The organism is Estrella lausannensis (assembly GCF_900000175.1).
Lineage (GTDB): Bacteria > Chlamydiota > Chlamydiia > Chlamydiales > Criblamydiaceae > Estrella > Estrella lausannensis.
Map to the genome: position 1 here is coordinate 173,015 of NZ_CWGJ01000001.1, position 57,671 is coordinate 230,685.

General features: G+C 49.1%; 48 protein-coding genes, 1 tRNA gene and 1 pseudogene (2 of these 50 running past the window's edge). 21 read left to right on the plus strand and 29 right to left on the minus strand.

Annotation, left to right across the window (positions count from 1 at the left end; translation table 11 throughout):
* Both ELAC_RS00690 and ELAC_RS00695 read right to left on the minus strand, forming a co-directional pair.
* A protein-coding gene (locus ELAC_RS00690) for a hypothetical protein (protein WP_098037351.1) crosses the window boundary here: on the minus strand, nt 1–2,663 show its 5' portion. Its footprint begins 307 nt before the window's first position; 2,663 of the gene's 2,970 nt are visible here — the first part of the coding sequence; the start codon lies at nt 2,661–2,663; its stop codon lies off the left edge, out of view.
* 320 nt (nt 2,664–2,983) lie between these two features.
* The gene (locus ELAC_RS00695) at nt 2,984–3,505 is read right to left on the minus strand and encodes a hypothetical protein (protein WP_239414280.1); all 522 of its coding nucleotides are present in this window, start codon (nt 3,503–3,505) and stop codon (nt 2,984–2,986) included.
* Nucleotides 3,506–3,692: 187 nt separating this feature from the next.
* Here ELAC_RS00695 and thrS point away from each other — a divergent pair, with 187 nt between their 5' ends.
* The 6 genes from thrS to ELAC_RS00725 all read left to right on the plus strand — a co-directional run bounded on the left by thrS (nt 3,693) and on the right by ELAC_RS00725 (nt 9,152).
* The gene (thrS, locus tag ELAC_RS00700; protein ID WP_098037352.1) at nt 3,693–5,630 is read left to right on the plus strand and encodes a threonine--tRNA ligase; all 1,938 of its coding nucleotides are present in this window, start codon (nt 3,693–3,695) and stop codon (nt 5,628–5,630) included.
* A 7-nt stretch (nt 5,631–5,637) separates the two neighbouring features.
* A complete protein-coding gene (locus ELAC_RS00705) occupies nt 5,638–6,405 on the plus strand; it encodes a ParA family protein (protein WP_098037353.1) in 768 nt (255 codons plus the stop codon).
* A 10-nt stretch (nt 6,406–6,415) separates the two neighbouring features.
* Nucleotides 6,416–7,150: a CT583 family protein gene (locus tag ELAC_RS00710; protein WP_098037354.1), complete on the plus strand. Its 735-nt coding sequence runs from the start codon at nt 6,416–6,418 to the stop codon at nt 7,148–7,150.
* A gap of 346 nt (nt 7,151–7,496) precedes the next feature.
* Nucleotides 7,497–7,700: a Sec-independent protein translocase subunit TatA/TatB gene (locus tag ELAC_RS00715; RefSeq protein ID WP_098037355.1), complete on the plus strand. Its 204-nt coding sequence runs from the start codon at nt 7,497–7,499 to the stop codon at nt 7,698–7,700.
* Nucleotides 7,701–7,717: 17 nt separating this feature from the next.
* On the plus strand, nt 7,718–8,629 hold the full coding sequence (tatC, locus tag ELAC_RS00720; protein WP_098037356.1) for a twin-arginine translocase subunit TatC: 912 nt from the start codon (nt 7,718–7,720) through the stop codon (nt 8,627–8,629).
* Nucleotides 8,630–8,747: 118 nt separating this feature from the next.
* Entirely contained in the window at nt 8,748–9,152 is a 405-nt protein-coding gene (locus ELAC_RS00725) for a hypothetical protein (protein WP_098037357.1), read from the plus strand.
* A gap of 85 nt (nt 9,153–9,237) precedes the next feature.
* On the opposite strand, the gene ELAC_RS00730 is transcribed toward ELAC_RS00725, so the two are convergent.
* Together ELAC_RS00730 and ELAC_RS00735 are read right to left on the minus strand one after the other, a co-directional pair.
* Nucleotides 9,238–9,462, minus strand: coding sequence for a hypothetical protein (locus ELAC_RS00730; protein ID WP_098037358.1), 225 nt, complete (start codon nt 9,460–9,462; stop codon nt 9,238–9,240).
* A gap of 28 nt (nt 9,463–9,490) precedes the next feature.
* The gene (locus ELAC_RS00735; RefSeq protein ID WP_098037359.1) at nt 9,491–11,044 is read right to left on the minus strand and encodes a hypothetical protein; all 1,554 of its coding nucleotides are present in this window, start codon (nt 11,042–11,044) and stop codon (nt 9,491–9,493) included.
* A gap of 200 nt (nt 11,045–11,244) precedes the next feature.
* Here ELAC_RS00735 and ELAC_RS00740 point away from each other — a divergent pair, with 200 nt between their 5' ends.
* On the plus strand, nt 11,245–11,886 hold the full coding sequence (locus tag ELAC_RS00740; protein WP_098037360.1) for an outer membrane protein: 642 nt from the start codon (nt 11,245–11,247) through the stop codon (nt 11,884–11,886).
* A gap of 3 nt (nt 11,887–11,889) precedes the next feature.
* On the opposite strand, the gene ELAC_RS00745 is transcribed toward ELAC_RS00740, so the two are convergent.
* Nucleotides 11,890–12,366 carry a GNAT family N-acetyltransferase gene (locus ELAC_RS00745; RefSeq protein WP_098037361.1) on the minus strand — a complete coding sequence of 159 codons (477 nt, stop codon included), beginning with the start codon at nt 12,364–12,366 and terminating at the stop codon, nt 11,890–11,892.
* A gap of 84 nt (nt 12,367–12,450) precedes the next feature.
* Here ELAC_RS00745 and ELAC_RS00750 point away from each other — a divergent pair, with 84 nt between their 5' ends.
* Nucleotides 12,451–13,233, plus strand: a complete 783-nt coding sequence (locus ELAC_RS00750) for a sulfite exporter TauE/SafE family protein (RefSeq protein WP_098037362.1) — start codon at nt 12,451–12,453, stop codon at nt 13,231–13,233.
* Between the two features lie 141 nt (nt 13,234–13,374).
* Here the strand turns inward: ELAC_RS00750 and ELAC_RS00755 are convergent, their stop codons facing one another.
* Both ELAC_RS00755 and ELAC_RS11585 read right to left on the minus strand, forming a co-directional pair.
* A complete protein-coding gene (locus ELAC_RS00755; protein ID WP_098037363.1) occupies nt 13,375–13,980 on the minus strand; it encodes a class I SAM-dependent methyltransferase in 606 nt (201 codons plus the stop codon).
* Between the two features lie 224 nt (nt 13,981–14,204).
* Nucleotides 14,205–14,447, minus strand: a complete 243-nt coding sequence (locus tag ELAC_RS11585) for a hypothetical protein (protein WP_143406394.1) — start codon at nt 14,445–14,447, stop codon at nt 14,205–14,207.
* Between the two features lie 186 nt (nt 14,448–14,633).
* Here ELAC_RS11585 and ELAC_RS00760 point away from each other — a divergent pair, with 186 nt between their 5' ends.
* Complete coding sequence (locus ELAC_RS00760; protein WP_098037364.1) at nt 14,634–14,816, plus strand: hypothetical protein; 183 nt, start codon at nt 14,634–14,636, stop codon at nt 14,814–14,816.
* A gap of 112 nt (nt 14,817–14,928) precedes the next feature.
* Here the strand turns inward: ELAC_RS00760 and ELAC_RS00765 are convergent, their stop codons facing one another.
* The 3 genes from ELAC_RS00765 to ELAC_RS00775 all read right to left on the minus strand — a co-directional run bounded on the left by ELAC_RS00765 (nt 14,929) and on the right by ELAC_RS00775 (nt 17,323).
* Nucleotides 14,929–16,377 carry a hypothetical protein gene (locus ELAC_RS00765; RefSeq protein ID WP_098037365.1) on the minus strand — a complete coding sequence of 483 codons (1,449 nt, stop codon included), beginning with the start codon at nt 16,375–16,377 and terminating at the stop codon, nt 14,929–14,931.
* A 606-nt stretch (nt 16,378–16,983) separates the two neighbouring features.
* Nucleotides 16,984–17,058 (minus strand) — tRNA-Pro (locus ELAC_RS00770).
* 10 nt (nt 17,059–17,068) lie between these two features.
* Nucleotides 17,069–17,323, minus strand: coding sequence for a hypothetical protein (locus tag ELAC_RS00775; RefSeq protein ID WP_098037366.1), 255 nt, complete (start codon nt 17,321–17,323; stop codon nt 17,069–17,071).
* Between the two features lie 148 nt (nt 17,324–17,471).
* On the opposite strand from ELAC_RS00775, the gene ung reads away from it, so the two are divergent.
* The 3 genes from ung to proC all read left to right on the plus strand — a co-directional run bounded on the left by ung (nt 17,472) and on the right by proC (nt 20,237).
* Complete coding sequence (gene ung / locus ELAC_RS00780) at nt 17,472–18,182, plus strand: uracil-DNA glycosylase (protein ID WP_098037367.1); 711 nt, start codon at nt 17,472–17,474, stop codon at nt 18,180–18,182.
* 546 nt (nt 18,183–18,728) lie between these two features.
* Nucleotides 18,729–19,421, plus strand: coding sequence for an LbetaH domain-containing protein (locus tag ELAC_RS00785; RefSeq protein WP_098037368.1), 693 nt, complete (start codon nt 18,729–18,731; stop codon nt 19,419–19,421).
* 15 nt (nt 19,422–19,436) lie between these two features.
* On the plus strand, nt 19,437–20,237 hold the full coding sequence (proC, locus tag ELAC_RS00790) for a pyrroline-5-carboxylate reductase (protein ID WP_098037369.1): 801 nt from the start codon (nt 19,437–19,439) through the stop codon (nt 20,235–20,237).
* Nucleotides 20,238–20,418: 181 nt separating this feature from the next.
* Here the strand turns inward: proC and ELAC_RS00795 are convergent, their stop codons facing one another.
* Genes ELAC_RS00795 through ELAC_RS00835 form a run of 9 tightly spaced genes read right to left on the minus strand, consistent with a single transcriptional unit; the run spans nt 20,419 to nt 31,496 of the window.
* Nucleotides 20,419–20,670: a hypothetical protein gene (locus ELAC_RS00795; RefSeq protein WP_098037370.1), complete on the minus strand. Its 252-nt coding sequence runs from the start codon at nt 20,668–20,670 to the stop codon at nt 20,419–20,421.
* The gene (locus ELAC_RS00800) at nt 20,648–20,854 is read right to left on the minus strand and encodes a hypothetical protein (protein ID WP_098037371.1); all 207 of its coding nucleotides are present in this window, start codon (nt 20,852–20,854) and stop codon (nt 20,648–20,650) included. The genes ELAC_RS00795 and ELAC_RS00800 overlap by 23 nt, the downstream gene beginning before the upstream one ends.
* Complete coding sequence (locus ELAC_RS00805; RefSeq protein WP_098037372.1) at nt 20,851–22,110, minus strand: cbb3-type cytochrome c oxidase subunit II; 1,260 nt, start codon at nt 22,108–22,110, stop codon at nt 20,851–20,853. The genes ELAC_RS00800 and ELAC_RS00805 overlap by 4 nt, the downstream gene beginning before the upstream one ends.
* Nucleotides 22,111–22,121: 11 nt before the next feature.
* On the minus strand, nt 22,122–23,537 hold the full coding sequence (locus tag ELAC_RS00810) for a cbb3-type cytochrome c oxidase subunit I (protein WP_098037373.1): 1,416 nt from the start codon (nt 23,535–23,537) through the stop codon (nt 22,122–22,124).
* A gap of 5 nt (nt 23,538–23,542) precedes the next feature.
* A complete protein-coding gene (locus tag ELAC_RS00815) occupies nt 23,543–27,511 on the minus strand; it encodes a cytochrome c (protein WP_098037374.1) in 3,969 nt (1,322 codons plus the stop codon).
* 9 nt (nt 27,512–27,520) lie between these two features.
* Complete coding sequence (locus ELAC_RS00820) at nt 27,521–28,846, minus strand: cytochrome b N-terminal domain-containing protein (RefSeq protein WP_098037375.1); 1,326 nt, start codon at nt 28,844–28,846, stop codon at nt 27,521–27,523.
* Nucleotides 28,847–28,895: 49 nt separating this feature from the next.
* A complete protein-coding gene (locus tag ELAC_RS00825) occupies nt 28,896–29,408 on the minus strand; it encodes a QcrA and Rieske domain-containing protein (RefSeq protein WP_098037376.1) in 513 nt (170 codons plus the stop codon).
* Nucleotides 29,409–29,422: 14 nt separating this feature from the next.
* A complete protein-coding gene (gene ccoS, locus ELAC_RS00830; protein ID WP_098037377.1) occupies nt 29,423–29,650 on the minus strand; it encodes a cbb3-type cytochrome oxidase assembly protein CcoS in 228 nt (75 codons plus the stop codon).
* 4 nt (nt 29,651–29,654) lie between these two features.
* Nucleotides 29,655–31,496 (minus strand): FAD-dependent oxidoreductase, encoded by a 1,842-nt coding sequence (locus ELAC_RS00835; RefSeq protein WP_098037417.1) that lies wholly within the window; start codon nt 31,494–31,496, stop codon nt 29,655–29,657.
* 142 nt (nt 31,497–31,638) lie between these two features.
* Between ELAC_RS00835 and ELAC_RS00840 the strand changes: the two genes are divergently transcribed.
* On the plus strand, nt 31,639–32,190 hold the full coding sequence (locus ELAC_RS00840; protein ID WP_143406395.1) for an HD domain-containing protein: 552 nt from the start codon (nt 31,639–31,641) through the stop codon (nt 32,188–32,190).
* A 278-nt stretch (nt 32,191–32,468) separates the two neighbouring features.
* Here the strand turns inward: ELAC_RS00840 and ELAC_RS00845 are convergent, their stop codons facing one another.
* From ELAC_RS00845 to ELAC_RS00860, 4 genes are all read right to left on the minus strand, one after another.
* Nucleotides 32,469–32,753 (minus strand): acylphosphatase, encoded by a 285-nt coding sequence (locus tag ELAC_RS00845; protein WP_098037379.1) that lies wholly within the window; start codon nt 32,751–32,753, stop codon nt 32,469–32,471.
* A gap of 73 nt (nt 32,754–32,826) precedes the next feature.
* The gene (dusB, locus tag ELAC_RS00850) at nt 32,827–33,834 is read right to left on the minus strand and encodes a tRNA dihydrouridine synthase DusB (protein ID WP_098037380.1); all 1,008 of its coding nucleotides are present in this window, start codon (nt 33,832–33,834) and stop codon (nt 32,827–32,829) included.
* Nucleotides 33,831–34,100 (minus strand): YggT family protein, encoded by a 270-nt coding sequence (locus ELAC_RS00855; RefSeq protein WP_275425080.1) that lies wholly within the window; start codon nt 34,098–34,100, stop codon nt 33,831–33,833. Before ELAC_RS00855 ends, dusB begins: the two co-directional genes overlap by 4 nt.
* Nucleotides 34,101–34,232: 132 nt before the next feature.
* Nucleotides 34,233–35,585 (minus strand): F-box protein, encoded by a 1,353-nt coding sequence (locus tag ELAC_RS00860; RefSeq protein WP_098037381.1) that lies wholly within the window; start codon nt 35,583–35,585, stop codon nt 34,233–34,235.
* A gap of 121 nt (nt 35,586–35,706) precedes the next feature.
* On the opposite strand from ELAC_RS00860, the gene dnaB reads away from it, so the two are divergent.
* From dnaB to ELAC_RS00885, 4 genes are all read left to right on the plus strand, one after another.
* The gene (dnaB, locus tag ELAC_RS00865) at nt 35,707–37,152 is read left to right on the plus strand and encodes a replicative DNA helicase (protein ID WP_098037382.1); all 1,446 of its coding nucleotides are present in this window, start codon (nt 35,707–35,709) and stop codon (nt 37,150–37,152) included.
* A 334-nt stretch (nt 37,153–37,486) separates the two neighbouring features.
* On the plus strand, nt 37,487–39,370 hold the full coding sequence (gene mnmG, locus ELAC_RS00875; protein ID WP_098037384.1) for a tRNA uridine-5-carboxymethylaminomethyl(34) synthesis enzyme MnmG: 1,884 nt from the start codon (nt 37,487–37,489) through the stop codon (nt 39,368–39,370).
* A gap of 21 nt (nt 39,371–39,391) precedes the next feature.
* Entirely contained in the window at nt 39,392–40,129 is a 738-nt protein-coding gene (locus ELAC_RS00880; protein ID WP_098037385.1) for a lipoate--protein ligase family protein, read from the plus strand.
* A gap of 401 nt (nt 40,130–40,530) precedes the next feature.
* A complete protein-coding gene (locus ELAC_RS00885) occupies nt 40,531–40,830 on the plus strand; it encodes a hypothetical protein (protein ID WP_098037386.1) in 300 nt (99 codons plus the stop codon).
* A 324-nt stretch (nt 40,831–41,154) separates the two neighbouring features.
* On the opposite strand, the gene ELAC_RS00890 is transcribed toward ELAC_RS00885, so the two are convergent.
* The 4 genes and pseudogenes from ELAC_RS00890 to ELAC_RS00905 form a co-directional block, all read right to left on the minus strand.
* Nucleotides 41,155–42,684, minus strand: coding sequence for an ArnT family glycosyltransferase (locus tag ELAC_RS00890; protein WP_158227767.1), 1,530 nt, complete (start codon nt 42,682–42,684; stop codon nt 41,155–41,157).
* Between the two features lie 113 nt (nt 42,685–42,797).
* Nucleotides 42,798–43,571, minus strand: coding sequence for a succinate dehydrogenase iron-sulfur subunit (gene sdhB, locus ELAC_RS00895; protein WP_098037388.1), 774 nt, complete (start codon nt 43,569–43,571; stop codon nt 42,798–42,800).
* A gap of 15 nt (nt 43,572–43,586) precedes the next feature.
* A pseudogene (gene sdhA / locus ELAC_RS00900) lies at nt 43,587–45,489 on the minus strand (succinate dehydrogenase flavoprotein subunit).
* Between the two features lie 12 nt (nt 45,490–45,501).
* On the minus strand, nt 45,502–46,506 hold the full coding sequence (locus ELAC_RS00905; RefSeq protein ID WP_098037389.1) for a succinate dehydrogenase/fumarate reductase transmembrane subunit: 1,005 nt from the start codon (nt 46,504–46,506) through the stop codon (nt 45,502–45,504).
* Nucleotides 46,507–46,949: 443 nt separating this feature from the next.
* Between ELAC_RS00905 and ELAC_RS00915 the strand changes: the two genes are divergently transcribed.
* The 4 genes from ELAC_RS00915 to ELAC_RS00930 are packed head-to-tail and all read left to right on the plus strand — an operon-like array spanning nt 46,950 to nt 51,122.
* Entirely contained in the window at nt 46,950–48,653 is a 1,704-nt protein-coding gene (locus tag ELAC_RS00915) for a type IV pilus biogenesis protein PilM (RefSeq protein ID WP_098037391.1), read from the plus strand.
* Nucleotides 48,654–48,655: 2 nt separating this feature from the next.
* Nucleotides 48,656–49,276 carry a hypothetical protein gene (locus ELAC_RS00920; RefSeq protein ID WP_098037392.1) on the plus strand — a complete coding sequence of 207 codons (621 nt, stop codon included), beginning with the start codon at nt 48,656–48,658 and terminating at the stop codon, nt 49,274–49,276.
* Entirely contained in the window at nt 49,276–50,571 is a 1,296-nt protein-coding gene (locus ELAC_RS00925) for a toxin-antitoxin system YwqK family antitoxin (RefSeq protein WP_098037393.1), read from the plus strand. Before ELAC_RS00920 ends, ELAC_RS00925 begins: the two co-directional genes overlap by 1 nt.
* Nucleotides 50,568–51,122 (plus strand): 5-formyltetrahydrofolate cyclo-ligase, encoded by a 555-nt coding sequence (locus tag ELAC_RS00930; RefSeq protein WP_098037394.1) that lies wholly within the window; start codon nt 50,568–50,570, stop codon nt 51,120–51,122. The genes ELAC_RS00925 and ELAC_RS00930 overlap by 4 nt, the downstream gene beginning before the upstream one ends.
* Nucleotides 51,123–51,203: 81 nt before the next feature.
* Here the strand turns inward: ELAC_RS00930 and ELAC_RS00935 are convergent, their stop codons facing one another.
* Both ELAC_RS00935 and ELAC_RS00940 read right to left on the minus strand, forming a co-directional pair.
* Nucleotides 51,204–51,608, minus strand: coding sequence for a hypothetical protein (locus ELAC_RS00935; RefSeq protein WP_098037395.1), 405 nt, complete (start codon nt 51,606–51,608; stop codon nt 51,204–51,206).
* 139 nt (nt 51,609–51,747) lie between these two features.
* On the minus strand, nt 51,748–57,671 hold the 3' portion of the coding sequence (locus ELAC_RS00940; RefSeq protein ID WP_098037396.1) for a protein-tyrosine phosphatase family protein. The gene runs 3,469 nt beyond the window's last position; the window shows 5,924 of its 9,393 coding nt (coding positions 3,470–9,393); its start codon lies off the right edge, out of view; it ends in the stop codon at nt 51,748–51,750.

The window sequence follows — 57,671 nt, forward strand, 5'->3', positions numbered from 1 at the left end:
GTTTTGCCCGTCGCCAAAATGATTAATCCACAAACGACTTCAAAAAGCCTCTTGGCCCCAACCGCAGCCTCTCTTGCGACACTGGAGGAGTGGGTATCAAAAAGGCTCAGAATTTTTTGTTTTTCAATTTCCTGAAGGAAGGGCAAAGCGGCCAGGACATGGCCCACTCTCTCTTTCAATTTATAGACGGGGAAGAGAGGAAGCTCTTCATAGAGGACGGAATCCATTTTCCCTGCGCTGACAACTTCCCTGTCTCCGATCATCAGGCCACGGTCTTTTTCCATGGTGAACAGGATATGACGACGGAAGTCACGGACGCTCATCGAACCTTTGATGTCGCCAAACCGCATTAGGAAAAGATGGCGGTGATGCGCGCTTAAATTTTCAGCAAACCGTCTGGCTAAAAAGGCCATCGCATCCTGATTTAAGAGGATATTGTCGACAAAACGCTCTTGGCCGGTCAAAATCTGATCCCGTATCCAGGTAAAGGTAAATTCGTTCGAATCCCAGGCTTTCCTGAAGTTGGCAAGGCCGGGCTTTAGCAAAAACGCGTGCGTCGGAGAAAACATCAAAAACGATTTGGAAGGGTCATTGATATACTCTTCCATCAACTTGTAGGGTATTTTCTTTAAGTTATCCGCTAAAAAGACCAACAGCTCCATCGGGTTTTCCACCCAGCGCCGTACCGTTGTCGGCTTTTCATCCCTTGAGAAATAGACCGATGTCATGGTGATAAAATTGCCACCCGATGTATAGACCCACGGTTTTTTCTCGACGAGATCCAGATGCTCCAACGGCTTTTCCGGGCACCTGACGCCATGTGCCCTTGCCATACGGAAAAAGGCCGTCTCGATAAAATGCTCTCCGCGGATGTGCTGCACGATGGAGGAGGTGATCTCGGAAAGATCCTGTTCCGCCCCTTTAAAGTCGGGCTCGCTGACAAGCTCGCGTTCGGCTGCGATAAAAAAGGCAGCAAGACACTCGACAAACTCCGTGTGGTTATGGATCTGCGTCCATAGAGAGGAGTTGGATCTGCCATGTTTAAAAAGAAGCCTGAAGCCAGCGGGAGTGTCATCATAGATCGAAGCGGCGATTCCCCCGATTTCAGGGTCGTACACCTCTTGAAAGTAATTAGGGAAGATGTCGATGTAGGAACTGATGAGCAGGTCAAACATTCCAGCGCAGCGCCTTGCTCTGCCATGGGTGCGGTCCCTGAGTTCTACGATGGTATTCATTTCGTTGGATCGGGCCTGGTACTCCATCCGGATCCATTTGGCTTCATCCTCGCTGGAAGCGTGGCGTATTCTGCTCTCCAGCATTTTGATGCCGGCATAGATGCCCTCATACTCTATCTGGTAGTTTTCCACCTCGCGGTTTAACACCTCCAGCTTCCTTTGCAGATAATGGGACAGGCACTCTCCTATCCCCCCGTCTTCATTTGACTGAAACCCTAAGCTGGAGTAGAGGTTCCATTTGGAAAATTCGGCCTTTGTTTCGGCAAAGGAAGCAAGAGTGTATTCCCAGATTCTTAAAAGAGCGTTTTCGGCAAGCGTCTTGAAGCCCCACTTAGCACCCTCGAAGGCTGCGAGGAAAGAGCTACAAAGCTCCCCCTTGCCCTTACCCTTGCCGCTTGCGGAAACCTGAATCATCAATCCGCCATGCACCATGGCTTTGGGGCGGTTTTGATACTCTTTCACATCCTCTTCGGTGATGTTGAAATGGATCAGTAGCATTTTCCGGAGCAATATTTCCGCCGTTGTGGAAATGCCAAAGCCGCCTTTGGCATCTACTTCGATCGCCTTCTTCACAAGATTTGTCAAAAATGCACGGGTGTCTTTGACTTCAGGCGTTAAGATCTGGCTGCCCTCGATTGCAGAAAGAATGGAGGGAGAGGCAGCAATTTCCCGAGCGGCCTCGTCAATGTCTTTATAGACCACCAACGGCTTGTTCAAACCGCCTTTACCTGAGCTGAAGCACAGCGGGACGGTGTATTCCTTCCCGCCAAAAGTTCTTTTAAGCTTGCCGGTGGCAAACAGCTCGCTTAGATCGTTAAAAAACTGCTGAGGCTGTTCTTCATGGACAATGAGCGCCGGCGCGGTGGCAAAGCAGGAACCGACAGCTTGGCGCAGGTATGTAAACCAGCTTGACAAAGCCGCTCTTCTGGCATGTGCATCAGTCACTTGCGTATTCAAGGGGATTCCGAGAGTCCTTTTGATGATCTCGTCGGCAATTTTGTGCATGCTGGGTTTGGTGATGTGCATCACCGCATTTCTGATCTCTTTGCTCTCATCAAGTTTGATTAAGCACTTCAGGATATGCTCATTCCTCTTGTGGTCAAAATGCCTGCCTTCTCCGAGGAAATAACAATGCCTTTTCAACAGTTCAATGAATTTTTTAATCAAATCGGTGTTGAGAGCGCCCTTTTCATCGACTAAGAGATTGGCGATCCTTTTGGCTTTGAGTACATTTCGGATGGCAAAGCTATCTTGAAGATCGGTTGCATCGGCCTGAGAGGAAAGATCATCCCACTCTTCCTCGGCAATACGGCTGATATTGTCCGGATCCAAGCGCTTTTTATTGCGCCTCTCTCTGGCGGCAAAGGAAAAAACGGCCTTTAAAAATTCCGGGCTGTCAATAGGTGTATCAAACGATGACTGTTGCATTGCCCCTCTTCTTGAGCGAGGATTTAGAAGTTGTCTTAAAACTGAAATTGTATGATTTGCTGCTGATAGAGTTTGGAGACAGCCCCTCATGCCAAATTTCGAGATACTTTCGGTAGAGTCTTGAGTTGATGGCGGTATAACTTTGAAGAATACTAGATGCTTGCTATCCGGGCAAGGGGCTTGGAGAGTGTTAACAAAATACAATCCGGCTGCCGGCTTTCATCCACTCACTTTAGAGAAATGTATACCGAAAGTGTCTCGGTATTTTCGGCATTTCAGACACTTGGAGCGGCGCTTGGTTGGCCCCGCTTCTTATCTTCCTAGCGAATGTTCTGTTTGGCGATGGTAATGTGGTAGGCGTGTCCGTGCAGCAAAGGTCTGAGGCCGTAACGGATGCGAAGATTTTCAAGTTCTTTGGATTCGACTTGCAAAACGATATACCGCGCCTGCCTGTTTTCCACGATAGCCACATTTTTGACCGTGAAATGGAAGACTTTTCCAATTTCATCGGGATCAACATGTTCATCTTTATAAAACACGCTGATGTGCGCGCCGGGCGCTTGCCTTGATCTGAAGTAGGGAGCTTTGACAAACCCCGACCCCTCGACTCCAAGCAGGGGAAAGAGATCGTGGATATAGCGGTCATCCACTTTGACATACACATACCCATCCGATTTTCGGATAAGCACCCCCTCTTGAGGGAGGGTCTCTCGGGCAAGCTGCGCTATTTCCTCGAAAGAAAGTGACTTTTCTATCAGCGCCGGGCCCGGTGCGGACAAGACAGGGGAGGGGGAGAGGAGAAGGACCAGAGCCAAAAGGACGCAGCGGAAAAACACCTTCATATTCAACCCATTTTATTTAAATATCTTATGTTATTATACCGCACTCTATTCAAAAAACCAATCCCTTTCTCGTCGAAGATCCTCCCCTTTTTTGGTTTAAGATCATCCTCTTAAAAATTCTCCTTCGGAAATCCATTTTTCTTTAGAATGGCTTTGTTTTTTGAAACTGTAACGAGGAAGTTACGAGATGATGATCAAACTGAAGGATAGATCTCCCGTCGACCTGCCGGAAGGGTCGACAGCGAAGGAGCTGGCTGATTTACTGAACCTGAAAGGACCTGAACAAGCTCTTGCCTGTGTGCTGAACGGCACCGTCACGGATCTGTCCACCCCTCTTAAGGAAGGCGATGACATCCATTTCCTAAGTTTCGATGAAGCCAAGGGTAAAGAAGTGTTTTGGCACACTTCGGCGCACGTGCTCGCCCAGGCAATCCTTAGAATCTGGCCCGATGCCAAGCCGACTATCGGCCCTCCTATAGAAAACGGCTTTTACTACGATTTTGCCGACCTGACCATCTCTGATGAAGACTTCGTCAAAATTGAGAAGGAGATGGAGGCGATCGTCAAGGAAAACTACATTTCCAAAAAAGAGACCTTCAAAGACAAAAAAGCGGCGAAGGAAGCGTTTGCAAACAACCCCTACAAGATGGAGCTGATCGACAGTTTTGAGGAAGGCAGCCCCTTAACAGGATACCGTCAGGGTGAATTTTTCGACCTCTGCCGTGGACCGCACCTCTTCAACCTGGGAAAAATCAAAGCCATCAAGCTGCTCAAGACTTCGGGCGCTTACTGGAGGGGAGACTCGGAAAAAGAGATGCTGACACGCGTCTACGCCATTTCTTTCCCCGACAGAAAGATGCTGAAGAGCTATCTTGAGATGCTGGAGGAGGCCAAGAAACGCGATCACAAGATTTTAGGCCCTAAACTGGACCTCTTCTCGCTTAAGGAAGAAGCTCCCGGGATGCCTTTTATCCACCCCAAAGGGATGATCATCTGGAAAGAGTTGCAAAACTTCATCGGTGAACTTTTGGCTGAAAGAGGTTACATCGAAATCAAAACCCCGACGATGATGTCGAAAGAGCTTTGGGAACGCTCGGGGCACTGGAAGAACTATCGCGAGAATATGTTCACCTCCGAGATCGAGAAAAGGGAATTTGCCATCAAGCCCATGAACTGTCCGGGCGGCATGCTCTTTTACAGAAGCAAAATGCACAGCTTCCGCGATCTTCCCTTAAGGGTTGCCGAAATCGGCAACGTGCACCGCTATGAACCCTCGGGATCGCTCTCGGGTCTTTTCCGCTGCCGCTCTTTCCACCAAGACGATGCGCACATCTTCATGAAGCCGGAAGATATTCAGGGCGAGATCCAGGGGATTCTTAAGCTGGCCGATCTCATCTATTCCTCATTTGGACTTGAGTATCGCCTTGAGCTCTCGACACGCCCTGAAAAAGGCACGATCGGAACGGATGAAGAGTGGGAGACGGCGACTCAAGGTTTGAAAGGTGCGTTAGACGCCTCCGGGAGAAGCTATCGCATCAACGAAGGCGATGGTGCTTTCTACGGACCGAAGATTGACTTCCATATCCGCGATGCTCTGGGAAGAACATGGCAGTGTGGAACGGTGCAGCTGGACATGGCTTTACCCGAACGCTTCGAGCTGGAATACGTCGCAGGAGACGGCATGAGAAAACGACCGGTGATGCTCCACAGAGCCCTCTTTGGATCCATTGAGCGTTTCTTCGGTATCCTGATCGAACATTTCGCCGGCAAGTTTCCTCTCTGGATCTCTCCGAGACAGATCCGCATCCTGACCGTCGCCGACAGACACAACGACTACGCGCATCAACTGAGAGAAATCCTCTTTAAAGAGCGTTTCCAGGTTGAAGTGGACGACTCTCCGGAATCGGTCGGCAAGAAAGTGCGCTCGGCGCAGCTCGACCAGGTCAACTACATCCTGACAGTTGGAGACAAGGAAGTGGAGAACAGAACGGTCGCGCTGAGGACTCGGGATAACGTCGTCCATGGCGAACTCGAACTGCAATCCTTCGTCAACACCCTGATCCAGGAGAAGAGATCGAGAGCGCTTATCTCTCCTTATTCTGCTGAAGAAAAAGCAGCCAACTAGGAGCGATATGAAGAGAAGTAAGATCATTTCCGTTTGCAGCTTCAAAGGCGGAACGGCGAAAACATCGACGGCGCTCCACTTTGGGGCGTCGCTTGCCAAGCACCACAAAAAAAAAGTGCTTTTAGTCGACTTTGACGCCCAGGCCAACCTGACTTCGGGCCTCGGCTTCGATCCTGATGAGCACGACAGCATGGCTGAAGTGCTGAAGCGGAAGAAGGGCCTCCCCGAGGTCATCAAAAAGACCGCTGTGAAGAACTTAGACATCGTTCCGGCAGACACTTGGCTCGAAAGGGTTGAAGTCACAGAACCTCTTGCCTGCGACCGCTACTCGCACGAAATTCTAAGGGATATCTTAAAAGATGCCGATTACGACTTCGTCATCATCGATACTCCTCCCTCTCTTTGCTGGTTGACAGAGTCTGCCTTGATCGCCTCTCAACACACTTTGATCTGCGCAACACCTGAGTTCTACAGCATCAAAGGGCTCGAGCGCCTTTCCCAGTTCATCAAGAGCTTAGGAGAGCGCCACCCTCTGAACGTGCTGGGGGTTCTACTCTCTTTTTGGAATATCAGGGGCAAAAACAATAAGGCTTTTTTAGATGTTATTGAAGCCACATTCCCGAACAAGACTTTGAAGCCCAAGATCCGACGCGATATCGCCGTATCCGAGGCTGCCATCTTGGGCAAACCGCTCTTTGAAACCGATCCTGATTGCCGTGCCGCTGAAGATTTCAGGGACGTCACCAAAGCTCTTCTTTCAAACCTCAAAGAATAGGGGATCAATCATGAAGCGCATGGAAGAGATCCTGGCGAGCCGCCTCAAGAAAAAAGAGACGCAAAGCAAAATGGAAGAGATGGTGAGGAAATCCTCTCAAGGGGAGCTCACAAGCTTTTCCGGCATTTTCCACACAGTCGAGTTGACCGAAGGGGAAAAGCTGAAGCTTGAGGAGATCTTAAGTGTTCACGCTGGGGACGGTGAGAATATCTCCGAGGATTTGAAGAGGCTGAGCTCCATCACGTCCGAAGTGAAAGCGATCACAACGCAAGCGATACTGCTCCATGGCGAGCGCATCAAAAAGGCGCAAGATCTTTTAAAGAGATACAAAGAAGGCGCCTTCACCGCCTGGCTGATCGCGACTTATGGCAACCGCCAGACCCCCTATAACTTTTTGCAGTATTATGAGTTTGTCGAACGAATTCCTCCCCAGCTGAAGATGCAGGTCGACAAAATGCCGAAACAAGCCGTCTACACTCTAGCAAGCCGCAACGGCCCTCAGGAGATGAAAGAAAAGCTCGTGCTCGAGTGGAAAGGGGAGTCCAAGGAAAACCTGCTCCGCGCCATCCGCGAGATGTTCCCGCTTTCAGAGACCGACAAAAGAGCTGCCTCTCCGGCTGATGGGGTCATCTCTTCCCTGCAAAAAACACTGCAGCAGCTAAAACGAGGCGTCCGTCTCAAAGAGAAAGAAAAGAATGTCATCTTAGCCCTTGTCGAATCGATTCGGGAAGTTGTAGAAGACTAAAGAATAGAGAGGAGGGCCCTCTAGGGAAGAGAATATGGATTCTTGCGCCCCTCCTCTTTTCACCTGGTTCACCTCCCCCTCGACACAATCTCATCTTTGAAATGAAAAGCGAAGGCTCCGGCAGCTGCAAAAATCCGTTTCTCAGAAAGCCCTAACCGGAAGTGCTGATCGTCTCTCCAGAGAGGCATGAGAGTGGACTCTTGAACCCACCCAGGCGTCTTAGCCACTTCATCACTTAAGCTGATTTACCGATCGATGACACGCCCCGGGCGTCTTTCAGATTTTCCGTGGTGAATAATTCCAAGACCGATCATGATGGCAAAAAAAATCAGACAGGATCTTTCATATGCTCGGCACAGGCGAATTGATCGTTATTCTTTGCATCGTTCTTCTTCTGTTCGGCGGAAAAAAACTTCCTGAGGTCGCCAAAAGCCTCGGACAGGGAATACGCGAATTTAAAAAAGCGGCGGCGGGGGAAGACTCCTCCTCAGGCTCTTGCGGGGGAGACTGCAGCTCCTGCCCTAATAAGGAACCTCCAACAAAAGAGTAAGGGCTTAAAGTCCACCGATGGCAGACGAACCCCTCAGCGCATCCACTCTGGACTCGGTAGCAGTCCATGTCCGCGATCTAAGAAAAACAGTCATTGCAACCTTGGTTGCCCTCTTGGTCGGTTTTATCCTGGCGATGCCGCTTGCTTCCCCTTTCATTCAGCTACTGAAAAAACCTGCCGAGGGTAGTCTCGCCTTTGAAAAGACAACGAGGCAAAGGGCTATAAACCGCGGTGCTTCGGCAATCTACCTTCCCCTCCCCTCCGGTAGCATCCCCCTCAGTTTCTCTCAAGGAGTTCAAGAGACGAACGAGGGTTATTTCATTCCTCCGGGGGGCGAGCTCCTTTTTGAAAAGCAGGAGTCGTTGCCGAGCTTCATCCTCCTCGGACCCATCCAAGGCTTTAGTGTCTTGATGAAGTGCGCCCTTTTTCTGGGGGCCTGCCTGAGCTCCCCGTTTTGGCTGATGTCACTGTGGAACTTTATCTCACCAGGCCTTATGGAGCATGAAAAGCGGGTCATCATCCCCTTTTTCACCCTCTCCCTCCTCTTTTTTGCCCTCGGCGCTCTCTTTGGATACTTTTGCATTATCCCTCCGGCGCTCTCCTACCTAGACACGGTCGGCGGAGAGATCGGATCCAATCTCTGGACCCTGCCCCTCTACCTCGAATTTTGCCTCTTTATCCTCTTCGGCAGCGGCATCGCTTTCGAGATGTTTTTCCTCTTGGCGCTGCTGATCCATTTCGAAGTTCTCTCCTATGAGACCCTCGCTTCCTCCCGCAGGGCGGTTATTGTCGCCTGTTTTATCCTGGGGGCTCTCTTGACTCCCCCGGATGTGTTCACCCAGTTTATGCTGGCCCTTCCCCTATGGCTCCTCTTTGAAATCTGCGTGTTTTACGCCTTTTTAAAACAAAAGAACCAGAAAATAATATAAATTATTGTTTTTTTTAATTATAATATAATTAGAGTCACGTATTTACTTTTACAACACTCATTGTATTGTTAATCCTTCAACCTCAAATCCTTAAGTTTTATTAAGGAAGGAGGGAGGTATGGTTGTTGAGAGCGAGTTAAAGAAGATCTATCAAGACATTAAAACCCATGAGCAGGCCCAGTTTTTCCTGTGCGGCTCGGATATCACGGTTCGTGTTTTTGATGGTGCTTCGAAAATTGCTTTCGTATCGCCTATCTATTTTGGCGGCAACTATATCCCCAAAAGCGTGAGGGAGGGGATTAAGAGAAACCCGCCATTTGAAAAGCTTCAGCTGATCAAGACATATCTTTCTGTGGATGAACCTGAGTACCGCATCTTTTTAAACTACATCGGCAGTACCGAAGAGCTTAACCAGATGAGACTGCAGCAGCTACTCGATGAATTCGAGCATCTCGCCGATGAGTGGAGAATTTACCTCGACGAGCAAGACAAAAACGACTTGATCTACGTCCGCCAGCTTTAGAGACAGCTCTTAGATTTACCCTGCATCAGCCTTATGCCGAAAGTGTACAAAATGGTTTTTGACACTTTCGGCAAAGTTCACGTTCTTATTCTTTTTTGTGCTGCGCGAAGACTTTTTTATACTCTTCTTCCAAGTCGGCCGCTATCTGCCGGAAGGTATGAAATGTCTTTTCAGCCGATTCCATCGCTTCATGGCAGGAGGAGACGATCAACTCCTCGAGCTTCACGGGATCTAAAAATTCCTCTGTGAGCTCACGCAGCTTATTTTCTTTCGCTTTCAGTGAAAGCTCATGAATGGGCGGCTCTTCCATGATCTCTCCTCCTTGCAGCCAACTGGCTCTATTTTCTCTTATACAAGACCACCTTGCCATTGTTCAAAGGGAAAGGTGTAACCACCAACGGAAGTCCCACGTTTAAAAAGGTAACAGCCGCTGTAAACGATCCTGTCCCTCCGGCGACGTAATCCCCATTTTGCGCGATCCCGAAGCCAAAAAAGTCCTTCGCGGCACCGCTTGGATCAAACAGCGTGTCTTTATGTTCCCAGCGGTCTTTATGGAATTTATACACTAAAATAGCCCCTTGGTTCACCTGACCTTCCGGACCGACGTGCAAAGGATCTGATATCAGGACCGTATCTTTCCTCAAACTAATGTTGATCAGGCTGGTTCCCTGAGTTGTGGGATCATCGGAAAATACCTTCTGCTGACGGACAAGGGACGCGTCTTTTCCGCTGCCGCTGATAGAGTAAAAGTAGGCAGCTCCCGAAAGAGTTGTTGAACCATTCGGAGCGGCAGCCTCAAAGCAGGCGCCGATAACAGCCCAGTATTTATTGAGGGCCAATGCGCAGCCGAACCCGTCTCCAATGCTCACCGGACCTGTGATAAACGGTGAGAAGAACGGTCCCAGGGTAATCGCCGTCCCTGTTTGCTGATCGCCGGAAACAGTTTGCAAATGGTGCCATTCCTTGTCGTGAAAATGGTATAGAAAGACGGAGCTGTTAGGGCTCGAAGGAAGAGGAGGCACTGGTACCGGGAGGGAAACGGCAGTAAATTCCAAGCGCGGCGTTTGGGCCACCACCCCGTTGCTGATCAGCGCCATGTCTTCATAGAGCGCCACTTGAGCACCAAAGGCATCGTTAGCAACAGATCCAGCCGGATTTGTGATTTTTTGAAACAGCTCCCACTCTCCTTTGCTGGAAGAGAGGTGAAAAGCGTAAACTGCGCCGGAGTTCATGAGAGGCTGATTCTCCGCATCTAAGTTTTGCTGATACTGAGCAGCTACTAAAAGCAGCCCATGTGCCAGATCAACGCTGAAGTTAAAGCCAAAGGAAGCGCCCTGCTGGAAGATCTGTGCTGGAATCACGGGATTTAAAGAGGCGGGGTTTGCTGGGGTCAGGTCTTCCAATCCCGGGGTGTTTCTGTCGAGCGTCTGCCTCAGCTTCCACTCTCCGTCCTCGAGATGATAAATCAGAAGCGCTCCGGTGAAATCTGCCTGGGATGGATCGGTATTGCCTAAGGGAGTTCCCGGCGCCGATACAAACAGCCACTTGCCGTGGGTTTGCAGATCAAGCAAGCCCAGATGGTCGCCTATCCCGCCTGTCTCGAGAATCTGCTTGTTCTCAAACTGCGATCCTTTTTTCTTGTAATAATAGACAGCACCGGGAATCACTGTTCCCTCAGGTTCTGCAACGCTTTCCGTCACGAAAAGCCAATCTTTATCTTCGTGTAATGTCACCGTGTTGCCAAACCCATCGCCCAAGGTGGGGCTTCCCGGGATGACCGCCGTAAAAGTCTGCACTGGGACATAAGACTCTCCAGCCAAGCGCTCATGACCCGCGCTCATCAGGAACAAACAAAAAACGCTCAACGCGAGCTTTTTAATTTTCGGATACATGAAACACCCCTTGCTTTGCTAAAAATCATCTAAGATCCCTTTTATTCCTTTTTTTTCTAAAGTCAAGAAAAATAAAAAAACAGCTAAGACCCAGGAATGCTAAAAGATAATCTATTGCTTTATTTGCACCATGTGAATATGGATAGGATAAGATCAAAAAACCAACACAAGAGAAAATTTTCTCGGTAAAGGAAGTTAATATGAAGAATCGTTCCGTACTGTGGTTGTTTTTACTACTATCCACAGCCCTTTTTTCCTCGGGGAAAGCTGCCGCATCCAACTGCTGCTACGACCCCTGCGCCTCCTACGATGAGTGCAATTTCTGGGATGGCATGTATGGCGGTGTAAGCGGAGGAGCCAACTTCCTTCATGCTTCCTCTAAAGATCACATGAAATTGGATGCCGACGTCGGGTATGCGGTGGGATTTCAGCTAGGCTATCGCTTCTGCCAAGGTATCCGCGCCGAATTTGAGGGCGTCTACCGTTACAATAAAATCGACCACATTTCCTTCCTTGGCGCCCATATTGACTCTGACGGCCATGTCAGAAGCATGTCCTATATGGCAAACGCGCTTTATGAAATCCCTTTTAACTGGTGCGGACTGTGCCTGTTTCCCTATCTTGGAGGGGGTATCGGCTATACTCACCAAAAAATTAAGGCGACGGACTTTGACTTAGCTGTCGAAGGAACCCGTAGCGGATTTGCCTGGCAGGTCATCGGCGGCGTGGGCTATTGGATCACTTCCAACTGGGACGTCGGCGTAGAATACCGCTACTTCAAGGGGGGCGCAAGCTTCGTGAACAACCAGACGGCACAATTAAAACTCACCTACCACTTTTAACCGTCAGATTGGCCTCGCCATTTTGAAATTGATCAACTTGATACCCTTTATCTCCACTGTTTGCTGGTAAAGGGTATCAAAGCCCATCCTCTCAAAAAACGGCTTGGCTGTGATGCTCACCTCGGCGAAAAGGCGGGGTATGCTGTTGCGGACAGCCTCCTGAGTAATAGCCTCCATCAACGCCTTCCCAACCCCTCTTCCTAAAAACTGATGGTGGCAATAGAAACAATCGATGTGGCCATCCGGCTCAAATTCCGCAAATCCGACAGCCTGCCCGTCAATCAGCGCCACAAAAGGGTTAGTCTTTGCAAATTTTTCTCCCCACCTGGCAGCGTCTAAGCTCTTGGGGGGCGCCCAGGCATCGATCTGTTCTTTTGTGTAGTCTCGGCTGTTTACAGTGTGGATCGTGTTGTAATAAATCTCTGCCAATGCGGCAGCGTCATGCGGCTCGTAGCGGCGGACCAAAACACATTTCTTCATAGCATTCCATGGGTAGTTTCTGTACAAGAAAGATAATGCAGAACAAATTTTTTAAGACGATATAACATTCACTACAGATTCCCTATGGAATATTTAGCGATTTGCCTGACTTCATTACTCGCCGCTGTCATCACCTTGTTCTCCGGGTTTGGCCTCGGGACTGTGCTGATGCCTGTTTTCGCCCTCTTTTTTCCACTCCAGGCAGCTATCGCCGCGACGGCAGTGGTTCACCTCGCCAACAATGTCTTCAAAGCGTTTATCGTGGGCAGGCTCGCCAACTGGAAAATCGTCTGCCTCTTCGGCCTGCCCGCGGCCTTTGCTTCGGCTATTGGAGCCTATCTTTTGGGCAGTTTAGCGGACGCGCCTCCGCTATACTCCTACTTTATCGACACTAAGGAATTTACGATTACGCTTCTTGGTGTCACTGTCGGGTCGATTATTGTGTTCTCTTCCCTGTTTGAGATCGTCCCGCAATTTGCCCGGCTCACGCTGCCAGCGGGATCTATTCCCCTTGGCGGTTTCGTCTCAGGCTTCTTTGGGGGGTTGTCGGGTAACCAGGGCGCTTTCCGCACTGCCGTATTGATTAAAGCCGGCCTTACCAAAGAGCAATTTATTGGAACCGGAGTGATCTCGACAATTTTAGTCGATACAGTCTGTGTCGCAGTCTACGGCTGGAGCCTTTTCTCGGAAAAATTCTCTCTGACTGAAGGATTGGAAGGCATCATCGCTGCTGCCAGCCTGACGGCATTTTTAGGCTCTTACATCGGTTCACTATTGATTGAAAAGATCACGATGACAATCCTCCGAATACTCGTGGGCATCATGCTGTTGCTGATGGGCGCAGCCATCGCCCTGGGGCTTATCTAGTACCCTACTTCGTAAATTTTGTGGGTGGGTTAATGCACCCTGCCTGTACCTTATTTGCGGCAAAAAAATTGCTAAAAAACCTGTAATAATTTGTAAAAACCTATCCACAAATTCGGGATAGGTTCTTTGATTCCTGTTTTATTATTCTTTTACGAAATACCAGACGTTGTTGTTGACATGCAGAGTCAGATCAAGGGCTTCTGCCGCTTTTGCCACCCCCATCTCGACAGAGTTGTCGTACCAGTTGTTTCCGCACAGGATTCCATTTGAGGAAAGGTGCGGATACCACGCCAAGATATCTTTATAGATGATGTTTGCATCATTACCCCCGACTATGCTGATAAAATCGGCTATGATGTTTAAAGATAGAGCCGCTTCCTGTGAGCTCATCCGAATAGGGATGATTTTCTCAGAGCTGTTTTCCTGTTTGACGTTGGACAGGAAGCGTTGAAACTGGCGCTTGTGTGTGGCACAATCGACCCATGCGTTGATAGAGTAGATACGGTTTAAGGAAGGCAGACTCTCCGATTGCTGTGCGATAAGTCTTGCCACGCCGCCATCTTGAGATTCCACATCGACAATAACTGCCGCGTTGTGTGAGTTGATCAAATCGTAGTAAATGTAACTGTCTTGAACAAAGTAGGGCGTCCCCGGAATCGTTCTGACAGACTCGTAAGGTTCTGGAAGAGCGCTAAGCGACTGAACTGCTAGTATTAATCCACTCATCATCAATGTAATTAATCTCATTTTACCCCCTCATTGATTGATAAAATAATCCGGCCAGCACAACAGGGCTGACGGCGCACCGATTGCTAATTTTTTTCAGCGATGCTTTAAACGAATTCATCAGAAGATGTGAAAGCAAGCAAGAATAAATTTTAATTTATCACAACCAATTACGTTCCTTTAGGATAGATAACTACTCGACAATTGAGAAAAAAAACTATTTCAACAAGATTTCAAAAACTTTTTTACCCTCCTTTTCCAGAAGAGTCATCTCTCCGTCTGTTGCAGAAATGATCATATATACTCATTAGCGGGCTCGAAATGAGCGTTGGGAACAAAGAATTCCAATTGCTGGGTAAGATACCGGAGTAGGTGGCGACTAAAACAATTTTCCCTTTAATTTCAAAAGGACTTGCCTGCAGGCTATCGTGCGCTCCCTGCCAGATGGAGACGTAAGATTCAATCCCTTCACCTGGCGAGGATTTCATTTTATTTCAATCGGACAACTCTGAAGAGGAGGGCAGCTTGTTTGTGGGCTCGAGAGCCTTTTAAGGGCACCTTTCAAGCTTGCCTATATACCGTTCTCAAAAGCTGATAAAGGGTATCAAAGCCCATCCTCTCAAAAAACGACTTGGCTGTGATGCTCCCCTCGGTGGAAATGTGAGGGGGGGGAGTTGTCGGGCAACCAGGGTGCTTTCCGCACTGCGATATTGATTCAAGCCGGTCTTACCAAAGAGCAATTTATCGGAACCGATGTGATCTCGACAATTTTAGTCGATACAGTCTGTGTCGCAGTCTACGGCTGGAGCCTTTTCTTGGAAAAATTCTCCCAGACTGAAGCATCATGCTGTTGCTGATGGGCGCAGCCATCGCCCTGGGCCTTATCTAGTACCCCAAGTCAAAGAGCATAAAGAGAAAGCACTAAATCCGCCCTTGTCACAAGAGTTTAAAAAAACCAAGACTTACAAGTCAGTGGTTCGATTTTCTAGAGGTAACTTCTTTGAGCGACCTGGATTTCTTTTTAAACCTATTTGTTGTTCTTAGGATATCAAATGCTAAACCTCCCGAAGGCGGGAAATATCCTTCTAGAGATTCGGAATAAACGGAGGTTATCAAGAAAAAATTTTGCGATTCTTTTGGGCCCCAAGGTCCTTTATGTTTTAATAAAGAATGGACGGGTTTGAGTATATGCTCTTGGAGTGTGCCGTAATCGTCATACCGATGACTTTTACTTTCCAGAAAATCGATGAGTTTTAACCGCCCTACAAAGGAGTGCACAAAGCGATACCCTATTTCCTGTCCTTCAACAACTTTAATGACAACAAATGAGTGCCCCGGAAACAATTTCGTTTCATTATCTGCATCAATAAATCTATCTGAATAAATTTGAACCATGAATGTTCCCTCTTCTGAATCTCTGAGAGCGGATTTTAATTCATGAAAGGTTAGTTGTTGGCAGTAAGAATGGTTAAATAGATTCGCCTGAACAATTGCACATGCTACATCTTGGCATTTTGAGTCATTTTCAATAACTTCAACATCAATATTAAAAACAGTTTTATAGTAAGTCTTTGCTAAATTTACCATCATGCCATCGGTAAATATTAACCTCTTTAGTTTCTTGTCGATTGCTTCGTAGCGATGATATAAGGCTTGTGAGATGGGAGATTGGATCGATGCGATTTTGTCAAATTTCCAATTGGAATTGTTAGCGCGCACTGTTTGAATGATAAGAAAAGATAGATAATTTATGCGCATCTCAAAACCCGGTGCCCTGTCCGTTGTCCGGCCAAAATTTGCCATCTCTAGCAATCGACCACTGGGACATACTTTACTATCCGGGCCAAAGCCTATAAGGCGCTCAGAGTAGATAGAGGTAATCGAAGAAAAATCTCGACATTCTTTTTTAGTCCAAGGCCCCCTTTTATTTAATATTGAGAAAAAGGGACGCAGAACTTTTTCCTTGAGAGAAGAAAAGTCAAAGTAGTATCTATCAGCATTTAACAGGAAATCCTTGAGAGAATACTCTTCCACATAACTTTGAGCTAATAGATAACCAGTTTTGCCGTCTTCGATAGCTTTTAAAACAGTAAATGCATGTCCTTGAAAAACTGCTGTTTTATTCTCCTCATTGACGAACTCGCTTCCATAGATGTTTAAAAAAAATGTTCCTTCTTCAGCGTCTTTGAGGGATCTGAACAATTTTTTTACCGAATCAATCTTTTGATAGCGAGATTGACCAAATAAATTTCCCTGGACAATCGCTCTAGCTGTTGTCCCGCATGCAAATTTATTGGAGTTGGTGCTTGAAGAATGAAAAATAAAGGGGCTATAGACGTTAGCCATCAAGTCGAAATGATTCGAATCATCAAAAAGCTGTATTAATTTTTTATCGATTTTTTTGAATCGACTTTCCAAACCATGATTACAACTCCTTCGCTTCTGGAAGCGATGAGAATACAAACTAGAATTACGCAGACACGAACTTACAAACATGATTTTTCAACTTTCAAGCTAACGATGGTTACTTCTTTTTGGCGCGCGAGCGATGCAATGAGTCATCAACTATACCATCAAAAGCCGGTAAAATAAAGAAGCAGTTTAGCTTTAAATGCCTCATCATCTTACTTATAGCGGTTGGATGGTAATGATTAGACCACACTCACACGATTCTAAAAGAGCGCTAAGCGACTAATGCCGTAAGATGCCCTCGGTGTCATTCAGCCCCGAACCCAGAAAGATGAATTGTTTTGTTCAAACACTAATGAAGACAAGATCCGAGTAAGATTCTGCAATTCAATCCTTCAAAATCATGCGTGGTTTGTGTCCTTAAGGGGGAAGTGCGCTTTCTCAGGATACTCACAAAGTCCATGGAGCTGGCTTACATTTGGATATTCTTAAACAACCTCAAATCTCAGATCGTTTAGAACCAACATAGAGCATTCTGCCGATCTTTGACGAAAGGTCGATTTATCGAATGCTTTTGAGAGAAAAATTTATTGTAATTCATTAAGAGAAAAGGAATCTGGGTGAGAAGATTCGAACTTCCGACCCCTTGCACCCCATGCAAGTGCGCTAGCCAAGCTGCGCTACACCCAGATTGAAGAATTTAGATGGCCTGAAGGCCCTCGAATTGATACTTAGGCTCTTTGATGTCCTTGGCGGCGATCTTGGCGCACTCCTCGATGATTTTTTCCATCGGGTCGGCAAGGTCTACGTTAGCCGCGGCAAGGTCCACTGTGATCGAAGCGGAAAATGTCGTGCCGCCTTTGATCCCATTCACCTTAAACTTGGAGAATACCCCGTTCTTTTTCTTGACGATGCTTACGAAGCGGATCTGGTTGTTTTCTGCAATATTGTTCATAAGCTCTTTCGGGGTTTTCAGTTTCGCTTGGGCACCATTCTATAGAAATCGGTTGTTTGTCGTCAATTAAAGAGAAGTGTTGAATCCACCTTCCTTGTGAAATTTCCACGGGGAAGATACCCTTGGAGAAAAAAATGGAGAATTTCTCATGGAAAGAGAGCAAATCGACGCGTTTTTCAACCTGCACGCAAGCTGGAGGACAGCTCTTGAAAACGAGTTCAACAAACCCTACATAGAACCGCTCATCCGGTTTGTAGAGGAAGAAAGAAGGGGAAAAGCCCCTGTTTACCCCTCTCGGGAAAATGTCTTTACCGCCCTCAACACCACTCCCTTCGATGAAGTGCGGGTCGTCATCTTAGGACAAGACCCCTATCACGGGCCCGGCCAGGCGCACGGCCTCTGTTTCAGCGTTCAAAAAGGGGTCCCTTTTCCCCCTTCGTTGCTCAACATCTTCAAAGAGATGCGGCAAGATATTGGCGCGCCGATGCCGACGCATGGCTTTTTAGAAAGCTGGGCTAAACAAGGCGTTCTTCTGCTCAACACCACACTGACAGTCTCTGAGAGCGCCCCTCTCTCCCATTTTGGCAAAGGGTGGGAGCTCTTCACAGACGCCATCATCCACGCCCTGGCGGAAAAAAAGGACAATCTCATCTTCGTTCTGTGGGGTAAAAACGCCCAGGATAAATGCGCCTTCATCCACAAAAAAAACAGCCTGGGCAAATCCCACACTTTGATCAAAGCCCCGCACCCCTCCCCCTTGTCGGCCCACCGCGGTTTCTTCGGCAGCCGTCCCTTCTCTACCGTCAACACCATCCTTTCCAGCCAACAGCAACCCCTTATCGACTGGCGTGTGATCTAAAGTTCTCATTTTGTTGGGGAAAATCTGTTCATGTGTTGAATAAACCTTTGTTCATAAGGTGGTTTTCAGATCCTTTTTGAACGATTTTCCCGTTATGAACAGGTCATCTAGACAAGATATCAACAGAGGAAACATCTAGGGAAACAACCCACTTATCAACAACCCCACAGCAACAGAAGAAGAAGAGATATCTATAAAAAGAAACTCTTCTTCAAGCGGTTGTGAAAAAAATGTTTTGTCACCAAACAAGATTTCAAAGATTTTCTCTCGACAATTGTTGAATGTTTGTCGACAGAATGTGTGTGATGAGCAAATGACGGCTTATTTTTGTCAGGAAGTTTCGACCGTTGTCGATAGCGGCAAGATAGTGAACAATCTTCCAACAAAGGAAGACTCTAGGGCAGAATAGGGAGTTGTTGACAAATCCACAGGGACTAAAGAAGAGGATTTACATATATATTACTTTTCTTCTTTCTTTTTCTCTTGAAAATATGCAAAAACCATTCACAAGAACATAAATTTCTCCTCAGGGAGTCACCGAGGCTTATGAACGATTTTTCCCCAACCAAACTCTTTGATTTATCAGGCTTTAAGCACGCTTCCATCTTCGATGGCTGTGAGTATGCCTGGGAAGCTTTGCCCAAAATCCATCTGTTTTTGGAGGGATTGGAGCTCGGCCGCATCGAATCCCCTGTGCCTAAAGAAGCCCATCTGGTCAACCCGGAATTGATTACGATTGAGAGCGGCTGTCTGATTGATCCGGGGGTCTACATTAAGGGGCCCTGCTATTTAGGTCGTGGAACAGAAGTGCGATTCGGCGCCTATATCCGCGGTGATGTGATTGCCGGGGAAGGAGTGGTCATCGGCCATACAACGGAAGTGAAGAACTCAATTTTGCTTAATAAGGCCCATGCAGCGCACTTTGCCTATGTCGGCGACTCAATCCTTGGGTGCGGGGTTAATCTGGGCGCAGGAACAAAGCTAGCCAATCTGAAGCTGACAAGAAGCCAGGTCCGGGTCAGGCACAAAGGGAGCAGCATCGCGACAAACTTAAGAAAATTCGGGGCGATCCTCGCCGATGGGGCGCAAACAGGCTGCAACTGCGTGACCAATCCCGGCACGATCATGGGAAGAGACTCGTCGGCCTTTCCCTGCACAAACATCGGAGGATTTATTCCCTCCAAGCACATTTTTAACCACGAGGGAAAACTTGTGGCAATGTCCGTTCATCACGTTTAAGCAGGAGATTTTGTTGTGGCAGAGCAGGCAAAAGAGCCCCGCGTATTGATTTTCGGTACGGGGACGATTGGCGGGGGGATCGCCAAGATCTTGTCCAAGAAAACGAAACCGCTCCTCTATGACAGAGATTTTTTGAAGGCGGAGGCTCTGGCCAAAGAGTTTGGTTGCATCGCGGTCAAAACAAAAGATGAGGGGCTCAGCCAGGCCGAATTTATAATCCTTTGCGTCAAGCCGCAAGATCTCAACCAGACAGCGCTTGAAATCCGCGGCCGCCTGAAAAAGGAGCATGTGATCATCAGCGTGCTCGCCGGTGTCAGCATAGAAAAGCTCCAGGGGGCCTTTGGTACGAATAAAATCGTGAGAGCTACCCTGAATCTTCCTTCGCTTTATGCGAGCGGCTTGATCGGCCTTGTGGCCCATGAGGCGACCACGGAGTGGGAGCGGCATCAAAGCGAGAATTTATTTAAAAAGATGGGGCATGTGATTTGGCTGAACGAAGGGCGTATCGACGCTCTGACCGCCCTTTCAGGATCCGGTCCTGCCTTCTTGCTGGTCTATTATGAGGCGATGGTCGACGCCGGCATCGCGCTGGGTATTCCTGTCGACTTGGGAAAGAAGATCGCTCAGGAAACTCTTTCCGGCACAATGGAGATGATCAAGCAATCCAAAAAGCATCCGGGGGAGCTGCGCTGGCAGATTGCCTCACCGGCAGGATGTACCATCGCCGGCCTGAAGCAACTCGAGGACGAGTCGCTAAGGTCTGCCGTCATCAATATCTTTTTGGCAACGCACGACCGGATCAAAGATTTCGACTAGGCCATTTCGTTTTTCTGCAGCAGGTCTAGGCCGAAGGTGTTACAAAATGGAGTGTGGGCAAAGAAGAAGCCTCGCGCTTGAAAGGTTGCAAGTCACTTAGTATTAAGTGATGATTTGTAATCTTTCAGGTGCGAGGCTTTTTTTAAACCAAAGACCCAATTTTGAGATGCTTTTGGTGTAACTACAATTTTTGGGGTTGGTCGACGTTTTCGTAGGGAAAGGTGGTGTTGGCCGCCTTCTGCAACTCCTGCCAAGATCCTCTGTCAAGCCATCCATGTGATCCGTTCCAGTAGAGAATCAACCAAACAAGACCCCAGAAAGGTAAAATGAAATAGATGAGTTTAAGCCATCTTGGAATCTCGGCGTTTTTGGATTGAACACTCCCGTCGGCAAAGATCTCAATTTCGTCTTTATCTTCTTCGTGATTTGTCATCTATCCATCCTTTGTCGTTGTCGTCGAGCATGCGCCTGGCCGGCTCGTCATCCATATCAAGACGTCCCTTCCACCATAAGCAGATAAACAAGAGCAGGGCCGTGCCAAAAAAGAGCAGCATGATGGAAAATATCGCCATCGATCCCAAAAAACCGGCGCCGTCTAAGCTGAGTAAAAGTGTCATGGTTGCGCCTGTTTTCTTTCGATCAACTCCTTGGTTTTTACCGGGTCTTTTCCAAGCCACCACGCTTTGGTTGGCGGGGTGATGCGTGTTCCTTTCGTCATTAGGTACTGGAAGATTGCTTCGAATTTGGCGTTGGGGATACCTGTAAGGGATTTAGAAGTACCCCTTGGGTCGTCGTCGAAAAAGTGCTGGAATGCCGGCATGATCGAGCCTTTGCTGGCGGTTTTTGGAGACCAGAAGTGGCCTTTGTGCCAGTCTCTGCTTGGCCTTTTGACACCCACACGTGAAATGTCGGGGCCGTTTCGTTTGGTGCCGGGGAAGGAGATCTCCTGGTAGATGTATTCGTTGGCCGAGGAGGGGGGTGCCGGATAGGACTCAGAACCGTTTAAAACGACATCTTGAATCAGTGTTCTTGTTTGGTCGGTGTGGCAGTACCAGCAGCCTTCGATGGCGTAGAGGTGCTCGCCATAGGCGATCAACTCTTTTCGCGACATAAATCCCAGCTCGTGGCCTTTAAGCTCGTCGAGAGAGGCAATCGGATCTCCTGCAGGGTCGTAGCGCCACCCCTCTTCAGCACCGAACTTATACTTTTTGACGCGGTACTCCTTGGGATTGCTGACAAAGATCACTCCGCTCTCTTGATGGTAGGAGTGGCCGTCGGTTCCTTCTAAAATCACGAAATCTTGGTCGACCCAATTCTCCAAAGAGCCCTCTGTTTCGCTATGGGCAAACGCCTCATCGCCGCTTGGACGGTATAGTTCAAACACAATCAGATCGGGAGGGGGAAGTCCCTTGTTTTCGGGGGATTCACTCCAGATCGCTCTGTGCTTTGAGGATAGCTCTGAGGCTTTAATCTCAATTTCGCTTCCCTTTGCCGGCCTTCTTAAAAGAAGCAGCTCTCTTGTCAGCTTGAGCGGGCTCTCTCCGGTTTTCGTGATATATTTCTCAAGCTCTTGCGGGGCGATGATCTTGACTGTTTCGCTTTCTTGGAACGAGAGGAGGGAGAAGCCCTTTTTCAGGTGATAGGCCACTTGCAACTCGGGACCCTTTTTAGTTGAGCTGGAGATGTAGACGTTGGGATCGGAGATCTCATACATCTGCTTTTGATAGGATGAGGAGGGTTCTGTCCAGCTGGGGTCGATATAGGTTGGGGCGACCAAGGTGACGCCGATGGAAAAGGAAAAGAGAAACAGGATTCCAATCAGTGTCAGGATTGCCGAACCATCCAGTTTGTGGAAGAAGTTGTCGTGGCTCATAGTGCTCTCGTTTAACTCGCAGGTTGTGTTTTTGGCTTTAAGATCACGGTATTGAAGACATTAAAGGCAAAAAGGAGGTTGGCAACCAAGATGATGATACCTCCCATAAGCCTCATGTGCCACCAAGGCTGCATGTCGGCTACGGTATCGAGGAATGTCATCTGTGTCAGCTGGTAGTGGTAGTCGGCATAGGTCGAACCGTCGGCCCACTTAGACCATAAGTAGCCTTGTAAAAACCCACCTAGCCAGAGAGGGAGGATGAATGGAAGGCTCCCGAGCAGGTTCAGAGAGAAGTGCCAGTTCGCAAGACGTTCTGACCAAAGCGGTTTACCAGTCAAGGCGGGCAGAGCCTGGTAGATGCCGGCAATGGCGAAGTAGGTAAATGTGGCGTAGAGCGCAATGTGTGAGTGTCCGATGATCCAGTCTGTCTTAGAGGTGATCTCGTTGATATTGCGAAGTGCCTGCAGGGGACCTTGAATACAGGTGAGCAGGTAGAAGATGTTGCCCATGATAATGAAGCGTACCGCTGCGCTCTTTGTGTACTGCTCCCAATCTTCGGCGACCGTCATAAAGAGGTTTGTGACAACGGAGAAAACCGGGATAAAGAGCCAGATGGAGAAGATAATGGATACGGTCTGCAGCCACTGTGTCATCGGGCCATGGATGATGTGGTGGGCTCCAACCCAGGCGTAAACGAAAGCGATGGTCCAAAACCCAACCATCGAGAGGCGGTGGCTGTAGATGGGTCTTCCGGTGAGTTTTGGAAGGGCGTAATAGGCGGCGGCAAGCCCCATGGGGGTGAAGATCAAGCCGACAAGATTATGCACGTAGAAGAAACTTAAATTAACACGCGAGATTCCTCCAGGAATCCAATTGATTGCCCAGCTGCCGGCGACGTAGGTGAATGTGGTCCAGATCATGGTTCCCATGGTGTACCAAAGAGAGACATACATCTTCTCGTAGCGACGTATTGCAATTGTCATGAAAACGTTGATAACGACAAAAACCCACGACAGGGTGAACATGGCCTTGACGGGGATGAAGGAGACGTTTGTGGGCAGCTCGGCATATTCCCAGCCGAAGTTGGTGCCAAAGGGGTAGGAGTAGACGCCGATGATAAGGCTTGGCCACCACAGGCAGACCGAGGCTAAGGCGAGACCTGGACTCCAAAGGGCGACACCTGTCAGTCTCTGCACAAAGTAGTAGATCAAGCCGACGTTGGCGGAAAGGAGCCACAACAGTGCGACGCTGCCTACGTGGACGGGCCTCACTCTTCCGAAGTGGGCATATTCACCCTGAAAGTAATCGGGAACAACAAAGCCGTTGAAGGCGATGTAGACGCCAAAAGTCATCCCGAGGATCATAAAGAAGATGGCGGGATAGAGCATCATCTTCACGGGTAAGTCGTTGTATTCAACCTGGTTCATTGTTCTCAAACCTTTTCTTTTGCAGATTGCATCAATGTATTAGAAAGAGGGGCTTCATTGAAAGCGTTAATATCATAAACCTCTCTCTCCTCGCGTTTGGAGCTCTCAGCAAGAATATAGGAGATTTTGTTGATCAATTTGCGGTACTGTCCGATTCTGGCCGCCAGCTCCGAGATCCTCTCTTCTGTATCTGCCGACTTTACCTTTCCCCGAAGTCCTGTCAGCTCATTATTGGAGTTGGTAATTTTCAGCTCCAATTGCTCGAGAAGGGATTTTTTGAGCTCTTCACGCTCCTTCTCAATCTCTTTTGAACTCTCTTTGTTAATCTTGCCCTCTTTAAAGGTAAAGGGGGTCTGATAGGTCGCGATCAATGAGATGTAGGTGTCGAAGGCCTCTCCTGAACCGAGCATCGAGATGATCGAGCTCCCCGCAGAAAAGAACCCCTGCTTTTCCTGTCGGATTTCGCCGATCAGATCGACGAGCAGGTTATCGATTCCTTTGAGCTTATCCAGTTGCCTCTCCGCTTTTAGTTCGGCGGCGATCAGGGCGGCGATATCTCCCTCTTTGATCTCTTCAGGTGGATTGGCTCTGAAGTCTGCTATTTTTTTTCTTGCTTCTTTCAGGGCGGCGATCTGTTCTTCAACCAGAGGATACAGGTGGCTTCTTGCCTCTTCCAGAACTTGAATTTTAGCGTCAAAGACTTTGTAGGTGATCTCCTTCAGCTTCTCACGCTGCACCCCTTCTTCACTCAGTGTGCGGATGTACATCACGAGCTGCATTCTCTGTAGTCCGGAGGTGACATCTCCCCATTGGGTCATTGAGGTGCCTGCAACACCGTACTTGATGGAGCGTAAAAGTCTTAGGTCATCTCTTGTTCCAAGCCACTCCAGGTTGGTGAGCATACGCGGCTTGGCGTCGACCATAGTCTGTGCACGAAGGCCTCTGCCATCGGCATCTTTTCCGTGGCAGACGGCGCAGTTGAGGTCAAATAGCGCTTGGCCCTTTTTCAGGTTTTCTTCCGTGTAGTAGGCGCGTTTGATGTAATACCCTTTTTTATCGACATACCCGTCTTCATGGGGAACGATGTCGAAAATTTCATCGACAGCGGACTTTTTAGGGGCTGTCGCCGGTATGGTCTTATCCAAGGAGGCGTAAAGAATCTCCGAAGAGATATCGAGGCGCGCCTGCTCGTTCTGTTTTTTTCTCTGGAGGTCTTGCACATCCTTTGGACGCAGATCTTTGATCGCATCTTCCGGAGTGTAGTTCCATTTGGGGATCTCTTCCTTGCCACGGATTACCGTGCTTCCGGGTAGAGATGAGTACATCCAGTCTACCAAACGGAGAACCTCTTCTTTTGTGAGAACGGGTGTTGCCACCTCATTCTCTTTACCTTGTCCAATCTCTCCCCAGGGCGGCATCGGTGTTCCCTTCACGCCGTGGATGATCGACTCGGCTGCACGCTCCTTGGTCAGGTTTCTAAGGAAGTTGGCATTGCGTAAGTTTTTGGGGATGGGATAGATCCAATCAGCTACAGGACCGTTCCCCTGCAGAAAATCGCCATGGCACTGCGAGCAGAGCATCGCATATGCCATCTCGGGGTTGAACCCGTCCTTACGCCACTCTTCTCTCAGCGCTTCTTTGTTTCTGATTCCGATTACATCCAGCATTTTTGTCAGGGCAAGGTATTTGCTGTCATCGAACGGAAACACCGGCATGATCGATCTGGCGACTAAGGCGCTGGGGTTGCGGAAATGCTCCATCAACCACTCATCAGAGCGGTATACGCCAGACCAGTTGGGTCTAGGACCGATCAACCTGCCAAGGCCATACTCTTGGATAAACGCCATGAGAACTTTATGCACTCTTTCTTTCCAGAGGGCTGTCTGTTTGGCCTCTTCCTCGTCCGGCAGGGCGGTATAAGCTTTCCCCTTCGCCCTTGCGGCATACTTGAAATTGGAGTAGTAAGATTCGATGAGCCCCGGATGAGTTTTTTCGATTTCATCAAGGAGGGCATTGTCCTTTTTCAAGGAGATTAATTTTTCATCGATTTCACGCGCATGGGCGTCAATTGCTTTGACGATGTCGGAGCCTTGAATCGATTCCGGGAAGAGGTTTGTAAACCATTCGCTTCCTTCACCTTCTTTCCCTTGGGCAAATCCAACAGAGGATTCAAACCCCTTCAGACGGTGGCAGGCAGCGCATCCCTCGGTGGCAAAGACTGTCATCGAGTAACGAAGGTCGTTGAGCTTCGAAGGGGGAATGGGCTTTTCCCAATCATTCTTTCTTCCTGCTTCCCACTCCTGAATCGCTACCTTGTGTCCAGTCTCTGATTCGCTCTTGCGTTTACCGGTCTGGGCCAGAAGGAATGTCGTCAGTGCCTCCAGCTCTTCGTGATCCATGTGCATGTTGGGCATTGTCGATGTCTTTAAATCCGCCTGAGGCCAGACGATCGACTCTTTGATAAACCATGGGTATTTAAGCCCCTCTTTGGTCAATTCAGGGCCGACACCGGCTCTTGAGAGGCCCGCGATACGGTGGCAGGCGTAGCATCCTTGGGCTACAAAGAGTGCTCTACCCCTTTGATAGGTCGATGTCAGGTGGTCGATATCTGTTTTAAGAGCAGAGATTGTCGCTTGATCCAAGACAGCGTCCTGCACTGAATTTTGCGTCTCTTTTGCGTGCTTTTCCAGATCCCTCTGCAACTTGAGTGCTTCGGCTTTTTTGGCAAGAGCACTCTTCGGCGCTGTTTCGATGAACGATTTAAGCAGAGTAGAATAATCAGTCCCGCTTTCACGGTCTTTTTTTTCCAGGATTTCTGCGAGAGCTTGCTGCGCTTTGTCATCGCCGGAAAGTTCGACAAGTGCTTTTTCGGTGGCTTTCACAGCATCTTCAGAGTTCTGATATCTCTTTAAACGCTCGATATTGGTGGCGACAGACTCTCTTTCTCGGTCAGAAAGGGAGGGGTTGTTCTCCTTTTCCTGCAAGATCGAGATCGTCTTTTGCAAGGTGTTCTCACTCAATAATTTTTTGAGGGATCTTAAGACTAAGAAGGCTTGCACATCTTCTTGCAGACCGGTTTGGATCGCGGCTGCTTTTTTCTCAATTCCCTTCACTGCCAGTCGCACCGAGTTGACGGAATTTCGGAATTCATCCGCAGTGGTCTTGTGACACTGAATGCAGCGCGCCTCAATTAAGTTGTTCACATAGAGAGGGGTCGTCATGAAAAGCAGGCTGTGTCCAGGCTTGCTGTTGAATACTTTGGAGAAAATCGGATCGTTATCTTCGTCCTGCTCTAAAAACTCAGGCTTGTGACCGACAAACTCTGCTTCATAGCGTCCGTCAAAAACAGGACCGTGCGCTTTTTCTGTCGTCAGTCCCCGGCCGTTGCCATTGTGGCATGAGGTGCAGCCGTATTCTTCTATCGGGTGGAACTCAAACGGTCTCGTCTCCTTTCCAATCAAAGGGTGCATCTTCAGCACTTTGGTGACATCGTACACATGTTCGCCAACCTCGGCTGTTTTAAGACCTTCCAGTTTCGCGGCCGCTGTCTCGTCCCCTTTTTCCCTCAGTTCCTGGATCTTCTTGTCTAAGCGATAGTAGACGTAGTTTTCATTCTTTTCCTGAACGGGAAAACCCTCTTCGTTCACGCGGATGTTGCCGTTGACGTCGCGAGCGACCTTGGTGGGAGAGAAGTGCTCAAACTGCAGGGCGACGTGGCAGGAGGTGCAGCGGTCGATGTCGGCCGGCCCCTTGTTTTCCTTTTCCATCACAATTTGCTGGATGCCCGACTTAAAAGGGGGTATCGGCTGCCCGGAATAGGTGGAGCGGAATTTTTCCAGCGCCAGGTAGTCGTTTTGGTAGATCTTATACTCGGGAAATAGTTCACGGTAGAAGAACACACCGAAAAGCCCTGCAGCGGCAAGACCGGCGGTGATGAGAAAAAATTGGTAGGTGTCTCCACGAAAAGCCCGCATATGTCCCCTTTAGTGCCTTGCAAAATTTTCAGTCCACGGCCAGACCCAGCCCCAATTGGCTCCGCGGAAATAAGTTCCAACGATAATCAGGATCGCCTGCAGCGTCATGAAGGCGGTGTAGACGAAGATTGCAAAATAGCGGCTTCTGTGAAACCACACACCTGATCCATGAGGGTTCCTGTCGAGATAGGGGATGACCATTAATCCGACGACTATCAGGCCCGGAATGGCAACGCCACCCCAAAAAGCGTTATAGGCAACCATCTCCTGAAGGCCGAGGAAGTACCATGGCGCTTTGGAGGGGTTGGGCGGGTTGCTGGCGTTTGCCGGTTCTTCGAGCGGTGCGTCAATGAGGGAGAGGGCCAGGCAGAAGATTAAAGTGATCAAAAACGCCACAAGCTCGGCCCGCAAAAGGTGTGGCCAGGTGAAGACGAAATTGTAGGGTCCTTTGTCTACAGTCGGACAGGTTCCCCGGACAAGCTCCATCAGGCCGTACGTTCTTCTGACACCGGGAGCAAACGACTCCTTGGTGTCCGATCGCTGGATGACGCGATAGGGATCGGGTCTGTATGTGTCTGCCGGGCGCGACAGGCCGCCATCTTTTCTGATTCGCCAAAAATGCACCCCAATGAGGGTTCCTGTTGCGAGAGGGAGCAGAGCGACGTGAAGGACGTAAAAGCGGATAAGGGCATCCTGACCGACCTCTGTCGAAGCCAACAGCATCACCTTATTGATATTGTACTCAAATCCGGGGAGATTAGGAACATAGCCTGCAATGTTGGAACCGACGGTGATAGCCCAGAAAGCGAGTTGGTCCCAGGGAAGCAGGTAACCGGTGAAGGACAGCAACAGCGTCAACACCATCAGGATGACGCCGATCACCCAGTTGAAACGCCTTTCCCCTTTGTAGGATCCGGTGTAGAAAACTCGTGACATGTGCAGAAAGACAAACAGCACCATTAGGTGCGCCCCCCATCTGTGCATGTTACGGAACATCATGGCAAAGGGAGTGGTGTCTTGCCAGTCTTTCATAATTTCATAGGCACGGTCTTCTGTCGGGATGTAGAAAAACATCAGAATGACGCCCGTTATGACAAGAATCAGGAAGAGGCTTGTTGTAATCGCTCCAAGGCCGAGGGTGTAGAAGGGGTCGAGCGAGTTTTTGTGGCACTTGACCGGATGGAAGTGGAGGAAGAAGTTTTTAAAAACAATTTCCGAGCGGTCAACGTCATTGTTGGGGTAGCCGTGCCTGAAGATCGATCTGAGTATCAGATTGGGGAGCCCTGCGATATATTCGGGCCATGTTTCCCTTTTTTTTCCCTGAAAGACTGCCATTGTTGTTCACTGATCCTTGTTGAAATTGATTTGGCGCTGCCCGCATCTGTTAAGCTGTTGGTTTAAACCACGCTTCGTTCCAGTCAAGAGTTGTTTTGGATTTATCCACTAAAATCTCTCCTGAAGCTCCCTGATAGACATGATAGTATACTAAAGGGTTCGGGGCGGGGCCTCCGGTGTTTCTTCCATAGCGGTCATAGGTCGATCCGTGGCAAGGGCAGGAGTACCCCGTCTCGACAGCGTTCACAGTGCAACCGAGGTGGGTGCACACCGCTGTTTGCACACGCACTTTCCCCCCTTGGGTCTCAATGAAGACCTTTTGTTTGGAATTGAACACCTTTCCGTCTTGTGAAAGAACCTCTTCAGGGCGGCCAATCGAAAATACGCTGGGAGGCACCTTCATGGCGTTCGGATAGAGGAAACCGAGGAGCGACGCTCCAAAGAAGCCGCCGGTTCCGATTAGGCAGGCCCCCACACCAATCATGGCTAAAAATGAGCGCCGGGATATTCTTGGGTCTTTGTCGTTGGCATCGACATTCAGCGAATTACGCAGTTTAGGCATGGTTCACCCGTGTTCTACTTGTCGTGATTAATGATCGGTTCATCGCCAAAAGAGAGTGTTTGCTTCTCTTTTCTTCGTTTTTTTTCATCTTCTTTCACCCGCGGGAGCTGATGATCCTGCTCTCTTAACATCTGGTATTTGGGCTCCTCAGAATCTTCGAACTGCCCTTGCTTTTGGAAATAGAAGTAAATGATACCGCCGGCCATTCCAAACGCCAGCGTCACTAAAATATATCCCAGCATGACATCACCCTATCCATCTGAAGGAGTAGTTCATCGCATCCATCGTCACAGCCTGTGTCGGACATTTTTCAGCGCAAAGGCCGCAACGGATGCAAAGGTCTTCGTCTTTTAACATGGCAGTTCCCATCGTTGCAAGCTCCTCCTTGCTCAATGATCTTGAATCGACACCGTAAAAGTTGTCGACAGCTGCTCTTAAATTGCCTTCGCCGGCATCGAGGTTAAGTTTGCTGATGGGGACTTGTTTTAAACAATTGCATGGACACACATCGACGCAACCGTTGCACTTGATGCAGAGAGTGCCGTCGAAAACAGGGCTGACATGACATTGCAGGCAGCGGTTTGACTGTTCGTGCGCTTCTTCTTCCGTGTAATTGTTCTCCACCATGTTTTCGTTAAGAACGCGAAGAGATGGCGGCTGGTATGAGGGAAGGGCCCATTTTGTGCGCAGATATGTTTTATCCCGGTGAGGCGACAGTTCCGTGAACTCGCCGACAAATTCCTGATAGGGTGTCGTTCCTCTTAAATCATGATCGATAGCCCTTGCGGACTCCTGGCCGTGGCGGATAGCTGTGATGAAGAGGGCCGGTCCAAAGGCCGCATCCCCTCCGGCATAGATCCCCGGAACAGTTGTTCTGCCGGTGCCTCTCTCTGTCTTGATGATTCCACGGTCGATGACGAGATCTTGTTTTTTGTTCCAGCCATTTAAAAAACTTAAATCGATTGATTGGCCGATGGCGAGCGAGATGGTGTCGCAGGGGATGATAAACTCCGTCCCTTCCACAGGTTTCGGCATGAACCTTCCCTGGTAGTCAAAAAGGCAGGAGATCTTCTGTACCTTCAGGCCAACGATCTTTCCTTGGCTATCGCGCATCACTTCGATCGGCGCCAAACGGTTCAGGGTATCGATACCCTCTTCCTGTCCGTCCTCGATCTCGAATTCGTCTGCGGTCTGCTCGTCGCGCGACTCAAGGCACACCATCGTCACCTTCTTGGCACCGCTTCTCCTTGATGTTCGGGCAACATCGTAAGCGACGTTACCGCCGCCGATAACGACCACATTCTCGCCAATTTTCCATGGCTCTCCAGCACAGCGGACGCGTAGGTATTCAATTCCCCGGATAATATCGGGTTCTGAAGCCCCTTTAATAGGAAGATCTCTCGACTTCCAAAGGCCTATGCCGATGAAGACGGCGTTGTATTTTTCCTGAAGTTCGGTCAGCGTGATATCCCTACCCAGCTTCATGTTGTAGTGCATCTTCGCGCCGAGGTGCTCGATTGCCGCGCATTCATTGAGCGCCACATCATTTTTCAAACGGTAGCTGGGAACTCCATAGGTGAGCATGCCGCCGGCCATCCGCATCATCTCGTACACATCAACATCGTAGCCGAGCCGCAGGAGGTCGTGGGCTACTGTCATCGACGCCACACCCGCGCCCACGCAGGCGACTTTTAATCCATTTTTTTTCGGATGCGTCGATCCTCGGGCGTAGCTCATTTCCAATGATCTGATGTGAGCTTCTTTGCTGAGCCCGAACCACTCGTCGAGAAAGCGTTTTTGCGCCCTGATGGTCAACGTTTTATCAACTCTGTCCCGGCGGCAGGCCATCTCGCAGGGGGCACCGCAGATCACGCCGCAGATGGAAGCGAAGGGATTGGGTCCGCGGGCGATTTTATACCCTTCGAGATAGTCTCCCCTATGGAGAGCCATCATATAACCCCTTGGATCTGTGTTGACAGGACAGCCATCGCGGCAGTCGATTTGCCTTAGGTAGTAGTCAAGATCGGGAATGACCACATCATACAGTTCCTCATACCCTTCGATTTTTTTTACTTCATCGTTTGACATGGCCAAATCATTTCCGAGATAATTCAATTTTGCGGGTATGTGCTGAAATTTTTTTTTCAGTTCCCAGAAAGAGGTATATACACCAGAAACTTCTTTTTTTAAATTGCTACTTTTTAAAAATTTCTGATCAAAGGAGATCGTTTTGCTACACGATGTCGATATGCTGCATGAGATTGGACAGCTTGCCAAACTTAAGCGCTCGGGTTTCGATTATCTGGGCGGTGTCAGGCAGTCGGTGGCCGAACACTCTTTTCGCACCGGTTGCATCGCCCACCTTTTGTCGAGCCGGCTCAATGTTCCTTTCGACCTTAACAAGATTCTTCTGATGGCTCTCTACCATGACTTGCCCGAGGCCAGAACGGGGGACCTGAACACGTTGAATAAACGGTATGTTCAAGCGGACGAACAGGCCTATGAGAGGGAGTTTGCCAAAGATTATCGGCAGGGATTTTCCATTATAGCCCTTCTCGGCGAATACAAGGCAGGCGAGAGTGTCGAGGCTAAAATTGTTAAAGATGCCGATCTTATCGAGTTGATGCTCGTCTTGAAAGAGCTTCAGGAAAAGGGGTGTCAGAACGCTCTTCTCTGGCATGAGAGGCTTTCGTCAAAATTAAATTTCGACTTTTCGAAGGAGATGGCCGAGGAGATTTTAACAGTCGACTCCAGCCGCTGGTGGATGCAAAAACAGGTTTGAGTGGGATTATACCGAAAGAATCTCAAAACTTGGGATTTTGGCTTTGAGAAAGCCTCGGGATTGAATGATCGTAAGCCACCTCATATTTCTAATATTAGGTGGCTTACGATCATTCAATCGCGAGAGCTTTCTCTTTGCCAAAAACCAAATTTTGAGACACTTTCGGTATATATCAAGAGCCTATCAAAATTCGGCATGAGGGCCTTGTGAAAGCTTATCAAGATTGAAAGGTGACTTGCCATCTTTCATGACAAACCAAATTTTTAGACCCCTTTGGCCTACCGCTTCACTTTGAAGCCGGTGAGGGGGGCGGCAATTTCTCGGAAATTTGTGTTCATCGAGTCGATTTCCGCCTCTCCCGGATGCTCTTGAATCCGGTGGATCAGCATCTCGAGATCCTGTTTTGTCCCCTGAGCGACAATCTCGACTGTTCCATCCGCTTTATTTTCCACGAACCCCCGAATGCCCATTTCTTTGGCAAATCGCTCTACTGTCGCCCGGAAAAAGACTCCCTGGACACGTCCGTGTACCTTGGCAAATAGCTCGACCGGGTTATCTGTCATAGCGTTGGCTCCTTGGAGAAAATCTGACTAATTTTCGGTATAAGCCAGAGAGGAGATATTACAAAAGAAATTTTTAGACAGCGTCTAAAACTTGGTCGCCGACGGGGAATTCCGCGATCAACTTTTTGATTTCGTTGATGGACTGCCCTTTGCTGATGAAGCCGCGGAAGCGTTTGGTGCCAAAGCTGTCTTTGATATACCAGCAGCCGACTTTTCGCATTTCAAGCACGGTTTTTTCATCGGGATAGTAAGAGAGCATGTAATCGAGGTGCTCCAAGAGGGCTTTCTTTCGCTCTTCGATAGCACGCTGTTTTCCAGGAATCCCCCGCAGGTGATCGATAATTTCTTCTGCGATCCAGGGACTTCCGAGCGTTCCACGGGAAACGAGCACGGCATCGCAACCTGTGTATTCGAACATCTCTTCCGCCTTTTCTTTAGAGAAAACGTCCCCATTGCCAATGACCAGGATTGAGTTTCTTGCGGCGACTGCCCGCTTGATGAAATCCCAGTTGGCAGGTCCGGTGTATCCTTGTTCTCTTGTTCTGCCGTGGACGGCAATCGCTTTAGCCCCTGCCTTTTCGGCAATCTTGGTGATCTCCTCAACAACAATCGAGTCCTCATCCCATCCGGCGCGTATTTTGACAGTGACGGGGATTTTCACCGCGGCAACCATATTCGACAGGATGTCACCGATCAGGTCGATGTTCTTCAGCATGCCCGAACCCGAACCGTCTTTTGTAACTTTATCGACAGGACATCCACAATTGAAGTCGAGAGAGTCGAAGCCGAGTTCTTCGATAATTTTGGCCGCCTGGCCGGCAATCGAGGCGTTGCTGCCGCAGAGCTGGGCGCCGATCGGCCTCATCGAGGCGTCATAGTCTAAAATGCGGAGCGTGTTTCTGTCGTAGCGGATCAGCGCCTCCATTTTGACCATCTCACAAAACATCAGACCGGGGCGGAAGCGGGCGGCCATTTTTCTAAAGGGAAAGTCTGAGCAGCCGGCTAAGGGGGAGTAAAAGATGTTATTCGGCAGAGTGATCCCGCCAAGCTGGAAGGGAGTCTTAAGATATTCTTTTTTCATCGGATAAACAGGGTGACGAGTAGGTATTTTATAACGTAGTTTAGCAGCTCCAGGGCTAAGAAGGCAAATATGGGGCTAATATCGAGCATGCCGAGCGGAGGGATAAACCTGCGGAAAAAATTCAGATAGGGGTCTGTGTAGAAAGAGACAAATTGCATGAAGCGTGACTGCTGAAGCTCAGGAATCCAGGATCCTAAGATTCTGGCAAAGAGCATAATCAGATACACTTTAAAAAAAACATCTATAATTTGAATAAGCGCTATCATATATCAAAAGTTCCATAAAGTAGAATGATCGATTTTAATATATTTTTTCAATTTTGTCTTCAAAAAAATAGGGTGGAGAGGTCATCTGTTTGTGGACAGTCTCTGATGGGGGTTATGTTTTAATGGGGAATTTCAATTGGACTTCGGGGTAATTATTTTTTGGATTTTGCTCAAAAATTCCTCTACCCAAGTGTGCGAGAGATCCAATAGATAGAGTCCATTTTCTCCCCCTTCTTGCATAAAGCGGTATAGCACCTTGCCGTTTTCCAGCCACTGGGGATCTTCCATGTGGTTTGTCAAGGCCGAACCGCAGGAGTAGCTATCGCCTGCCTGGCGGAGAAAAACAACCCGCTCCCCCATGTCGCCATGCAGACAAAATCCAAGTTGCATGACGGGTGTCAAGCCGACGATATCGGCAAAAAATGGCTTTTTCAGCCACTTGGGGTCTTGTTCCGGCTTTGCCGGATCAATCCAGCCCAGCCGGCCGTCGTATGTGGCAAAGACCAGATGATCTCTGATCTGCAGTAGATACTTGATCTGGAAATCTTGTTTGATGAGCAGGATCTCTTTCATGGTTTCTGCCTTTTCGGCGATCGCTCCCAAGTCGTAAAGGACAATGCCTCCCCCTTGCAAAGGACAAAAAAGCAGCAGGTTCTTTCCGATGAAGGGTCCGGAAACAAGGCGGGGCTTCTCGGGTTTCATCCTTTTGACTTTGGGCGGCGAGGAGGCATCCAGCAGATAAATCGAGGCTTTGCATCCGTCGGAGACGGGATCTTTCGAAATAACCACAAGCCCGACGTTACCGTCTTTGGACGATCCCTCCATGGAATAAATTTTAGCATCCAGAGAGATCACGGAGATGAGATCTAATGCAGTGGTATTTTGTTCCTCAGAAATTTTATAAACAAAGACATTGCCGCTTTCCGTCCCCACAAAGAGCATGTCGCTGCAGGTGCATATACAACTCGGCTTTTCATCGATTTTAAAAGATGAATACCAATCGAATGTCGCAGCCTCTTTTGATAAGAGGAAATGGCGGGGGGAGATCCTCTTGATTAAAGAACTTTCATCAATCAAGAAGTAGGAAGCCGTTCTTCGACAAGGCGGCATGCGCGCTATCTGCTTAAAATTTCCTGAGACAACTAAAGCGGGCTCCGGCAGATGGAATCTAGAGAAGTTATTGATGTTTTGAAGAGCTTGGCGGTAGATCTGAAAAAAATCGGTGCGGGTGGGCGTGATGTAGGGGGTGAACTCCTGCATCGTTTCGAGATCGGTCATCAGCTGTTCGAAGTTGCCGAATCGTCTTGTGATCTGCTTAGACCAGTAACGGACGTTTTGATCGGCGAATCTCTTGATGCTTGTCGACACAACCCTTGCTGTCAAATAGTTTGAGAAAGGTAAAAAATCGAGGATGCGCCCTTTGGCATCTTCGGGCACCGTCTCCCAGTTGACGCAGCTTGATTTGACTGTAATGTCTGTTTGCATAATGGGTTAGATAATTATCATTTTAAAAAAAGTCAATTGAAAAGTTCCTCTCTTCGAGGTAAAATCTCGTTTGCTTTAGAGAGTTCAAGCGGTTAGTTTATTAGATTTTATAGGGTGCGATATGGCTGAAAAAGAGTTGAAAATGCGGATTCCTCCGTCGTCGAAAGAGTCGGAGATGATGGTGCTCGGCTGTATGTTGACTAGCATCAACGCGTTGAATGTGGCGGCGGATGCCTTAGATGAGTCTGACTTTTACTTTTCCGAGCATAAGACGATTTTCACCATGCTTAAAGCGGCCTGGCGTCAGGACAAGCCCGCCGATATCCACCTGGTCGGGGAAGAACTGAAGAGGTTGGGAAAGCTGGAGGCTGCCGGCGGTATTCTCTATCTGACGACTCTGGCGCAATATGCCGGAACATCCGCCTACATCGAAGACTACTGTCAGCTGGTCAAGGATAAGGCTGTCCTCCGCAGGATGATCCATGCCGCCCAGGAAGTGGAAAAGAAAGCTTTCGAAGAACCCGGCGATGTCCCCGGTGCGCTGGATGATGCCCAGAAAATATTTTTTGAAATCGGCCAGTCGGCTTCGCAGAAAACTGGAAAGTTGATCGGAGAGATCTTAAAAGGAACCAAGTCCGAGTCGCAAAAAGCCTTTTTGAAAGAGTTGCAAGAGCGGCAGGAGTTTTATCAGATCCACGGCGAGCAGACGGGAGGCGTTTCCGGTGTCAGGACTCATTTTGCAGATCTGGATAAGATGCTGAACGGCTTCAACAACTCAAACTTGATGATCCTGGCGGCGCGTCCAGCGATGGGTAAAACGGCCCTTGCGATCAATATCGCTGAAAATATCTGCCTCAAAAACAACTTGCCCGTCGGCATCTTTTCGCTGGAGATGAGCGCAGAACAGCTGGTTCACCGTATCGTCTGCTCCCGTGCCGAGGTCAATTCGGATAAGATCAAGACCGGTTCGCTGTCGGGTATGGAGTTTCAGCGCATAGTCACCTGCGTCAACGAGTTGACCGGCCACACGATTGTGATTGATGATCAGGCTGGACTGAAGATTACCGATTTAAGAGCCCGGGCGCGTCGCATGAAAGAAAGCTACGGCATTGGCTTTTTGGTGATTGACTACCTTCAGCTGATCAGCGGGTCGGGTTCACGCAATTCCCAGGAAAACAGGCAGGGTGAAATTGCTGAAATCTCGAGGATGCTTAAAAACTTGGCGCGGGAGCTCAATATTCCGGTGCTTTGCTTGTCGCAGCTATCGCGAAAAGTGGAAGAAAGGCCGGGCCACCGTCCCCAGATGAGCGACCTTAGAGAGAGCGGATCGATCGAGCAGGACTCCGATATCGTCATGTTCTTGCTTCGCCGCGAGTACTATGATCCCAATGACAAGCCTGGCCAGGCGGAGTTGATTATCGCCAAAAACAGACACGGCCCCGTCGGCTCAGTCATCTTCACCTACCGCAAGGAGTTTGCCCAGTTTGTCAACTACACCCCCATGAAGTTCGGGGGCGGCCAGGTCGATGCGGAAACGGAAGCGGCCTTCTCCCCCTTCCAGGCTTAACCTTGGAAAGCAAGAGGGAGCCAGGTCTTATGACTTGGCTCTTTGGGCGGAGAGAGCCCCAATGCCAATTTACGAGAAACTTTCGGTATACAGTGAATTCATTCCCTCTTTACTTTTTATGAGGTATCGCCTACCATTATAACATCTTTTTTCGATTCAATTAACTATCAAAACCGGAGATAAGCATTTCCGGTCAATAACACCAGGAGCAACAATGTCCTCTGTAAAGAAGAAGAGGCGCGTCAAAATTGCGAAGCACAAACGCAAGAAGCGCGCCCGTAGAGACCGTCACAAAACAAGATAAAGGCTGAAAGTCAAGGACAGACTTTATCTTATGTGGGAATATCCGGAACATTTCGATGTCATCGTGATGGGCGGCGGCCATGCCGGCTGCGAAGCCGCGCATGCTGCCGCAAAAATGGGAGCGAGAACTCTTCTCCTCACGATGAACCTCGATACCATAGGCAAGATGAGCTGCAACCCAGCTATCGGCGGCATCGGCAAAGGCCATATGGTCCGGGAGATCGATGCAATCGGCGGTATCATGGGCAAAGCGATCGACTGCACTGGAATCCAGTTCAGGATGCTCAACTCTGCCAAAGGTCCGGCCGTCTGGGCCCCCAGAGCTCAGGCTGACAAGTGGCTTTACGCCCAAGAGATGAAATCCCGGCTTGAAGAGCGGGAAAACCTCGAAATCAAGCAAGGGACGATCGAAGAGATCCTCACCGAAGCGGGCAGAGTCACCGGAGTCGTCACCAAAGAAGGGCTTATCTACAAGTGTAAAAGCCTTATTCTCTCCTCAGGCACTTTCATGAAAGGCCTGCTCCATATCGGAGAAACCCAGCTGACGGGGGGCCGTAGCGGCGATCCTCCAGCTGTCGGCATCTCAGCAAGCTTAGAAAAACTTGGCATCCGTCTCGGCCGTTTAAAGACGGGAACTCCCCCTCGCATCCACAAGCGCTCGATCGATTTTTCACTGACAGAAGAGCAGCCCGGCGATGAAGGAGTCCGCTTCTCCTTCGATGAAGAAGAAGGGAAGCCACGCCCCCGTCAGGTCAGCTGCCACATCACCTACACGACCGAAGAGACGAAAAACATCATTTTAAACAACCTGCACCTCTCGGCGATGTACTCCGGCCGCATCCAATCTGTCGGCCCCCGCTATTGCCCCTCCATCGAAGATAAGATGGTGCGTTTCAAAGATAAAGAGAGGCACCAGATCTTTTTGGAGCCCGAAGGGTTGACCACTAACGAGGTCTATGTCAACGGCGTGTCGACTTCCCTTCCACAAGACGTTCAACGCGAGTTTATCCGCAGCATCCCGGCCTTGCGCAATGCCGAGATCATGCGTCCAGCCTATGCCATCGAATATGACTATGTCGTTTCCGGGCAGATCTATCCGACACTCGAGACGAAACAGGTCGAAGGCCTTTTCCTCTCCGGACAGGTCAACGGAACGACCGGCTACGAAGAAGCCGCAGGGCAAGGTCTTGTCGCCGGGATCAACGCAGCCGCCAAAGTGCTGGGGAAACCGCCCTTCATCCTCACCCGCGCCAACTCCTACATCGGGGTCATGATTGACGACCTCTGCACCAAGGGTTTGACAGAACCTTACAGAATGTTCACAAGCCGCGCGGAACACAGGCTCCTTTTAAGACAGGACAACGCCGACCTCCGCCTAAGGGCCATGGGATATGAGTACGGATTGATCTCCAGGCCAGCCATGGATCATCTGGAGAGAAAGGTCGCTGCCCTTGAAGAAGAGACAAAACGCCTCTCTAAGATATTTAAGCAGATCGATGGCAAAGGAACCCCGCTCACGCAGCTTCTTTGTAGGCCCGGTGTCTCCTACAGCGACATTCTCCGTGACTACCCGGAAGATGTCAGGGATTATGGCGCTGACATCAACATGCAGATCGAGCTGAAGCTGAAATACGCCGGTTATATTGATCGGCAAATGGCTGAAGTGGACAAGCTGTCTCATATTGAAAAAATCAAGGTTCCGCGTGGCTTTGATTTTAAAGCGGTATCGAGCCTGCGCCACGAAGCAAAAGAAAAGCTCTCCTTCCACACCCCAGAAACCCTAGGGCAAGCCTCCCGCATCTCCGGCGTGTCACCGGCCGATATCACGGTTTTGATGATCGCTCTTGGAAGGCGTGAAAAACAGGCTGTCTGTCAGGAAGAAACAGAAGATTTCCAAGGCCCTTGCGGGTGCTAAATTTTTAAGCGACGAGGGCCGATGTTGCAAAGACCGAGCCTGACCTATCTTCACACCACCATGATGCCCATCTTTGCGCAATTGCAGCTGGAAGAGGCTCTGCTTCGTGTTTCCAAAGAAAACATCTGCTTGATCAATCGCGGGTCGCCACCAGCCATCGTGCTGGGTATATCAGGAAAGCCGGAGGAGTGGATCAATCTCAGCGCCTGGTCGCAAAATCCCGTTCCCGTCCTCCGCCGCTATTCTGGAGGGGGCACAGTCGTCGTCGATGAAAACACCCTCTTTGTTACCTTTATCATGAACGGAACCGAGATCGCCGTTCCAAGTCAAATTCAAGCGGTCCATGCCTATTTCGAAACATTGTGGCAGAAAGCGTTTTACCCCCATCCCTTCAGGCTGATCGAGAACGACTATGTCCTCGGAAGTAGAAAAGTTGGAGGGAATGCGCAGTATCTGGCACGGGATCGCTGGGTTCATCACACCAGCTTTTTATGGGATTTCAAACCCGAACACATGGGGTTGCTCGCCCGCCCCCCTAAGATGCCCTCGTATCGCCAGGAGCGAGGACATTTAGACTTTTTAACGACATTGTCAAGCTGTTTTACATCGGCTGATGAACTGCTCTCTCCCTTGGTCAATGAGCTAAGCGTTAGATTTTCCTTAAGCGAGGGAAATGTCGAAGAGCTCTCCAAGTGCCTGACACAAGAGTATCGCAGGCAAACCATGCAAGAGTCCCTTGCAGTCCCTTTAGTGACTTGATCCTATTTCGGCTCCTTTTCCGCATCCTACACCTCTAGGCGCCAGTTAAGCTTTAATCTGCGATCGCAGTAATTCCGGTTCGATTTAAAAACTGTACAAGTTGTTTCTTTGGATACTTCCGGCTTGGCATAGATTCAAAACCTTCGGTCCGGTAAAGTTTTTAAGCAGAGACCCGGATACATTGGATTATTGACCCGAGCCTTCGCCGCCAAAAAAGGGAAATATTCTTGGAGCAGTAATTTCTTATCCTGAAATTTCGGCTCAAGTTGTTTCATATTCATTAACGAGTTTGTTGGTTGAATAAAAACCAGCCTTCCTTCGGTTTCTTAATAAAATCTTAATATCAATTTGTTTTAATTTTCTCTAGAAGTTAAACCAAGTTTTTATCCCTGGGAGGGAATATGAGTTTTATTAGCGACGTCGCTGCATCTTTTAAGCCGGGTTCTATGACCAATCCGATCGAGAGAAATTGTTTTGGTATTACTGGCATCGTGGGTGCTGTAATGGCGATTGGCTTGGCTATTTTAGGTGCTCCTGCAGCATCGTGGATTGCTGTTGGCGCTATCTCTGCCGCTTTCATTACGAGCGCGATGATTGAATCCCGTGGTCTTGCCTGGTCTGCTGTGATCGCCTCATTCGGCCTGTCGCTTGCCGCAGCCGCGTTGAACCCGATGCCTGTTTCTTACTGGGTAGTGATCTAAGAGGGTTAGCTTCCTCATCAAAAAAAGAGAGGCCCCTATTCGTCCTTTGTAAAAGGAAGAATAGGGGCCTCTCTTTTTTTAAAAAAAAGCACCGCCGCAAGGGATCCAAAGGAGGCACATCAACCAAATGTGCTAGAGGGGTCCGCTCCCTGGAGCGGCTTACTAGTGTAGCTAAGCTTAACGCGTTAGCTTATTCAGCCGAGCTCCAGCGTCATGGTCCCGTAATAAATAATACGTTGATTAGCTCGTATTGGGTTCTCCCAAGCAGCAGTGAAATGGGCGGTCAAGCCTAATCTATTTATAATCAAACTGTTATTTAAAATTCTAGTACTTTTTCGGGGGTAAGGGCTCTTCCCCGTTAAAATTTTCGGCAAAATAAACAAATGCTACTTTAGCCGGGTTCTCACGTGAGGTGTAGAGCGGGTATTCTCCCCGGAAAGTGACTTTTTGGAAGTAGGGCTCTAAAGACTTTACGGTGGCGGCGATATTTTGTCTTTCCGTTTCGATATGCGGAGCGTTTTCGACGATCACAAAGAAGCCGCTCTGGCCTTTCCGCTCCTCTTTCATCCCTTTCCAAAATGAAAATTGGTTGAGCCGGGCTCCAAAGAGGTTGAAGAAATAGGCTCGTTTCTTGCCGGGGCCATAAAATGAGAGCAGGCTGACAGTCTGGTATTTTGGGGCAAAGAGAAAATGGGCCTTTTCGTCATAGCCGGCTTTCTTTAGGGCCTCTTCGAAAGAGTTCCAACCCAGATTGTGTTTGAGGGGGTTTTGCCTGTATTGAAGAGCGAGGGGCGAGTCTTTCTGAAAGGGCAAAGAGAGCACATAGCCTGTCAGCAACACCGAAAGGGCGGAGCCTGCCACCAGATACTTTCGGCCTCGGGCCGAGTCAAAAACGTGGCCCATGAAAAGAAAGGCTGCCGGGTAGATGAAATCGCACCAGTTCCCTTGGATCTTCATGAAAAAGGACAGCGCTCCAAAAACGGCCAACGTCGCCAGGGTGGAAATGCCCAGGAAAGCCGGCGCCCTCTCGAAGGATTTAGACTTTGCGGCAAGGAAGACGAGGGAGATTGCCAGCAAAACAAAGAGAAGAGGAGAGACCAATGCGGCCTCGGCACCCATAAAGTCAGCGAACGATTTCAGCGAAATAAGTTCTTTATTGGGAGCGATATCGCCTTTGCTTCCGGCTTGGTAGTAGACGTGAAGAAAGGTGACGAAGTCGTGGCTGATATTCCATATTAAGCTGGGAATCAGTGCCAGCAGCGAGATGGCAACACCCAAGAAGAAACGTTCGCCTTTTTGCCGCCTTAATAAATAGAGCGGGAGGGCAAAGATCCAAAGGTAGTAGGTCACCCATTTAAATAGCGCTCCGGCAAAGACAAAAAGACCTGCGCGGGTGTAGTCTATTTTTCCGCGGTAAATTCCTTGATAAAGCGTGAGGAGCGCCATTGTGAAAAAGAGCACCGATCCACCGTCGGTGATCGCAAAGAGCGAGGATAGAAAACCCATGGGCGAGAGGGCAAATGCAATAGCAGAGAAGAAGCTCGCTCTCTCGGAAATCCCCCCCTTTTTCCCCATGGAATAGATCACAAGCGGTATAGCGAAACCGATCACGAGTGAAAAAAAGCGGACGCCGAGTTCCGTGTCCCCAAAAAGAGCGGTGCCTAAAAAAATCTGCCAGGCTATGCCGGGAGGCTTGCTGTAGTAGCCGGGGCTTAAACTTTGGCTCCAGGTCCAGTACTGTGCCTCGTCTGGGCCAAGACCGATAGCCCCGCTCTGGATTAGCCAAACAAGCGCGGCCGCTTTGATGAGGAGAATGCTGAGCAGAAGGGAGGGGTAATGCAAGAATTTAGCCACGTGTTTAAGCTCCGTCATCGGATTCAATAGGATCTTAGAAATCAGCCTGCGATCATGCCAAATTCAGGGGAAAAAATCACTAACGACTCTTTGCTAAAGACGCCAAGGAGCTTCTATTGCCTGTCGTCCAACCCGAAAAGATCGTGGAACCACTGAATGTTGACATCCCTGCCGATCGCCGCGATCGACTCCGTCAGCGGGATGCGCTTTGGACAGACGCGGACGCAGTTTTGCGCATTGCCGCAATCGGCAACCCCCCCCTCTTCCATCATGGCCCGCAAACGGTCTCCCGCATGCCCCTTTCCCGTGGGATGATCGTTGAAATAGCGTACCTGGGAAATGATCTGGGGGCCGACGAATTTGGATTTATCATTGGCCTGGGGGCAAGACTCGACGCAGCAGCCGCACGTCATGCACGTCGAAAGCGAATACATGATTTCCTGCTTGGCAGGCGCAATTTTAGGTCCCGGTCCTTTGGCGTAAGCGCCGTCAGCGTCAATCCATCCCCTCACTTTCTTTAAGTTGTCAAACATGATGGAGCGATCGACAATTAAGTCGCGGACTAAGGGGAATTTGGTAAACGGCGCTAAGACAATCGTGTCCGATTTGGTCTCTCGCAGTATATTATCAACGATCGCCGAGCAGGCTTGCCGGGGCCGGCCGTTGATCAGCATCGAGCAGGAGCCGCACACTTCTTCCAAGCACCCTTGCTCCCATACGACGGGAGCGACTTGTTCCCCTTTTTTGTTGACCGGGTTCTTTTGTATTTCCATCAGGGCGGAAATGATGTTGAGAGAAGGCTCCCTGATGATCTCGAACTCTTCGTAATACTGCTTTCCCGGTGTTCCTCGCAGCACTTTCAGGGTGAATTTCTTTATTTCATCCATGGCAAGATCCTTATTTCACGCAGGAAAAGTAATGTTGGAAGGAATGTTTTCCAGAGTAGGAATTTCCTTCTTGGCTTTAGTGTAGTCGCGCATCAGCGGCTTTAGATGGCGTGTGTCGACCGCTTCGTAGCTGATGACCGGATCGCTCTCGTGCGGATCGAACGTGGCAATGGTTGTTTTAAGCCAGTTTTGGTCATCGCGGCTTGGAAAATCGGGCTTGTAGTGAGCACCCCTAAACTCATCGCGAAGGAGAGCTCCCTTGGTGATGATGAGGGCAATGTCGAGCATCGCCGCGAACTGGTTGGCGAAGATGTAGGATTGGTTGGCAATGGAAGATTTGTCGCTCAAGGAGATATTTCCATAGCGCTCTTTCACTTCGTGGATTTTTGCCAAAGCCGTTTTCAGATCGGCATTGTTCCGTTTCACCGTCACATGACTGATCAGAGTCTCTGCGAGCTCTTCATGCAGCTTGAAGATGTTTTCCGGTCCGTTTGAAGAGAAAAGCTGCTGCTTGAACGACTCCTCGATTGCGAGAGCGTCGTCAAAATAGGTAGAGGAGGCATCATCGGCATTTTTTTGTAGGCTGGCGATGTATTTGGGGATTTCCCCTCCAGCGACAAGGCCAGCGAAGATGCAGGAGAGAAGGGAGTTGGCTCCCAGACGGTTAGCGCCATGGTATTGATAATCCGATTCGCCGACATTGAATATCCCGGGAATGTTGGTCATTTGACGGAAGCGCAGGTTTCGATCGGGGTCGTCGGCTGCCGGCCAGTCGACCCGCCGGCCAGTCGACCCAGGCGCCGCCCATCGAGTAGTGGACGGCAGGAAAGATACGCATCGGCACTTTCATCGGATCATCTCCGGTAAATTTGCCGTAGATGTCCAAGATAGCTTCCAGCTTGTGCAGCTTTTCTTTTGGCAGATGGCTCACATCGAGATACACTTCCATCCGGCCTTCGACCCCAAGACCCATTTCGCAGATCTTTAAGATTTCCCGGGCCCCGATGTCTCTTGGAACCAAGTTTCCGAAGGCGGGATAGAGCTCCTCAAGAAAATACCAGGGTTCTCCGGTCTTTCCGCAGGGGATGCGCTTGCCGTCGACCGTCTCGATCATCTTGCTTGAGTCGCCATAGACCCAGATCCTTCCTCCCTCTCCCCTTGCCGACTCGCTCATCAGACGCATCTTATCTTTTCCAGGGATAGCCGTCGGGTGGATCTGGATGAATTCACCATTCGCGTAGCGCATCCCCTGTCTCCATAGTCTGCCATTGGCTGCGCCCGTGCAAAAAGTGGAGTTGGTCGATTTTTTGAAAAGAAGGCCTAAGCCTCCTGTTGCAATCACCAGGGCATCGGCGCGCACGGTCTCGTAGTTTAGATTGAAGTGATCCATTAAAACAGCACCGACAGCCCTTCCTTCCGAGTCCAGGACTGCCCGCATAAACTCGTGATGCTCCAGCTTTTTTACAAGGCCTTTGGCTTCGTAGCGACGCACTTGCTCATCGAGAGAATAAAGAAGTTGTTGCCCGGTTGAGGCTCCGCAGAAGGCTGTCCTGTTATAGAGTGTGCCTCCAAACCTTCTGAAGTCCAAGTCGCCCTCTTCCGTTCTGTTGAAGGGGCATCCAAATCGATCCATCATGAAGATGATTTCTGGAGCGGCAAAGCACATTTCCACAACGGGCGGTTGGTTGGCCAAAAAATCGCCGCCTTTGATCGTGTCGTAGGCGTGGATAAGAGGAGAGTCATTTTCCCCCTTTAGATTGATGGCCGCGTTGATCCCCCCTTGCGCGCAAACGGAGTGGGAGCGCTTTACCTTGGTGATGGAGACCAAGGTGACCTTGCACCCTTTTTCAGCGATTTTCATTGTGGCGGAAAGCCCTGCGAGCCCGCCGCCTACCACCACAACATGTCCTTTGCTCATGTGAATAAACCTTCAGTATTTCAAGTTGATGAGGTAAGTTCCCCAGATAGCGATGAGTCCTAAAAATGCAAGTAGCGCCATAAATGCAAAAGAGATCTTTTCCACAATGCGCTGGCCCCGCACGGAAAGGCACAGGCCCCACGTGACGGCAAATGACCAAATTCCATTGGAGGCGTGAAACACAGCCGCCAAGACAAAGAAAGAGTAGAGTATTAGCATCAGCGGTGATTTGAAGGTATCCCTGACATTCATAAGGAATGCGGTTCCTATGTTTTTTGACATCAATACCACTTCTTGATGCTTTAACGAAAAGGACTCCAGCTGCTCAATGAAACGCTCCTTTTGTTCCAGCTCTTGCCTGATGACCGAGGATTTTTCCAAAGACTCTTGTCCGGTGAAGAGTGATACGATGGCATCCCTTGCTTCAGCGGTTGAGATTCGGGCTTTCTTCTCCATTTCGAAATTTCGTCTTTCTGCCTTGATAAGCGGAGAGGTATAGGTGTCAATTCCGAGTCTTGCCGCCACTGTCGGTAGGCCGGCGTCCTCGGAAACCTTGACCAGAAAGTAATCTTCATCACCCAGGCGCACCGTTTCTGGATATTTCAAAAAGCGCATTTGCCCGACATGGAGAATGACGAAGATAACGAGCAGCCAGGAAGTGATTCTCTGCCAGGTGTAGGCGTGGTTGCGCCTGTTTTCCGGAAGATGGGGATGGGAGGGGTCTTTGCCGTACGCATTTTGCTTCATGGTAAACAGATACTTGATGCCCCACACGATGTGGAGGGAGAAGGGAATCAGAAGAAGCGCAACTTCAACGACGGGCAGGTAGGGAAGGCTATGAATGAAGTTCACCATGGTGATAAACCCCTCTCCGTCGGCTCCAAAAAAGAGGGCCGCCTCTGAGTTTGTCAGCAGGTGTTCGATCAGGAAGAGGACAAGCCATATCCCTAAGAAGGAGTGGAATCTTCGATGGATAAAGGCACTTGGAATTTTCCTTGCCGCTTCTTCTGCTTGCATGATGAAATATCTCTTTAAAATGAGGTGCTGATCTTTTACATACTTCTTTCAAATATACCGAATGTGTCTCAAGATTTGGCTTTCAGAAAGCTAAATCGTGAGACACATTCGGTATAACCGGGAGAGGCAATGGCCTGCGAAAGAGGGGCCTTGACTTCCATAAAATTCCGGCACGAAAGGGGTGAAATTAAAACATTAAGTCGTCTCTTGCGACTTCTTCCCCTTCCGGGATGTTTATATATGCTTTTTTTGAAATTAAAAGAAGGAGATGATGCGAACCTGACCATTGACCTCATTTTAAATGAGGGTCTTAGGAAATTGTTGCATATTTTAAGCAAGTTGGGGTTCTTGGGAATAAACATTAGAAATGCTCTGGGTTTTCTTATTTACTTTTATCGATTTTTTGATATAATTATATTTTTTTAAATTACAAGTGGATTTCCATGCGCGAAATTGTCGAATCCAACAGAGTTTTTGGTATCGAAGTGAGTAAAACCACCCTTTCGTTCGCCGAAGTTGTGAAGAAAGGAGGGCGCATCAAGCTGTCGTCGATCAAAACGCTGCCTATAGCGGAAGTTGAGGGAGATGAGGTGCTTTCCGTTTCGGAGATGGGGAAGGATCTCATCAATAAGGCTGAAGCGAATATGGCTGTTTTTGGTGTTGAAGCCACGGATTGTCTTGTCCGCCAGCTGCAGGTTCCTTTGAAGAAAGATAGCGAGATCAATGACGCCTTGCCTTTCCAGGCAGAGACCCTGTTGCCTTTCCCGTTGGAAGATGCAGTGCTTGATTGGATTAAAGTTCAGCGAGACGATAAAACCACGCTGCTGACTTTCGCCGCCGTCAAGAGAGAGACGGCAGAAAAGACGATCGAGCAGGCAAAAAAACTGGGAATAGAACCGGAATTGCTCTCGACGATGGGAGCGGCTTTAGCTTCTTTCTCCAAGCACCTTGTCAACTTTGAGGCCCCTCATTTTGTCATTCACTTCGGCGGGGAGCGGGCCCTTTACGCTCTGATCAACAAAGGGCGGCTGATCGCCACTCAAGGGTCTAAATTGAATCTGAAAGAGATTTTGAAGGCTGCCGGCGAGGATATGGGAGAGTCGGATCCAGCCAGGATTGAGGAGGCTTTCAGAAACATAGATCTCCTCCATTTAGAGCCGGCTAAGTATCCGCGACTGTCGGCTTGCCTGATCGAGACGCGCCTGGATCTTTCCCGGAACGTCTTTGGACTTGCCAAACAGCTCAAGGGTGAGTCTGTCGATGATGCGCTGGTCACCGGTGCGGCCTTCGGATACCCCAGTTTAAAGGCCTACCTGCTGAAAGAGGCGGAAAAAGCTGAAATCCCGTTGGAAACTACGGAAGATTTTCCCTTGAATTTAGAAGATCTCGCTCTTAACGCCCTTCCGATCGGACTTGCGCTGCAGGGTGTCGACGCATCTCTCCAGATCAATTTCAGGCAAGGGGCGATCAGTTACCCCAAACCCCTTAAGAGGGTTGTCAAACCTTTACTCTTTTACCTTGGCTCCAGCCTGCTCTTTGCCCTGGCCCTCTTTCTTGCCGGCAGCGCCTACTTCAGCTACCGCGAGAGCGGCTTAAGACAAGAGTATATCGACCTTCTTGCTTCGATGAACAGAACCTATGAAGAATCGGAAGCGGAATTTGAAGGCATTAAAGATCCCGGAGAGGGGTACGTTCCGCAGCCGGTCGACAAGTTGGATGTCTCCGACCTCACAAGGAGACTTGATAAACTGGAGAAGTCGATCAAAACAGCTCCTGACTTTATCGCTTTAAATCCCAATATTCCCAGGGTCTCTGACGTTCTGGCATGGCTCTCTACACATCCCAATGTGGGATTTGAGGGAGGGGGCTCTAAAGAAAGCGACGCTATCGTGATCGAATTGTTCAACTACTCCTTAGTCAAAAGGCCTGAAGAGAAGAAACGCGATGCCCGCTATCAAGCTAAAGTCGAGATCGAATTTGTCAGCCCCTCGCCCAAGCTGGCCAGGGAATTTCACGATGCATTAATAGCTCCGAACGACATGGTAGACCCCAAAGGGGAGATTAAATGGAGTTCGACGAGGGGAAAGTACAGGACATCCTTTTTCCTCAAGGATAAAACCTATTACCCATCGCAAAGGAGCCTGTAGATATGCTGTCGATTCCTAAAAAGAGGCTTATCCTTTACGCGCTTTTCATCGGTCTTTTTCCGATCGCCTTTTCCCTGCTTCGCTTTGTATCTCTCTCTGACGAAGCGGATGTGGTTCAGGAGCGCATTACGGAGATCCAGGAGCTCTTTGGCGCTTACAAAAAAAGGCAGTCGGTCAATATCGCGACGATCAACCATTTTCGGGAAGCGGACCATTTTTACCTCGATAAGCACCTGGAGACAATCACTCTTCTTGAGCCTGAAATAGAGGCTTTGCAGAAAATCGCCGGTCACAAGAATTTTCCCGGAGATCCTGTGATTAAAAAGAGACTCGATTTTTTAACAGGTTCAGGCAACACCCCTGTCTTTAACGAAGGGACGGTGCAGTCTTTTCCGCTTTATCAGGAAACAGTCGAAACCCTTGCCCATCCTGTAGAAGCCAACATTAACGACATCAAAAACATCTTGGCGAAAACAGAGGGCGTTTCCCTGCCTCCGTTTGAGCCCATTCCGTCGAGGCCCCAGCTGATCGTTCTCGATTTTAAGCTTGAGCGAAAAAGACACCCTGACGGCAACGAAGTTTTTGTACTGAACATGAAACTTTTGAAACGCGAGTTCCTCTAATGGTTAAAAAATTCACCGCATACCTATTGACGTTTGCCGCAGCCCTTATGCTGTTTGGATCTCCTTCTCTCGAAGGAAGAGAGAGGGGCAGCAACCCCTTGAAACTGACTAGCATCAGCATCATAGACAGAAACGGGATGAACGAGACGATCCAGACGGAAGAGAGGCTTCAGCAGTATGCTAAGCAAGACTTTTTAAAGCCGCAACCTTATCAGAAAGTATTAAGGACCTATTCCCGCAACAACAAAGGGGAAGTGCTTTCCCTGATCACCAGTTACTACCCCAACGGTCAGATCAAGCAGTATATGGAGCTGATCAACAAAGGGGCTTACGGTCCATACTGGGAGTGGCATGAAGGAGGACAGCCCAAGCTATATGCCTTCATTATCGGGGGAATGGGCGATCTCGGTCCTTCTTCGGAGAAGACCTGGTTATTTGACGGGACAGCCAAATCCTGGAATGAAGAAGGGCGGCTTGTGTGCGAGATCCCTTATAACAAAGGAGTCATCAACGGCACTTCGAAGTACTACCACTCCAAAGGATACCTTCAAAAAAGCGTTCCTCTCTCTGACGGCAAAATTCATGGCCTCGTAGAGAAATTTGGCCCTAAAGGCGAGGTTGTAGAGTCTATATCTTACGTCGAAGGCAAACGGGCCGGCAAGACGACCATCCTTTACCCAGGCGGGCTAAAAGCTGCAGAGGAAGAATATAAAGATGGCCTGCTGCTGACCGGCGACTATTTCAGCCAGGCAGGAGAAAAAATCGCTTCCGTCAGGGATTTAGAAGGAAAGCAGGCTGTTTTTGAAGAGGGGCGGTTGGTCGAAGTCCGAGAAATCAGGGACGGTATTCCGAGTGGAGAAGTGCTTCAGTACGATAATGAAGGAGTTCTTTTCATCCGCTACAGGACAAAAGATGGCCTCAAGCATGGGGAAGAGATCGAATACTACCCAGCCAGAAAAGGAAAAGAGCTTCGCCCCCGCATCTCACTAGCTTGGTACAAGGGGAAGATCCAGGGTGTTGTGAAAACCTGGTATGAAAACGGGCGGCAAGAGAGCCAGCGCGAGATGAGCGACAACAGAAAAAATGGCGTTTTGACAGCATGGTACGAGGACGGCTCCCTGATGCTGATCGAAGAGTATGATTTAGATCTTTTGAAGAAGGGCAGCTATTTTAAAATAGGGGATAAAACCCCGGTAAGTTTTGTAAGGGACGGGCAGGGAATCGCTACGTTCTTTGACTCCCACGGGAGCTATCTGAGAAAAATCCACTACAACCAAGGACGGCCTAAAGAATGAAATCGTTAATCCAAGAAAAAAAGAACGAAGTTCGGCAGGAGCTGAAAGATAAAAGAAACCAGATAGCTGTCGACAGAAGAGGCCAGGCGCAGAGCGAATGTGTTGATGCCATTTCCGCCATAGCCAGAACGCACCCCTTTGTACTCTCGTACAGCAGTATCGGCGATGAGCTGTCGACTAAGGGACTTAACCACTTCCTCGAAGAAGAGGGAAAGTTGGTTCTTCCCCGTGTTGTCGATGGTGAAATCAAAGCCTACCACGTTAAGGACAGCGCCCATGAGCTTGAATTGTCAAATTTTGGCATTTTGGAGCCTAAGCTGTCGTGTGAAGAGGCCGATTTAGCGAAAATCGGGTTGGTTTTAGTTCCGGGACTTGGTTTTGACAGCGGTAAACACCGCATCGGCTATGGAAAGGGCCACTATGACCGTTTTCTCTCCCGCATGCATGATGAGGCGATCACGATCGGGATCGGCTTTAGAGAGCAGTATTTTCCAGGGAATCTGCCGGTGGAAGAAACCGATAAATCACTCACAGCAGTCCTTCTTTTCTAAGGTGTCTATACCGAAAGTGTCTCACATCTTAAATTTTGAGACGCTTTCAGTATAATTTAGCGCAAAATCGATGATCGCTTCTTAGTACAGGTCAAAATTGGTTTTAAGGAAGTGATCGCGCACCTCTTTGTCCGATTGAAACACCGGCTTTCCCGCAACTCTATCACGCACGTTTTCGTTGTAGACCTGGAGGGTGAGCCTGATCAGGCTGAGCTGCTCTCCTTCAAGAGTCAGGATGTGAATGGCTTCGGGAACCTCTCTATCTGAGGTGTCGCTTCCGGTGGAGAGGAGTGGGTTAGAGCTCTCGGGGACGAAAACGATTTTCTCAATCTTTTTAGAAGTGCCGCGCGATGTGTCGCCCCAGGATATGGTGTTCTGAAATAGCGTAGGCCTTATAGCCAAGGGATTGACTGTATATCCGCGAGTCAATGTCTCGGCGTAGTAGACCTCTTCATATTGAACGGGTTGATCAAAAGAAATACTCACTGGGTTAGCTCCTGTTTTTTTTCTAATATTAAGGAACTATTAGTTTAAAATAAACAGGAATTAATAAATGTTGTTTTTTTTGTTTGTTTGTAAATTAGTGTTTTGTTTATTTATTCCCTATTTTATTGGCTATAGTTTTTTATTTATTCCACATCTCTTTTTTGAATTTGCTGGCGACATGAATAAATGAATCGACCGGCTTGCCATTGATTTTGCCGTCTACAATGACGCCTTGCGCCGTCAGTTTTTGCACCAGCAGGTCTTTATCTGCTTGCTTCTGGCAGACGATACCTCGAATCATTGTGGGGGGAACGGTATTTTTGACCATGATCTCGTTTCCGTGGTTGTTGATGCTTCCTGCTAAGTCCGGCAGGTTTGCCCTTTGCTCGTAGTGGCCGTAGTTGCTCTTATCCGGGTTCTTTACTCCATATTCATCGGAGTTGTAACCATAAGCACCAGTGTTACAGACATCAAGGTCGTAGAGCATCTGATATTTTCCAGAGAATGTAAAATCTCCTCCCCATTGACCCGATAGGTCGCCGCTCACCGTCTTGTTGTTGATCAGTCGGGTGAACACATGATCCCCTCCTCCTGTACGCAAGTCCTGCTCAGAGGAGGCACCTTGGGCAAACAACCCGGCCTGGAATCTGTCCTGGGAAGCAAGGGCGCCATTTTTCATCATCAAAACAACCGTATCGGCGGCATCTGAAGTCGATTTGCCGTCGCCGACCCCTGCCATGAGGCCGTAGGCCCCTTTAGCTCGCATCTGCGTACTGATATCGTTAATAGAGAATGTTGTTTTACCCGGATAGATCTCTTTTTTCTCGATCAGCTCAGGATGTTTATGATATTTTTTGAACACCTGCTTCATCTCGGGTACTTCTGCTTCGATCTTCTTCTGGAGCATATCCAAAGGCATCTCATAAAATTCTTTGGTTCTTTCCATTTTGATCGCTTGTTTAGGGTAGTAGCTACGGAATATCAGAGCCATTTTGAGACGCTCCTCATCCATGGGGCGCTGCTCATTGAGTATGGGGCCGACACCCAGCATCGTCAGCATCTGATGGACTTGTTGCTCAGCCTTTCCTTCGGGAAGGCCCGCTTTGACCAGTACTTTCACGTTGTTGTAAAGGCATCCGAACTCTTTATCGTTGCCGATGATCACGGATCCGACCCCTTCGAATTCAATCTGGAGGGCTGTTGCTCCGTATGGAGTATAGCCTTTCTCTATCCCAAATGAACCGTCCGACTTTTTACCAAGAAATGTGTCTTCCACCTCGGTAATGCGCACCTTACCTTTGAGTTCAGGAGGAAGGGAATCTTCGAAAGCGGTTAAGTTGTTTTGGATATTGAGCAAGTGTCCCTGAATGTTTTGTCTTGCATACCTGCTGAGTTTGAACTCGAGTTGTGTTACCTCATTTCCATCGATTGTGCGGTTGGATGCCCTCAAAGATCCGCCCTTCAAAATTCCTGTATCCAATCCCGAGAAGTGTGCAGGGAACAGGGGCGTTTTCTGCGCCTGTTGTCCGACAGCGACAGCCTGGCTCATATCATGTAGATTGCTGCTTGCTGCCGGGCCGGCAAAGGAGGCTGCATTTGCTCTCGCCTCGAAGGCCTGAGCGACATTGCCTGCGGCTTCGAATTTGTCGGCAGCCCTGCAGTATAGGTCGTGGAGTGTGGTAAGCTGAGGTCCACGCTCTTTTCCGCTGGAAGGAATAGTTTTCTTAAGCTTTTCTGCGGCCGCCAGAAACTGCTCAGGCGAGACAGAGACGCCGCTCGAGGCCATTCCCAGAAGTTCTTCCGGTGAGGCTTTGTCAATTTGGCCCTTTAGCACACTATTAGGCAGCGGTGAGTTTGTGATACCCCATCCATAGCTAAACGACCTCGCATCGTAAGGGGTAACGGCTTGAGCCTTTGCGATAAACCCATCGCGTTTTTTAAAAGGAGAAAGCGCGAATTGAGCGCCTGTCAATTCTGTGGTAGCTTTTTTGACGGGGAGCTGGGGCGTTGTCAGATACTCTTTGAAAGCAGGGTAGTTGAGCACTTCACTTAAGCTCCCGAATTTTTTACCCGGCTCTTCTGTATAGGAGATCCACCCTCCTGGAGTAGTCGGATCAGGCCTCAAACCGATGTTTTTGATTTGACCACCTCCCGCGGAGCAGACAAACACATAGCTGCCTGGGTAAGTTGCCCCTTCTCTCATATAGTAATTCCCTTTGGGCTGTGCGGAGAGACTCGTCACCATCAAGGGATTGATAATTTTTCCCTGGTTCAATTCACTGATGATCTCGCTGTCGGCCTTTGTGAACGGCTGTTTGAGGTTGGCTTTTAACACCGGCGAAGAGTTGATGACAGCATCTATGCTGTCGAAAGAACCCGGGGCAAAAAACTGACTGAACATAGGCGCTTGCTGCTGGGCACTCCATCCACTCGGCTGTTTCGGCTTCATGATGATCTCTGTGTACTGCTTTGCTGAATTGAAGAAGCAGAGAACCTTACTGTCAGGAGAGGTTACAGACGTGCGGAGGAGGTAGGTGCCATCAGGCTTTGACTCCAGGAGCGTTTTAGCCTCTGTCTGACTCAAATTGCCTTTAAAACAGGAGCCGATAATCTCTTGGTCTGTACCGAATGATTTGCTCGTGACGGGCACTGCGACCTGCATCTCGCTTTTCATTTGAGCGACTATGTCTTCCAACCCCTTCTTGCTCACATCGGAGAGGCTGCGCTGCAGAAGAGGAGCGCCGTCTTTTGTGGGACCTTTCATACAGACGACATACTTCTGCGCGCTTTCCGAGAATCGGATGACCCAGTCGCCTTGTTTGAACTGGGCTTGTGCCAAGTGCTGAGAGACCGCATCGGTGTCTTTAAGTCCAGCAACAAATTGGGATTGGCTTTTGATGTCAAATCCCTGAGCTGTCTGTTGGTTGATGGAGGCTACCACTTCCTTTTTGAAGCTAGCATACTCTTTGGCGATGTTGGCGGTGAAGGCTATCTCCTTCTTTAAGGAAGGGTCGGTATCACTTGTGATCACAAGTTTTTTGGCATCTAAATCGTAAGAGATTTTAAATCCTTTACTCTTCAAAGGGCTGCCGGCCATGATTATTAGCTTCTGTTCGTTGTTGCTGTCTCCTGGAACGACCAGTGCGAGTCCTGTTTCCGATGTTCCAGCTTGCAAGCCCAAGGCAGAAAATTCCTTTTTGATCTGATCCATTTTCTGCTTGTCTGCAGAGAGTCCCCCTCCCTGCATTTTTTCGACGGCATTGGCTCTGAAGGCATCAAATTCAGAAGGAATGCCCGAGGTGTAGGGCATCACTGTTTTATCGGAGGGATCGAGCTTTGAAGTGATATTAATTTGCTTTGTGGAAGGATCTAAGCTCGCGGTAAATTCTTTAGTCTCCCATTTTCCTTGCACCATTGCGATCACATAAAGCGTCATGTCGTTTCCGCTTTGTTTAACTTGCATGCCTCCAAGAGCATTTAAAGGCCATTTGTTGATCGTTTCGAAATCCTTCTGGAATTGTTCGATAAGCTTTGCGTCCGAAACAGTTGACATAGGAGCAAGTGTCATGTTGTCCACGGTAGCTTTGGCGTCTTGAACAAGTGAGCTGCCATACATGTCACTGCCAAGATCGTAGATGCTCTTCAACTGCACAGCCGTTTGAACGAACGAAGGGCCTCTTTGCTCTCTTGCCTTCAGAATGATTTCATGCGCTTTTTCTTTAAATTCGGAAGATTTCAGATTTCCGGACTCATTCATGCGCATCAGTGTTCTTGATGTGAGAAATGTTCCTGTTCGGCCAACACCTGCCCTGCAGTGGACCATGATAGAGCCCGGAGGGGCGTTTGCTGATAGTTTGTCGATTAAGGATGACAGTTCTGCCATATCCTTAGAGTTGACAGCTCCGTGATCTGGCCAAGCTTTGAAGTGCACCCTTTGAATCGATTTTTCTTTCCCTGTGGCCTTGTCTTTAATCAGATATGTGTAGACCGATATTTTTCCGAGATCTTGCGCTTGGGTGCATGTGACGCTCATATGTGTCAGATCGCGCACTTTGCCGACAGTCTTCGGGAAATAGCGTCTCTCGATGAATCCGGAGGTAACATCTTTTTTCTTGTCGGTGTCGTTGGTTAAATCCACGATCAGCGATGCCTTCTCATCGACCAGCTTGACGAATTGATCGTATTCGTGCTTTCCAGGGGCCTGGATGGCGATATAGCTTGAACCGTCCGGCATATCGACCGTGTTGGCATGAAGATGCTTTTTCTGCCCTCCCACGACGACTGAGAGATTGGTTTTTTCCGGTGTGGGGATATCGCCCCAGCGCATTGTGTATAATTTGCTGTCGAGCATTTTGACTTTGGGTGTCTGAGAGGCAAGCTGCTTGAACTGAGCATCGACATTTACATTTGCTAAAGGAGCTAAGGAGGGGTCTTTGGTGATAAGATTGGTTTTATACTCCTGCAGGAAGGCCATGCGCTTTGTTAGGGCATCGTGGTATTTGGCCGGAGTGGCCGCCAGCAGGGCGTTGAATTTGCTCTGAACATCGTTGATCTGGTCTACAATTTCCTGATTGGTGATGCCGCCGAAGATGGCAGCGCCGTTTGCACTAATCTTCGCGTCACGCATCGAATCGATTTCTGTGGCTTTATCGGAGAAACCTCCGGGTTTTATACCACCCTGGGCCCTAAATTCAAATGCCGATCCGTTATCGATGCGGACGGGAGTGCCGTCTTGCGTCACCAAGATGTTGTCCATAGCGAGGCCGATCACATCCCAGTTGGCGAGCAATGCGTCCGCCACGAAATTGGCGCGGATCTTTTTTAATACCTCTTCCCTTTGCTTTGGATTGGCCGAATTTAGGTACTTGTCTAAGCTCACCGCATTGTCGACAAAGCTTGCCAGCATGACGGGCTTGGCATCGGCGGCATGCTCCCCTCCGATGGCGGCCGAGTTCACTTTATTATAAAGTTTTACCTCGGGTACCTTGATGCCTAGGGCTTTATAGGCCTTGTTGGCGTTGTATTCCGCTGTAATGTGCCCTTCCTTGCCGCCTTCTTTCTGAACATATTTCTTGCCACCCGATTCCACGAGTTTGGCTCCTGTGGAACCGCCTATGGAGGCATTGAGCAGCTTGATGTCTTTGAACATTTCGGGGAAAAGAGCGCCTTCCGGAGGAAGTTGGGGCTTGGGAAGGGGGTGGACAGGGTTTAAGATGTTTTCCTTGGCGACCGGCGTAGCTGTCGCCACATCGCTCGGTTTCGGCAAAGTCATCTTATCGACTTGCGGCGGCGTGGCTGTGACTACCGGCGGCAGCTTCATGGGGCTTGTTTTTTGGTGTTCCGCAATCTTATCGGCAATCGTCTTGTCCAAGCCTGTATTCAAATATTTTTTGAGGTCTTCTTGCGTTGCCAGTTTGACGTTGGAAGCCTCCCAGTGTGCCTGTGCAGGGTCACCGCCGACCCTTCTGGCAATATAGTAGCGGGTTTTGCTGGTGGTTTTAACTTGATCCATCAAAAAGCCTTCGATCTTGACCTGTAGCCCCGCCTCTTCCATGGCCTCTTTGAGGGCGGTTTGCTGCATCGTCAGCCCTTTTTCCATCGTTCCTTTGGGGAATGTATGTTCGTAGCCGCCAAAGTGATTCTTCGGCTCGTATATCCACACCCTTCCATCCGGCTCCATGATAATGCAGCCGGCGGATGTTTTCATGCCCGGTTGCGGCACGAACGGAGGCTCGCCGACATCGACGTCGGCAATCTTGGAAAAATCAGGCATCTCTTTGACGGGTTTGAAGGGAACTCCGTTCAGTGACAAGCCTTCGGCGAAGAAATTCTTGTTGAAGACGACGCTCTTTTCGGGTGTAGCCAGATCCTGGTGCAGCTTCTTGTGGTCGGCTGCCTGCTTGACGATGAGTTTGGCTTTGTAATCTTGCAGGTAGGCCATCCTGTTTTTCAAAGCGTCGTGATACTTGGCCGGTGTAGCGGAAAGCAGCGCGTCCATTTTTCCCGCGATATCGTTGATTTGATCGATGATCTCTTTGTCGGTGATGTCTGAATAGATGGCAG

Coding starts and splice junctions, on each gene's coding strand:
- ELAC_RS00695 (WP_239414280.1), bottom strand. CDS start 3,505: ATGAAGGTGTTTTTCCGCTGCGTCCTTTTGGCTCTGGTCCTTCTCCTC.
- thrS (WP_098037352.1), top strand. CDS start 3,693: ATGATGATCAAACTGAAGGATAGATCTCCCGTCGACCTGCCGGAAGGG.
- ELAC_RS00705 (WP_098037353.1), top strand. CDS start 5,638: ATGAAGAGAAGTAAGATCATTTCCGTTTGCAGCTTCAAAGGCGGAACG.
- ELAC_RS00710 (WP_098037354.1), top strand. CDS start 6,416: ATGAAGCGCATGGAAGAGATCCTGGCGAGCCGCCTCAAGAAAAAAGAG.
- ELAC_RS00715 (WP_098037355.1), top strand. CDS start 7,497: ATGCTCGGCACAGGCGAATTGATCGTTATTCTTTGCATCGTTCTTCTT.
- tatC (WP_098037356.1), top strand. CDS start 7,718: ATGGCAGACGAACCCCTCAGCGCATCCACTCTGGACTCGGTAGCAGTC.
- ELAC_RS00725 (WP_098037357.1), top strand. CDS start 8,748: ATGGTTGTTGAGAGCGAGTTAAAGAAGATCTATCAAGACATTAAAACC.
- ELAC_RS00730 (WP_098037358.1), bottom strand. CDS start 9,462: ATGGAAGAGCCGCCCATTCATGAGCTTTCACTGAAAGCGAAAGAAAAT.
- ELAC_RS00735 (WP_098037359.1), bottom strand. CDS start 11,044: ATGTATCCGAAAATTAAAAAGCTCGCGTTGAGCGTTTTTTGTTTGTTC.
- ELAC_RS00740 (WP_098037360.1), top strand. CDS start 11,245: ATGAAGAATCGTTCCGTACTGTGGTTGTTTTTACTACTATCCACAGCC.
- ELAC_RS00745 (WP_098037361.1), bottom strand. CDS start 12,366: ATGAAGAAATGTGTTTTGGTCCGCCGCTACGAGCCGCATGACGCTGCC.
- ELAC_RS00750 (WP_098037362.1), top strand. CDS start 12,451: ATGGAATATTTAGCGATTTGCCTGACTTCATTACTCGCCGCTGTCATC.
- ELAC_RS00755 (WP_098037363.1), bottom strand. CDS start 13,980: ATGAGATTAATTACATTGATGATGAGTGGATTAATACTAGCAGTTCAG.
- ELAC_RS11585 (WP_143406394.1), bottom strand. CDS start 14,447: ATGAAATCCTCGCCAGGTGAAGGGATTGAATCTTACGTCTCCATCTGG.
- ELAC_RS00775 (WP_098037366.1), bottom strand. CDS start 17,323: ATGAACAATATTGCAGAAAACAACCAGATCCGCTTCGTAAGCATCGTC.
- ung (WP_098037367.1), top strand. CDS start 17,472: ATGGAAAGAGAGCAAATCGACGCGTTTTTCAACCTGCACGCAAGCTGG.
- ELAC_RS00785 (WP_098037368.1), top strand. CDS start 18,729: ATGAACGATTTTTCCCCAACCAAACTCTTTGATTTATCAGGCTTTAAG.
- ELAC_RS00795 (WP_098037370.1), bottom strand. CDS start 20,670: ATGACAAATCACGAAGAAGATAAAGACGAAATTGAGATCTTTGCCGAC.
- ELAC_RS00800 (WP_098037371.1), bottom strand. CDS start 20,854: ATGACACTTTTACTCAGCTTAGACGGCGCCGGTTTTTTGGGATCGATG.
- ELAC_RS00805 (WP_098037372.1), bottom strand. CDS start 22,110: ATGAGCCACGACAACTTCTTCCACAAACTGGATGGTTCGGCAATCCTG.
- ELAC_RS00810 (WP_098037373.1), bottom strand. CDS start 23,537: ATGAACCAGGTTGAATACAACGACTTACCCGTGAAGATGATGCTCTAT.
- ELAC_RS00815 (WP_098037374.1), bottom strand. CDS start 27,511: ATGCGGGCTTTTCGTGGAGACACCTACCAATTTTTTCTCATCACCGCC.
- ELAC_RS00820 (WP_098037375.1), bottom strand. CDS start 28,846: ATGGCAGTCTTTCAGGGAAAAAAAAGGGAAACATGGCCCGAATATATC.
- ELAC_RS00825 (WP_098037376.1), bottom strand. CDS start 29,408: ATGCCTAAACTGCGTAATTCGCTGAATGTCGATGCCAACGACAAAGAC.
- ccoS (WP_098037377.1), bottom strand. CDS start 29,650: ATGCTGGGATATATTTTAGTGACGCTGGCGTTTGGAATGGCCGGCGGT.
- ELAC_RS00835 (WP_098037417.1), bottom strand. CDS start 31,496: ATGTCAAACGATGAAGTAAAAAAAATCGAAGGGTATGAGGAACTGTAT.
- ELAC_RS00845 (WP_098037379.1), bottom strand. CDS start 32,753: ATGACAGATAACCCGGTCGAGCTATTTGCCAAGGTACACGGACGTGTC.
- dusB (WP_098037380.1), bottom strand. CDS start 33,834: ATGAAAAAAGAATATCTTAAGACTCCCTTCCAGCTTGGCGGGATCACT.
- ELAC_RS00855 (WP_275425080.1), bottom strand. CDS start 34,100: ATGATAGCGCTTATTCAAATTATAGATGTTTTTTTTAAAGTGTATCTG.
- ELAC_RS00860 (WP_098037381.1), bottom strand. CDS start 35,585: ATGCAAACAGACATTACAGTCAAATCAAGCTGCGTCAACTGGGAGACG.
- dnaB (WP_098037382.1), top strand. CDS start 35,707: ATGGCTGAAAAAGAGTTGAAAATGCGGATTCCTCCGTCGTCGAAAGAG.
- mnmG (WP_098037384.1), top strand. CDS start 37,487: ATGTGGGAATATCCGGAACATTTCGATGTCATCGTGATGGGCGGCGGC.
- ELAC_RS00880 (WP_098037385.1), top strand. CDS start 39,392: ATGTTGCAAAGACCGAGCCTGACCTATCTTCACACCACCATGATGCCC.
- ELAC_RS00885 (WP_098037386.1), top strand. CDS start 40,531: ATGAGTTTTATTAGCGACGTCGCTGCATCTTTTAAGCCGGGTTCTATG.
- sdhB (WP_098037388.1), bottom strand. CDS start 43,571: ATGGATGAAATAAAGAAATTCACCCTGAAAGTGCTGCGAGGAACACCG.
- ELAC_RS00905 (WP_098037389.1), bottom strand. CDS start 46,506: ATGCAAGCAGAAGAAGCGGCAAGGAAAATTCCAAGTGCCTTTATCCAT.
- ELAC_RS00915 (WP_098037391.1), top strand. CDS start 46,950: ATGCGCGAAATTGTCGAATCCAACAGAGTTTTTGGTATCGAAGTGAGT.
- ELAC_RS00920 (WP_098037392.1), top strand. CDS start 48,656: ATGCTGTCGATTCCTAAAAAGAGGCTTATCCTTTACGCGCTTTTCATC.
- ELAC_RS00925 (WP_098037393.1), top strand. CDS start 49,276: ATGGTTAAAAAATTCACCGCATACCTATTGACGTTTGCCGCAGCCCTT.
- ELAC_RS00930 (WP_098037394.1), top strand. CDS start 50,568: ATGAAATCGTTAATCCAAGAAAAAAAGAACGAAGTTCGGCAGGAGCTG.